The following is a 57,671-nucleotide window of genomic DNA, read 5'->3' as shown; positions in this document are numbered from 1 at the left end:
AGCAAAAGTTCTTAGAACATGATCAGTTTGAAGAGCATTTACAAGAACTCATGAGCTATTTATTACAGCAGTCAGAAGAGCAACAAGTTGAACAAACTTTGCATGACTCTGTAAAACGTCAAATGGAAAAGAATCAGCGCGAATATTTCCTGAATGAAAAAATGAAGGTTATTCAGCGTGAACTTTCTGACATGAATGGCGGTGCAGAAGATGATGTTGCTGAAATTGAACGTCGTTTAGCAGAAGCTGATCTACCAGAACATGTGCGTAAAAAAGCTGAAGCGGAATTCCGTAAGTTAAAAGCAATGCAACCTGCATCAAGTGAAGCTGCTGTTGTCCGCAACTATATCGAAGCGATTTTAGATACGCCTTGGAATAAAGCGAGTAAAGTCAGCATTAACTTAGCAAAAGCTCAGGAAATTTTAGATACTGATCATTATGGCTTAGACGATGTAAAAGACCGTATTGTTGAATATCTCGCAGTACAGTCACGCGTGAAAAAACTCAAAGGTCCAATTCTTTGTTTAGTCGGTCCCCCAGGTGTTGGTAAAACGTCACTTGGTGAATCAGTTGCTAAAGCAACGGGGCGTGAATTCGTTCGTATGGCACTCGGTGGCGTACGTGATGAAGCGGAAATTCGTGGTCACCGTCGTACTTATATTGGTGCGATGCCAGGTAAAATTGTGCAATCATTGACTAAAGTAGGCGTAAAGAATCCTTTATTCTTACTCGATGAAATTGACAAAATGGCACAAGACTATCGTGGCGATCCAGCTTCTGCATTGCTTGAAGTGCTTGATCCATCACAAAATGATAAGTTCAGTGATCACTATTTAGATCTTGATCTTGACCTTTCAGAAGTGATGTTCATCTGTACTGCAAACAGCATGAATATTCCTGAAGCGTTGCTTGACCGTATGGAAGTGATTCGTCTACCGGGTTATACCGAAGATGAAAAAGTCAATATTGCAGAGCGTTACCTTGTTCCAAAAGCAATTAAGAACAATGGTTTACGTGCTAAAGAATTGACTGTTCACGAAGAAGCAATTCGTGACATCGTACAGCGTTATACCCGCGAAGCAGGTGTTCGTAGCCTTGAGCGTGAAGTGTCTAAAATTGCACGTAAAGTCGTGAAAGAAGCCGTGAGCAAGAAGTCTAAAAATCTTCAGCTTGAAGTAACCTCTGCTAATCTCCCAGAATATTTAGGTCCACACAAGTTTGACTTTGGTATGGCGGAAGAAGAAGCGCAAGTCGGTCGTGTTAATGGTTTGGCTTGGACATCTGTTGGTGGTGAGTTACTTACTATCGAAGTTGCAGCAGTCAAAGGTAAAGGTAAATTCATTACTACTGGTTCACTCGGTGATGTGATGAAAGAATCAATTACCGCAGCTATGACAGTTGTTCGTACTCGTGCAGATGAGCTTGGCATTGAAGCTTCGCGTTTTGAAGAAACTGATGTTCACGTCCATTTACCTGAAGGTGCTACACCGAAAGATGGTCCATCTGCAGGTTTAGCATTGACGACTGCACTTGTATCTGCGTTCACAGGCATCGCAATTCGCCCTGATATTGCAATGACAGGTGAAACAAGCCTTGGCGGTCGTGCGATGCGTATTGGTGGTTTGAAAGAGAAGCTACTCGCTGCACATCGTGGTGGTGTAAAACTCGTATTCATCCCACAAGAAAATGTCCGTGATTTAGCTGAAATTCCTGACAATGTGAAAGAAGGTTTGGAAATTAAAGCTGTGAAAAGTATCGATGAGATTCTGCCACTTGCTTTAGTTGAACAACCAACGCCATTGGTTAAAGCACCAATTGTGAAAACAACAGGTGAAAGCAAAGCTGCTCGTCATTAATTACTCAAGTAATTACATATAAAAAAGAGCGCTACGGCGCTCTTTTTTATACTTACTATCCCCATATTTCATTTCAACCTAATAAAAGCTCAAATCAGATTGTTAACCAAAAAAATGAAGATCAAAACCTCATTTTACCCTTGAAAAATACAACATGGACATCATATATAAATAAAGAAATTGTGGTTCATGATGATTTAACTCAAGACCAAAACTTACTTTTTAGTGGTTTCTATCAAATCTCCAGATAGATAGAAATCCGCATGCAGTCCTACTACCCCTCATGGACTGCATTTTTTTATCTATACTTTTTATTTATAAAAATCCTCGTCAATACATCCCTTTTTAAATGAATTAATTCTTTGTGCCGCATCAATATCAACATGATATTTCTCACTTTTCGTTCCCAATGTTACTTCTTTTATCTCATCATTTTTCTGCTCTTATTTCTATACAGCCTATTTTAGGCGTATTTATTTTAACCTGAACGATTATCCATATAACGCTATACTTACCATTAAACTCTCATTATTTAATGCGTACTATGAAAATTCGTATTCTGACCATTGGTCAAAAAATGCCAGCTTGGGTACTTACAGGTTTTGAAGATTACTTCAAACGTATTCAACCTTTTGTTCAAACCCAAGTGATTGAGTTAGCTATGGCAAAGCGAGGAAAAAATGATTCAGAAGCCGATATTTTAAAATACCGAAATATTGAAGGTGACAGCATTTTGGCACAGCTCAAACAAAATGAAGTTCTCATTGCACTTGAAGTCGGTGGTCGTGAGTTCAGTACAGAAAAGTTAGCTGAAACCATGAAAAGTTGGATGCTTGAAGGTAACGATATCGCTCTTGCGATTGGTGGACCTGATGGTCACTCAGAAGCCGTTCGCAAAGCCGCGGCTTGGCATTGGTCACTCTCTAAACTCACCCTTCCACATCCAATGGTACGTGTGATGCTCATTGAACAACTGTATCGTGCAATGAGTATCAACAATAATCATCCTTACCACCGCGCAGGATAAAATTTGAGGCACGATAAGAGTTACTTCATTTCGAAAATAGTATGTTGAAGTTACTGAACAACATTCAAGATCACTTTTTACAATGGGATAAACAGCGCAGTATGAAACTACAAACCTTGCCCGGCTTATTTATTTCTCATGGCTCACCAATGCTTGCGCTTAATCCTGAACAAGTCGGCCCTGCTTTAAACCGACTTGGTCTAAATTTGCCACAACCTCAAGCAATTGTAGTGATGTCAGCACATTGGGAAAGTAATGCTTTAGAAGTAAGTACAGGTGTCCGCCCTGAAACATGGCATGATTTTCGTGGGTTTCCACCTGAACTCTATGAAATACGCTACCCTGCACCGGGCGACCCGCAACTTGCTGAAGAAATTTTGCATCTATTCTCTGAAGCACATATTTCTGCCCATGCTAATAGTACTCGCCCACGTGATCATGGCGTATGGATGCCTTTGTTGCACATGTATCCTCAAGCGGATATACCTGTGGTAGAAATTTCACTACCTATGAATATTTCTGCAAAAGAAATTTATAAGATTGGACAAACTTTAGCAGTATTACGTGAAAAGCAAATTTTATTGATGGGTTCAGGCAGTATTACGCATAATTTACGTGAACTTTCTTGGCAAGGTGAAAATGCCAATGTGCCTGAATGGGCATCAACTTTCCGTAATACCGTAGTGAGTAAGCTCCATCATCAAGATTTTGATGCTGTGCTCGATTGGAAGAATTTGCCTTTTATCGAACGTAATCATCCAACTTTAGAACATTTCGCACCACTATTTTTTGCTATGGGTACAGGTCATCGTTTTAGTATTGTACATAGTAGTTTTAGTATGGGTTCACTTGGTATGGATATTTATCGCTTTGATTAATACACATATCCATTTATAGATAAAATATATCAATATAGTAACAAAAAATTATAAATGGATACATTTTGCTACCCAAAAAGCGCATATGTATCCATTTTTTTTTAAATAAATACGTTATCCTTCAAAATGTTATCCATAGCATGAACTGTTTATCCCATGAAATTAAAATATTTAGCAATTGCCCTTTTCCCTCTTGCTCTTGCCGCTTGTCAGTCAAATGGCATTCAAAAAACTGGAGATTCAACAGTGAGCGTTGTAGAACAACAAAATGTAAATAAAACATTAACTGCATATCAATGGAGCGCAAATACTGCAAATGCGCCTAAACCTTTAGTTTTAAATTTTGATGCTCAAGGTCGTTTAGCCATTTCAACCAGCTGTAATAATCTAATGGGTGGTTGGAAAGTAGAAAATAATCAGATTGTTTCAGGTAATTTAGCGGCAACACAAATGGCATGTGAAGCAAATGCAATGGCACAAGAAGGTGTTGCAGCAAACTTATTTAGTAACCGTAAAGCTCCGTTTACTTTAGATATGAGTAATCCTGATCAACCTAAACTGACCATTGTTGCAACAAATGGTGAGAAGGTTGAATTTACAGGAACAATGACACCTGAAACAAAATATCAAAGTGAAGGCGAAACGATTTTCCTTGAAATTTCACCTGAAACAAAACAATGTACTGGCGTTGCTCCACAAACATGCTTACAAGTCAAAGAAATCAAATATGCTGAAAATGGTGTAAAAACCTATCAAGATAAAGATTGGACGTTATTTTATAACCACATTGAAGGTTTTGAGCACGATCCAAAAGCACATAAAATTATCCGCGTAAAACGTTATGAAATTAAAAACCCTGCTGCTGATCAATCTAAATATGCTTATGTATTTGATATGACTGTAATGAATGCAACTGTAAAATAAAATTCAAGCATAAAAAAACCGATGCATTTGCATCGGTTTTTTTAGTGATTCTAAGTTAAAACTTAAAATACACCTTGAGCAAGCATTGCATCAGCAACTTTTACGAAGCCTGCAATGTTCGCACCGTTTACGTAGTTTACAGTACCATCTTCTTCTGTACCGTATTTCACGCAGTTGCGGTGAATTTCTTTCATGATTGCATGAAGACGTTCATCAACTTCTTCAAATGTCCAACCCAAACGGATTGCATTTTGAGACATTTCAAGACCTGATGTTGCTACGCCACCAGCATTCGACGCTTTACCTGGTGCATAAAGAATTTTCGCTTCAACAAATTTTTCAACAGCATCAAGTGTAGAAGGCATGTTTGCACCTTCAGCTACACAAATAACGCCATTTGCAATAAGTGTTACAGCATCATCACCATTTAACTCATTTTGAGTTGCACATGGCAATGCGATGTCACATTTGATTCCCCAAGGGCATTTACCTTCAAGGTATTCAAAACCATGTTTAGACGCGAATTCTGAAATACGACCGCGCTTCACATTTTTAAGTTCCATCACTTCACATAAAAGCTCAGTGGTAAAACCATTTTTAACGTAAACCGTACCCGCAGAGTCAGATAAAGAAACAACTTTTGCACCTAAGTACATTGCTTTTTCAGCAGCATACTGTGCAACATTACCCGAACCTGAAATGGTTACAACTTTATCTTGGAAGCTTTCGCCACGAGCCTTAAGCATTTCTTCAGCGAAATACACAGTACCGTAACCTGTCGCTTCTGGGCGAGCCAATGACCCACCGAAAGTTAAGCCTTTACCTGTGAATACACACGCAGTATCGTTGCTTAATTTCTTCATCATACCGGCCATATAGCCAACTTCACGACCACCAACACCAATATCGCCCGCAGGAATATCAGTATTCGAACCCAAATGACGATATAACTCGATCATTAAAGCTTGGCAGAAACGCATGATTTCGCCTTCAGATTTACCTTTAGGATCAAAATCTGAACCGCCTTTACCGCCACCCATTGGAAGTGTGGTTAAAGCATTTTTAAATGTTTGTTCAAAACCTAAGAATTTAAGAATTGAAAGGTTCACTGATGGATGGAAACGCATTCCACCTTTAAATGGACCAATAGCCGAATTGTATTGTACACGGAACGCACGGTTCACATGCGTTTGACCTTTGTCATCAACCCATGAAACACGGAATTGAATTGCACGTTCAGGTTCAACAAGACGCTCAAGTAACCCGTGTTCAGCATATTGCGGATTTTTTGCAATGAACGGCCATAAGCTCGTCATCACTTCTTCTACAGCTTGTAGAAATTCTAGTTGATGTGAATCACGTGTTTTAACGTAGTTTAGGAAGTCGTTAAGGCTGTTATATTTCAACGCTTAATCCTCAGCAGTTTGGTGGATCAAAATCGGTCAAAATTTCAATCGATGATGTATTTTGGCGCAAACAATGTAATATCTTTTGTAACCAATCGGCAATAGTTATTTTCAAATTCTTTAAAATTAATTTAATAACAAATAGTTATCTTTATTATAAAACATAATTAGGCAATCCTAAAAATTGATCTATATCAAGACTTAAAGAAAATTCATGCCATAAAAAGAGGCGACTTGTGCGCTCAAATTGTGCACACCGCAAATCCTGATTTTCATGCTAAAATTCACAATTCAATGATGTTATTTTTCAATTTAAGGCTCAAATTGAGCTGTTGTGGCTATACATGAATCTGCAAATCTCTCTCATTCAATCTATTGATGCTTTACTGCCTCAGACCCAATGTGGTCTATGTGGTCATCGTGATGGATGCCTTCCTTATGCCAAATCTATCACTGAAGGTGAAGATGCCAACAAATGTGTACCCGGTGGTCAACCTGTTGCCGATGCATTAGCAGAATTATTGAGCCGTCCAAAATTACAAGCAGAAGAAAGTGTTTGGGCTATACAAAGAGATGGTCGTCCTCAGCGTATGAAAGCGATCATTCGTGAAGATGAATGTATTGGTTGTACCAAATGTATTAGTGCTTGCCCTGTCGATGCGATCATTGGCGCAGGTAAATTGATGCATACCATTCTCACGGATTTATGTACGGGTTGTGAGCTATGCATTCCACCCTGTCCTGTCGACTGCATTGATCTAATTGAAGATTTACAGGATTTACCGCAAGAATCTCAACGCATTGCTGAACAAACCGATTTACGTGAACGTTACTATGCGCATATCCAACGTGAGGAAAAACGTCGCATTCACCGTAAAGGCCCTGTCGTTCGTGCTGAAATTGATACCGAATTATTTGCACAATTTTCTGCACAAACAGACCAACTGCCTGAAATTCAAATCATTGAAAAATCAAATGAAATACCACCATCTATCGATGCAAAAACCACGATTGAATTGGCAAAAATTCGTACGCAAATTAAAAAACTTGAAAAACAACTTAGCGTCCGCCCCGATGCAAAAAAGCAAGAATTACTTGAATCACTCAACACACAATTGAGTCAGTTACAAGGAGTATGAAATGAGCGTTAAAAATATGACGCGAAAAGAGATTCAAATCTTTTTTGAACGTTTACGTGAACAACGCCCACACCCAGAAACTGAGCTCAATTTTTCCAATCCATTTGAATTATTGGTTGCGGTTACATTGTCTGCACAAGCCACCGATGTCAGTGTCAATAAAGCTACAGATAAACTCTTTCCTGTTGCCAATACGCCTGAAGCCATTTATGCATTGGGTGTCGATGGTTTAAAGGAATTTATCAAAACCATTGGTTTGTATAATTCCAAAGCCGAAAATGTAATTAAAGCCTGTAAAATGCTGATAGAGTTGCATGGTAGTCAAGTGCCACAAAACCGTGCTGATCTTGAGGCTTTACCAGGAGTTGGGCGTAAAACAGCAAATGTGGTACTTAATACCGCCTTTGGTCAACCAACGATGGCCGTTGATACGCATATTTTCCGTTTGGGTAATCGTACAGGGCTCGCTGTTGGTAAAAATGTACTTGAAGTTGAACAGCGTCTCATCAAAGTCATTCCAAAAGAATTTATACTCGACTCACATCATTGGCTGATTTTACACGGACGATATACCTGTATTGCGCGCAAACCGAAATGTGCAGAATGCATCGTATCTGATGTCTGCCATTGGCCTGATCGTTTTGAGTTCGGTGCACCACGAAATAAAGCGATCCTTACAAAGACAATTGAAGATGCAGTAAATCCCTAAGCCAAGAAATGATCTATATTTTATGAACATTGCGTTCAAAAATATCTCTCTTTTGTTAAAAATGATGCTGAAATTTAGCATCATTTTTTGATTTTGAATGATTATTTTTGCTTATTATCTTTTTGTTGTTGCACTAATCGTTCTTTTTCAGCCAATTCTTTTTTCAACGTCGCCATACGTTCATGTTCTTTCGCCACACCAGGATGTACCTGATACTGTGCATTTTTACGAATTTCACGGCGCTGTGCGATTTCTTCTTTTTGCGTTTTACGTAGCAATTTAAAACTAAAAACAATCAGTCCCAAAATAACGATAACACTTAAAATGACGAGGGCAATTAATGCGATTTTCATTGGTGCTATATATTCCAACATAAAAAAAGAGACCTAATATGAATCAGGTCTCTTTTAAAGTCAAAGTTTCCAAAAATTCTGGCTGTAAATTAACCCTCAGGGCTAAAAGTCATCTAATTTTGGAATTATTTGTCTAAAATATTAAAGAGTTCTGCTTGAACTTCATCAATGGCACGAAGACCATTCAATTTGTCATAAGTCGGTGCATTTTCACCTGAAGCCGCACGACTTTGGTAGAAACCAACCAATTGCTCAGTTTCAGTATGATATGAACCTAAGCGCTTACGAATTGTTTCTTCTAAATCATCAGGACGTTGAACTAAATCTTCGCCTGTCTCATCGTCTTTACCTTCCACTTTCGGTGGATTGTAAATTGTATGATAAATACGACCCGATGCAGCATGCTGACGACGACCCGATAAACGTTTTACAATTTCTTCATCAGGTACATCAATTTCAATCACGTGGTCAATGCTAATGCCTTCTTTTTCAAGTGCTTCAGCTTGCGGAATCGTACGTGGGAAACCATCGAAAATACAACCATTTACGCAATCAGGCTGCGCAATACGCTCTTTCACTAAACCAATGATCAACTCATCAGACACTAAACCGCCAGACTCCATGACACTTTTAGCTTTAAGACCGAGTTCAGTACCTTCACGAATTGCAGCACGGAGCATATCACCGGTTGAAATTTGTGGGACATTGTAGCGCTTACAGATCAACTGAGCCTGAGTGCCTTTGCCAGCTCCAGGTGGTCCGAGTAAAATAATGCGCATAAAAAAACATCCTCATGTAAAACAAAGTGTATGACACTTTCAACCTACCAATAAGTTATCGGTAACATTCAAGCATCTAATTATATGAAAACCAAAAATAAATGTATTAATCCAGCAATAAATCCAGTGACACCACCTAGTACAATCAAAATCCATTCGTCTTCCTGAAATGCAGGACGTAATAAATTTTGAAACTCTTTCGGGGTTAACTCACTAATTCGATCTCGAAACATTTTAAAGATTTTCTGTGCACGGCTCGCATTAAAAGCTGGGTCGCTTACAGGTACCATGGTAATTTCTATAGAACGATCAATCAAGTCCGTCTTGAGTTTAGCATACTCACTTGGTCCTATTGACAACTGTAATGCAGTACGAATCAGCGGTGTTTCCATAATTACATTAACATGTCGTTTAATGATTCGACGGGTCTTATCTTTACGTGTTCCATACATCATTTCAGTCATGATTGATTTTAACGTAATTAAATCTTCCGTCACAACACTCGCAAAAACGTCGGAAACTTCTTCCTGACGCTTCATAAACGCGCCTTGAATATTATACGTACCAATACGAGGAATAACAGGTTTAATCCAAGGGAATTTACGATCTTTTTTAAGTTCAAAGAACTGTGGATAGCGTATGTAGTGTGGTTCTACAGGATTAAAGACCATCCAAATTGCAATCCAGTTCGTCAAGAAACCCCAAATTGCGGCAAAAAATGGTACTGTCCAATGCTGTGGTACAAATACATAAACAAACATTTGAATGATACCGAAGAAAATACCAATCAAGGCACTAATATGCCAAATAAAGTTAATTTCCTTTTGCCCGACTTTCAGAAACATACGTACCATGAGTTTGCGATCGCCTTCCATCTGGCGGACAATCATTTCTTTCATGTCAACAAGTGACTCGACGTTCATGGTCAGTTCAGTCACTAATCCTTTCAGAATTTCAGGCATCTGATTCTGTGCTTGTGCATAAATTCTACGTTTCAGTGAATACGGTAAGTTTTCCCACAATACTGCATTACGATCAATCATTACCTCATCAATCAAATGCTCTAAATCACGCCCCACTTGCTCGCCAATGATCCGCGCCATGTCATCGGGTTCCATAGCATTTAAAAACTCATTGAGCGAACCAAGTTTGGACAGTGTGTTATCGGTGATGATGCCCGAAATTCGTCCTGCTTTTCGGGGTACAATTCCCTGCCACCCCACAGGCAATGGCCCAAGATGAAAACCCCAAAATTTAATCGGATAGAACACCATTTTCAGTGCCATCCACACGTGTGCCCAAGTCACAAATGCTGTCACAGGAACAATACTCAGTATTGCTAAATGATCAGGTCGATTAAAAAAGCCTTGCCACAAATCAATGACATATTCAAACATTCAAGCATCTCGTATTTATTTCTATGTGTGGTCGAATAATTTTAAAAACATTGAACTGATTTAAAAACCAACACTTAAAGTATAAGCAAACTGAATCTGTGGCTTAGTTTCAAAAACAATATCATCACCATTTTTCGACTCATCTCCCACACCAATACCTACACTAAATGTACTGATTCGTTCTTTACTCAATAATACATAGGAAAGATCAACGCCACCACCAACCTGTGTATCATCACGGTTTGCATTGACTTTCTTACTCTTCAAATGCCCAGCATAAACACCAAGATAATAGCCGTTTAAATCTGTACCTGTCAGTACTACAGGCATGCGAAAACCAAATTGTGTACCCACTTCATGGTCACCATTGATAAACGCACCCACTTTGGCATACCCAATACCATACGGGTTGACCCATTCGCCATTCAAATGGGCAAGTTTCATGGTCATGCCTGCACCCGCATTCCAAGTAGAATACCCTTCAGACTTTAATTTAGGTTCAGGTAAGTAATCCTTAAACTCCGCATGTGTCAAACTTCCTACTGTCATTAACATGAGTAAGGGAACGATTTTTTTCATTATTTTCTCCATAGTCCCTATTTTTCCGGGCAAATCTAATCTAATTATCCTTAATTTTTTGACTTTAACAGAATTATTGCTTTGCTCATATACTGATGAGGGGAAAATTACTGTCTACAAGGTCAAATTAAGCTATAGTCAGCCAAGTCATCAATTGTATTTTTTTCAATTTTTAACGTTTAATCTATACATTCTAGGGTAAAATATTGCGCCTTGCCTATCCCCCATCAATCCGTTTTAAATAAGCCGACCACGTATGAAGCAGCAGTTTCCACTTAAAAATGTTCAGCAAGAAAAGCGTATTTTCCGCAGTCGAGTTTTTGTCTCTATTGGAATTGTGAGTTTTTTCTTGTTGCTGCTTGTGGCGCGTTATGCATATCTTCAGGTTTTCCATCATCAAGAATTTACTGAAGCCTCAGATAAAAATCGAATTCGTTTGCAACCGACTGCCCCTGCGCGAGGTTATATTTATGACCGTAATGGGATTTTACTTGCAGACAATTATCCTGTATTTACCGCAACACTCAGTAAAGCAGATATTGAGGACATGGATGATACCGTAAAGCGTTTAACGCCTATTATCAATTTGACCGAAGATGATATCGATGGTTTCAATAGCCGTGTAAAAGCATCACGTAAAACTGAACGTGTCACGCTAAAACTCAATTTGACTGAACAAGATATTGCTCGTTTCAGTGAGGTGAAGTTTCAATTTCCAGGGGTGGAAATTGAAACTCAAATGACACGTTATTATCCACATGGTGAATTATTTGCCCATGTCATTGGATATGTCGGTCGTATCAACGATAAAGAATTAAAAAGTATTGATAAAGACAGTTACGCAGGTACAAATCTGATTGGTAAAATTGGCGTAGAAAAATCTTATGAAGATCTACTACATGGTTTTCCAGGGTATGAATCCATTGAAGCCGATGCACACGGTAATATCTTACGTCATCTCGGACGTAAAGAATCTACTCGTGGCAATGACTTATATCTTTCCCTTGATTACGGTCTACAGTCGATTGCGTCAGAACAACTCGCAGGACGTCGTGGTGCAATTGTTGCAATTGACCCACGTACAGGTGAAATTTTAGCCTTAGTTTCAAGTCCAAGTTTTAACCCAAATCTTTTTGTGACGGGTATTGGGCATGCAGACTATAGCGCTTTACGTGACAATCTAGATCAGCCTTTATATAACCGTGCTGTTCAAGGCTCTTACCCACCGGGTTCAACCATTAAACCAATGGAAGCCTTGGGCGGTATTCATTATAAAACTGTAGATTGGAATACCGCAATTTCAGATCCAGGTTATTTCCATTTACCAGGTGATTCACACAAATTCCGTGACTGGAAAAAAACTGGGCATGGTAGTGTCAACATGCACAAATCTATTGTGATCTCCTGTGATACTTACTTCTATATTCTTGCTTATCAGCTTGGTATCGATCGTATGAATGATTGGATGCGTCAGTTTGGCTTTGGTGCTAAAACAGGTGTAGATTTACCAAGTGAAAGTGAAGGCTTATATCCGAGCCAAGAATGGAAAATGCGTACTCGTAAAACCAAGTGGCTCAAAGGTGAAACGATTTCAGTCAGTATTGGTCAGGGTGCATTTACTGCAACACCACTTCAGTTGGCAATGGCAACAGCTATTACAGCCAATCATGGTGCACATGTTACACCACATGTATTACGTGCAACCAAAGGCGCAAAAGAACACAAAATTATTAATGCGCCTACAGGGAAAATTAACTTTAGTGGCACAGATGCTGACTGGGTAAAAATGCGTGATGCAATGGTCGATGTGATTCAATCTGGTACTGGACGTGGTATTCGTACACCTATGTACCAAATTGCAGGAAAGACAGGTACAGCACAGGTTAAAAGTATTGCGCAAGGTAAACGCTATAATGAATCATTACTGACTGAACGTCAGCTCGATCACGGTCTTTTTGTTGGTTTTGCACCTGCGGAGAACCCAGAAATCGCAATTTCTGTCATTTGGGAAAATGGTAAACATGGTGGCTCAGCCGCACAACTTGCCCGCCCTATCTTTGATTATTGGTTATTAACTCGTAAGAAAAATCCACTCTTACCACAGAATCATCAAATCAGTGGCGGTCTAATGACTGCGGGAATTAAACCCGGTGAATTAGCAAGTGATGAAACAAATACATCAACCAATCCAAATACAGTAAATAGGTCTAAACCGGCTCAAAGTACAACACAAAATACTGTACAACAGCCCTCTCAAAATACAAACCATACAGCAAATCAAGCGGATATAACTGAATAGTGAAAAATCAATTACGCATTATTGGTGGTGAATGGAAGCGTCGTATGCTTCCTTTTGCGAGTGTTGACGGATTACGTCCTACCCCTGACAGAGTTCGTGAAACACTGTTCAATTGGTTAATGTGGGATATTCAAAATGCACAAGTACTCGACTTATGTACCGGTTCAGGTGCTTTAAGTTTTGAAGCTTTATCGCGTGGTGCAGCGTACGTCACAATGATTGAACCCAATTCAAATCAAGCCCAATTTTTAAAAGACAATATTCGTCTACTCAAAGCAGAAAACTGCCAACTCAAAGTGATGACTGCACAACAAGCATTAGTTGGGTTAAATACTCAGTTTGATGTAGTCTTTCTTGACCCGCCCTATGGTTTAAATTTATGGCAAGAGCTTGCTGAAAAGGCTGATCCTCTCATTAAAAATGAGGCTTATATTTATGTTGAAGCAGATTGTTATTTATCAAAATTAGTTTTACCGAGCAGTTGGGTTCTTATGAAAGAAACCAAAGCAGGTGCAGTCCGTGCAGGGCTTTATCAAAAACAAGCTTAAAATAAGCGTATATTTACCCAATAAAATACACATCTTAAATGAGCATATAAAAAGGAGTCCAATAAGGACTCCTTTTTTTAATCTTGGCTTAGCTTAAGCAAGACCTTTCTCTTTTAACACTTGAAGCATCGTTGAGCCCAATTCTGCAGGACTACGTGTATATGCCATACCTGCTTTTTCAAATGCAGCAAATTTTTCGTCGGCAGTACCTTTACCACCTGAGATAATTGCACCCGCATGTCCCATACGCTTACCTTTCGGCGCAGTCACACCTGCAATATAACCAATCACAGGCTTCGTCACATCTGATTGAATATACTCTGCCGCTTCTTCTTCTGCAGTACCACCAATTTCACCAATCATAATGATTGCTTCTGTTTGTGGGTCTTCTTGGAACAATTTCAAACAATCAATTTGATTCATACCTGGAATTGGATCACCACCAATACCAATACACGTTGACTGACCTAAACCCAGTTTTGTTGTTTGTGCAACAGCTTCATAAGTTAATGTACCAGAACGTGAAATAATCCCAATTTTACCAGGTTGATGAATATGACCTGGCATAATACCAATTTTACATTCACCTGGTGTAATCACACCTGGACAATTTGGTCCCACTAGACGCACACCGTTACCGTAAGTTTCAAGGTAACGTTTTGCTTTTAGCATATCAATTGTGGGTACACCTTCAGTAATCACAACAATTAAACCCACACCAGAATCTACAGCTTCCACAATTGAATCCAATACAAATGGTGCTGGTACATAGATCACCGAAGCATCTGCTTGTGTCTCACGTACAGCTTCTTTCATGGTATTAAATACAGGTAAACCAATATGATTTTGACCACCTTTACCTGGTGTTACTCCTCCCACAACCTTTGTACCATAAGCTAAAGCTTGTTCAGAATGAAAAGTACCATTTTTACCTGTAAAGCCTTGTACCAATACTTTTGTGTTTTTATTAATTAATACGCTCATGATTGATACCCCTTAAGCTTTTACCGCAGCAACGATTTTTTCTGCAGCATCCGATAGACCACTCGCAGAAGTTAATTTCAAACCTGATTCATCAAGGATTTTTGCACCTAGCTCAGCATTATTCCCTTCCAAGCGAACAACAACAGGTACAGTTACATTGACTTCCTGAATCGCTGCAATAATTGCCTCAGCAATCATGTCACAACGTACAATTCCACCAAAAATATTAATCAATACACCTTTTACAGACGTATCAGACAAAATAATTTTAAATGCTTCAATCACACGCTCTTTGGTTGCACCACCACCGACATCAAGAAAGTTTGCAGGCTGACCACCGTACAATTTAATAATATCCATGGTTGCCATTGCAAGACCAGCACCATTAACCATACAACCAATATTACCTTCTAGTGCAACATAGTTCAGATCAAATTCAGAGGCTTTCAATTCACGCTCATTTTCCTGTGACTTATCACGCATTGCTGCGATTTCAGGTAAACGATACAGAGCATTAGAATCAATACCAACTTTTGCATCGACACAAAGAATGTCGCCATTTTCACGTACAGACAATGGATTAATTTCAAATAATGCAAAATCATTTTCAATAAATGCTTTATATGCACCTGACATGATTGTCACAAATTGAGCAATTTGTTTGTCTTTTAAGCCCAATTGGAATGCTACATCACGTGCTTGAAAAGGAAGTAAACCAACTAATGGATCAACTTCAACTTTAATAATTTTTTCAGGAGTTTCTTCGGCAACTTTTTCGATTTCCACGCCACCTTCAGTTGATGCCATAAAGGTCACACGACGGCTAGAACGATCTACCACAGCCCCTAAATACAACTCACGTTCTACGGGATAAACATCTTCACAGACCAAAATACTATTTACAGGCTGCCCATTAGCATCTGTTTGATACGTCACTAAACGCGTACCCAATAGATTTTTTGCATATTCAGCGGCTTCATCGGCAGATTTTACAACTTTTACACCACCAGCCTTACCACGACCACCCGCATGTACTTGCGCTTTCATCACCGCAAATTTGCCACCAATTTGGTTAAATGCAGAAGCAGCTTCTTCAGGTGTTGTAATCAAAATACCTTCTTGAACAGGCATACCATATTTTTTTAACAGCGCTTTGGCTTGATACTCATGTAAATTCATTTTTTACCTTTTACTACTTTTCACGTTGTTATTACTCATCACTCATTGGTCTTCCATCACACCAAATCACGACAATTATTAAAATTAGTTCTTATACTTTTAGATGATTGTTCAAATAATTACAACCATCATTATAAAAAAGAGCGGCCTAAACCGCTCTCTTTTTATCTTATTTACGCTTACGCTGAATAGCATGAATTGCACGACCATCAACAGCTAGAGCCGCTTCGTGAACCACTTCAGAATACGTCGGATGACCAAATGTCATTAATTGTAAGTCTTCTACAGAAGATACAAACTCAAGTGCGATCATTCCTTGGTGAACGATATCAGAAGCACCAGGACCAATCACATGCATACCTAAAAGACGGTCAGTCTGTTCATCTGCAACGAATTTTACAAAACCAGCAGATTCACCAGCAGCTAAAGCACGACCATTCACCGCAAATGGGAATTGACCTGTTTTAACAGTATGACCTTTTTCTTTTGCTTGCTCTTCTGTCAAACCAACCCAAGCCGCTTCAGGATGTGTATAGATCACTGAAATGATTGTGTCATAGTTCACTTGCGCAGCATGACCGTGAATACGCTCAACCGCCATTACGCCTTCTTCCATTGCTTTATGCGCAAGCATTGGACCACGTACCAAGTCACCAATCGCATAAACACCTTCAACAGATGTTAAGCATTGATCATTCACATCAACTAAACCACGTTCAGTCAATTTAATGCCAGAATCTGCAGCCAATAAACCTTCTGCATAAGCTTTACGACCCACACAAACAATCAATTTATCGAAAGTTTGAGTTTTGTCTTCGCCTGCATGGTTAAATTGAACAGTCACTTCACGACCGTTAATTTCAGTACCTGCAACTTTTGCATTCAAACGAATATCAAGACCTTGTTTAGTCAAGATTTTTTGATATTCTTTTGCAAGTGCTTTGTCAGCCATTGGCAAGAATGAATCTGTTGCTTCAAATACAACAACTTCAGAACCAAGACGACGCCATACCGAACCAAGTTCAAGACCAATTACACCTGCACCAATCACACCAAGGCGTTTAGGTACTTCAAGGAACTCTAAAGCACCCGTAGAATCAACAATTAAATCTTCATCAACTGAAGCTACAGGAATATTTACAGGAATCGAACCTGATGCAAGAATTACATACTTAGGTTCTAGAACTTGTACAGCACCTTCATCAAGTGGAGTGAATTCTACTTTTTTACCTGCAAGTAATTTACCCGTACCTTGTAGCCACTCAATCCCATTACCTTTAAGTAATTGAGCAACACCACCAGTCAATTGATCTACAACTTTATCTTTACGTGCAATGATTTTTGCAAGATCAAACTTCACTTCACCTGTTGTAATACCATGATCATCAAGGTGATGAACTGTATCTTCATAACGGTGAGAAGAATCAAGCAATGCTTTAGACGGAATACAACCCACGTTTAAGCATGTACCACCTAAAGATGGCTTACCTTTATGTACACGTTTTTCAATACACGCAACTTTAAAACCAAGCTGAGCCGCACGAATGGCTGCTTCATAACCACCTGGTCCACCACCAATTACAACTAAATCAAATTGAGACATTTGTATCTCCAAACAATCCCCCTTAAATCCCCCTCTGATAAAGGGGGCAGATTCCCCTCTTTGATAAAGAGGGGTTAGGGGAGATTTATGCTGAATAAATTAAAGATCAAGGATAAGACGAGCAGGCTCTTCTAACAATTCTTTGATTGCTACAAGGAAACCTACAGCTTCTTTACCATCGATTAAACGGTGATCATAAGACAATGCCAAGTACATCATTGGCAAAATTTCAACTTGACCATTTACAGCCATTGGACGTTCTTGGATTTTATGCATACCCAAAATCGCAGTTTGTGGCGTGTTTAAAATAGGTGTTGAAAGCAATGAACCGAAAGTACCACCATTAGTGATGGTGAATGTACCACCAGTCATATCTTCGATGCCTAACTTACCGTCACGTGCTTTAGCAGCATATGCACGGATACCGTTTTCAACTTCAGCATAGTTCATGCGATCAGTATCACGAAGTACAGGAACAACCAAGCCACGCTCAGAAGAAACAGCCACACCGATGTCATAGAAACCGTGATAAACGATATCTTCACCATCAATTGAAGCGTTTACAGCTGGGTAACGCTTAAGTGCTTCAGTTGCAGCTTTAACGAAGAATGACATGAAGCCAAGACGCGCACCATGACGCTTCTCAAATGCATCTTTAAACTGCGCACGCATGTCCATGATAGGTTTCATGTTCACTTCGTTGAACGTTGTCAACATTGCTGTGTTTTGCGTAGCAGCAAGAAGACGTTCAGCAACACGTTTACGAAGACGAGTCATAGGAACACGTTTTTCGATACGTTCGCCTACAGCAACACTTAATGGTGTTGCAGCAACAGCTGCTGGTTTAGTTTGATGATTTGCAACATCTTCTTTCGTGATACGACCACCACGACCAGTACCATCAACATCAGATGCAGCAATACCTGTTTCAGACAATGCTTTACGTACAGCAGGTGCTTGATCAGCAACTTGAGTACGCTCAACCACAGGTGCTGCACCCGCCTCTGTTACAGCAGCAGCTTGTTCAACTTGCGCTTCAGATTGAACTGCTTCAGTTGCAGCTGCGCCAGAAACAGCACCTTCTTCAAATTGAGCAATCACTTCGCTTGATAAAACAGTATCGCCTTCATTTTTAATAATGACAGAGATTGTACCGTCAGCAGGAGCAACAACTTCCAAAACAACTTTATCTGTTTCGATATCGCAGATCACTTCGTCACGTGCAACAGCTTCACCCGGTTGTTTGTGCCAAGTTGCAATTGTTCCGTCAGCAACTGATTCTGGAAATACCGGTGCTTTAATTTCGGTTGCCATTATTTAGATTCTCCTGATTGATCAGCTACGATCGCTAATGCGTCTTGTACCAGCTGAGCTTGTTGTTTTGCATGCAAGTAAGGTGAGCCACATGCAGGTGCAGCAGAAGCTTCACGACCTGCATAGCTAATTTTAATATGTTGACCAGAAGCCATTACGCCTTCATATAAACGAGGAGCAATGAATAACCATGCGCCTTGATTCTTCGGCTCTTCTTGACACCATACCAACTCTTTGATGTTTGGATAAGATTCAAGAACTTCCGCAAGACGTTGTTCTGGGTACGGGTACAATTGTTCAACACGTACAATTGCAATGTTAAGATTTTGCTCACGACGTTTTTCAAGTAAATCGTAATAAACCTTTCCACCACAAAGTACAAGACGAGTTACGTCTGCTTTATTGATTTGATCCACTTCATCAATCACAGTTTGGAATGTACCATTTGCAAGTTCATCTAAAGTTGATGTCGCAAGCTTGTGACGAAGCAATGACTTCGGTGAAGTCACGATCATTGGTTTACGAATTGGACGAAGTGCTTGACGACGCATTGCATGATAAATCTGTGCAGGTGTAGTCGGCGTGATCACTTGCATGTTTTCTTCAGCACACAACTGAAGGAAACGCTCAAGACGTGCAGATGAATGCTCTGGACCTTGACCTTCAAAACCATGTGGAAGAAGAAGTGTTAAACCACACACACGTTCCCACTTCGTTTCACCTGATGAAATGAACTGATCGATCACAACCTGTGCACAGTTTGCAAAGTCACCGAACTGAGCTTCCCAAATTACCAAGCTTTTTGGCAATGTAGTCGCATAACCATATTCAAATGCCAATACTGCCATTTCTGACAACAAGGAGTCATAAATTGCAGTACGTGGTTGGTTTTCTTTCAAGTTACATAATGGAATATAAACTGAACCATCTGCTTGGTTATGAAGTTTCGCATGACGGTGTGAGAATGTACCACGACCTACGTCTTCACCTGTTAAACGAACCAAGTAACCATCATCAAGAATTGATGCATAAGCTAAAACTTCTGCAGCACCCCAGTTTAATGGCATTTCGCCTGTCTGCATTTTCAGACGATCATCAATTACTTTAGAAACCTGACGTTGCATCACGAAGCCTTCAGGCAACTCACGCATTTTACGACCAAGTTCTTTTAAGCGTTCGATTGGGAATGTTGTATCCCATTTGTCTGTATATTCATGACCCAAATATGGTGTCCAATCGACAAACATTTTTTCGTTTGGTTCAAGAACAAGTGCATTGGCAACATGACGACCTGCTTCAAGGTCTTCACGGTATTGCTCAACCATTGCATCAGCAGCAGCACGATCAAGTACATTTTGCTGAACCAATTGGTCTGCATATAATGTACGTGTAGTCGCTTTTTTACTGATGACTTGATACATCATTGGCTGTGTTGCAGCAGGTTCATCAGCTTCGTTGTGACCACGACGACGGTAGCAGAACATGTCAATCACAACGTCTTTACGGAATGTATGACGGAAATCATGTGCAAGTTGAGCAACAAACAATACAGATTCAGGATCATCACCATTCACATGGAAAATTGGCGCCTGAATCATTTTTGCAATGTCAGTACAGTATTCTGTAGAGCGTGCATCACGTGGATCAGATGTTGTAAAACCAACTTGGTTGTTCACAACAATATGAACTGTACCACCGACTGTGTAACCACGAGTCTGTGACATCTGGAATGTTTCTTGGTTTACGCCTTGACCTGCAAATGCTGCATCACCATGAACGATGACTGGCAATACGTCATCACCACCAATATCTTTACGACGTACTTGACGTGCGCGTACCGAACCTTCTACAACAGGTCCAACGATTTCAAGATGCGATGGATTAAATGCCAATGCCAAGTGAACTTCGCCACCTGGAGTCATCACGTTAGATGAGAAACCTTGATGGTACTTAACGTCACCAGAACCTTTTTTATGAATTGATTTACCTTCAAATTCACCAAAAAGATCTGCTGGGTTTTTACCCATAATATTAACAAGAAGGTTTAGACGACCACGGTGTGGCATCCCAATCACAACTTCTTTACAACCTACAGAACCTGCACGTTGAATTAGTTCATTCACCATAGGAATGAAAGATTCACCACCTTCCACACCAAAGCGTTTTGCACCAACGTATTTATTACCAAGGAATTTTTCAAGACCTTCAGCAGCAGTCAAACGTTCAAGTACATGCTTTTTCTGATCTGCTGAAAAACCAAATTGACCACGTGCACTTTCTAAGCGCTGCTGAATCCAACGTTTTTCTTTAGTATCAACAATATGCATATACTCAACACCAACAGAAGCACAATATGTTGCCTCCATTGCGTTAACCATTTCACCTAACGTTGCTTCAGCTTTACCAATCGCAAGATTACCTGCATTAAATACAGTATCAAGATCAGATTTAGTTAAACCGTGTGTTGCAAGATCAAGATCAGGTACATCTTCACGTTTCGCAAGACCTAATGGATCAAGTTTTGCTTTTTGATGCCCACGGTTACGATAAGCCGCAATAAGTTGCAAAACACCAATCTGACGACGTTCATGTTCAGTACTGACTTCGCTCTGAACAACAGGTTGAACACGATTTGAATTTCGACCTAATAATAAGAACTGTTCACGGATATTTCCGTGAGGCTGATCACCTTTTGGAAATTTATCAAAGTATTCTCTCCAGTCATCACCAACAGATGTTGGAGAAGCTAGATATTGTTCGTAAAGCTCTTCAATATACGCTGCACTATCAGCTGAAAGTTCAGTGTCAAGACGCAATGCGTCAGCAACTTCTTGCATTTGTGGACCCATTTTCCTATTGCAAAAACATTACAGGATGCTCTTCTTAAGCACACCCATGATTGATCATGCCAAATTGGTAAATTGACATTCACCCTTTTTGATTTCAATCATCAAAAAGAATTTTATGCATTGAAACTTTTCAATGCATTCAATGAATCATAACGCCTTCATTGGCATCATCACTCATTTTCCATACTCGATTAAATCGAGCAATTTTTTTTGCAAATCGGCTTAGAAAAATAAAATCATCGATTTAACTTTTCTAAAACAACTTTAAAACTATTTATAAACGCTTCAAATGACTTTATGTGTTGATAAAATGTACATTTTTCCCGTTCGATTTTGATAAATAGAGCAATTTGTTAAATGCTAACATGAACTCCATGTTGAATTGATTTTTTTGACACATACCACCTATAACACAGCGAAATACATGTACCAAAATATAGTTTAGCATATGACGTCATTTCTTCAACTTTCAAGTCTGATCTTGAAAAAACCAATAAAATTACATATAAAAAAAGGGGCGCACACCTTTTCGGCGTGCGCCCCTTCTCAGATATTAACCTGCTTGATCAAGCAACATGCTACGGATGTGACCGATCGCTTTTGTTGGGTTTAGACCTTTAGGGCAAACTGATACACAGTTCATAATACCTTTACAACGGAACAACGAGAACGGGTCGTCAAGACGAGATAAACGATCTTGAGTTGCTGTATCACGTGAATCGATAATAAAACGGTATGCATTTAACAATGCAGACGGACCTAAGAATTTATCAGGATTCCACCAGAATGATGGACATGATGTTGAACAACATGCACAAAGAATACATTCATACAAACCATCTAAATGCTCACGATCTTCTGGAGACTGCAAACGCTCTTTAGGTGGCGCAGGTTGATTATTGATTAGGAATGGTTGAATTTTGTCATACTGATCGTAGAACTGATTCATATCCACAACTAAATCTTTAACCACTGGCAAACCTGGAAGTGGACGAATCACGATTTTTTCCGGTAAATCGTTTAAGTTCACTAAACAAGCAAGACCATTTTTACCGTTAATATTTACACCATCAGAACCACAGATTCCTTCACGGCATGAACGACGGAAAGTCAAAGATTCGTCTTCCACTTTTAATGCAAGAAGTGCATCAAGCAACATACGGTGCTTATCAGTCAATTCAAGTTTAAAAGTTTGCATGTACGGTGCTTTATCCTTATCAGGATCATAGCGGTAGATTTCGAATGTACGTGTACCTCTACTCATCTTATTTCTCCCAATTAGAATGTACGTGGTTTAGGTGGAATTGGATCAACTTTTAATGGCTTATAGCGTACAGGCTTGTACTCTAAATGATTATCAGAAGAGAACCACAATGTATGCTTCATCCACTCATCATCACGGCGACCATATGGATAATCTGCATGATCTGGAGACAATTCGTAATCTACAACCGTATGTGCACCACGACATTCTTTACGAGCAGCAGCTGAAATCAACGTTGCTTTCGCCACTTCGTAAATATTTTCAACTTCTAATGCTTCAATACGTGCAGTATTGAATACTTTAGATTTGTCTTTTAAGTGAATGTTACGTACACGAGGTTCGATCGCAAGAATTTGCTTCACACCCTCGTCAAGTAATGCTTGAGTACGGAATACACCTGCATGATCTTGAACGATATCACGAATTGCATCAGCAACTTCTTGTGCATTTTCACCTGAAGTAGAGTCATCAAGATGAGCAATACGTTTCATAGTGTTCTCAAGAACAGTTGTTGGCAGTGGTGTGTATTCATCACCGTGGTGTTTAGTCACGTAATCGATGATGTGTTCACCAGCAGCTTTACCAAATACAACCAAATCAAGGAGTGAGTTTGTACCTAAACGGTTTGCACCATGTACAGATACACAAGAACATTCACCAATTGCATAGAAACCTTTTACAGGTTTAACGAAGTTACGTTCGCCACCATTGTGTGAATACACGCCTGTTTCTTTATTGTAATTTGCATCAAATGCTTGAGTTTCAGCACCTTCAGGAAGCACAACCTGACCATGAATATTCGTTGGAATACCACCCATTTGATAATGGATTGTTGGTACCACAGGAATAGCCACTTTCGTAATATCTACGTTTGCGAATTTCTTACCAATCTCAAATACAGATGGAAGACGTTTCATAATCGTATCAGCACCCAAGTGAGTCATATCAAGTAAGATATAATCACCTTTAGGACCACAACCACGACCTTCTTTGATTTCTTGGTCCATTGAACGAGATACGAAGTCACGTGGTGCCAAATCTTTTAACGTAGGTGCATAGCGTTCCATAAACGGTTCGCCATCTTTGTTACGAAGAATTGCACCTTCGCCACGACAGCCTTCTGTCAACAATACGCCTGAACCTGCCACACCTGTTGGGTGGAACTGCCAGAATTCCATATCTTGTAATGGAATACCTGCACGAGCGGCCATACCAAGACCATCACCCGTATTGATATACGCATTGGTTGATGCACGGTAAACACGACCCGCGCCACCAGTTGCAAACAATGTTGCTTTACCTTGGAATACTGCAATTTTACCCGTTTCTTGATCGATTGCCGTTACGCCAAGCACATCGCCTGCTTCGTTACGAATAAGATCAAGAGCGATCCATTCTACGAAGAATTGTGTACCCATTTTCACGTTGCTTTGATAAAGCGTATGAAGAAGTGCGTGACCTGTACGGTCAGCAGCAGCACATGCACGCGGAACTGGCTTTTCACCATAGTTAGCAGCATGACCACCGAAAGGACGCTGATAAATTGTACCATCAGCATTACGGTCAAATGGCATACCCATGTGTTCAAGTTCATAAACAACTTGAGGTGCTTCACGCGTCATGAACTCGATCGCGTCTTGGTCGCCTAACCAATCTGAACCTTTAACCGTGTCATAGAAATGGTAGTGCCAATTATCTTCTTGCATATTACCAAGAGATGCACCAATACCACCCTGTGCTGCCACAGTATGAGAACGTGTTGGGAATACTTTAGTCAGTACAGCAACTTTCAAACCAGCTTGAGCAAGTTGGTAAGAAGCACGCATACCCGAACCACCACCACCTACGATGACTGCATCGAAAGTTTCATGTGGAATATTTGTGTAATCTTCTTTAGGGGTTATAGCGCCCATGATTATTTCCTATCAATTCGCCCAAAAAATCTGGATCGCCCAAATTGCGTATGCAAATACAGCAAGAATCACTGCTGTAGTAAGTACAAGGCGTAAGCCTGATGCTGAAGGACCCATTGAACGAGTCGTTACATAATCAGTGAATACTTGCCACATACCAATCCAAGCATGCGCAACAAGAGATAAGACTGACAATAAAGATAAAATCTTCATTGGCGTCGTCATCATAAAGCCATGCCACTGTTCATAGCCGAAACCACTATTGCATAGGACCCAACCTAAAATCACAACAGTATAAACAGCAAGTACAACAGCACTTACGCGCTGGATATACCAGTCACGAGAGCCTGAACCCGTTAAACCTGTAGCACTTTTCATTAGAGAACAATCCATACAAATGATGCGATAACAGCGATCACAGCCAAGATTAATGCGATAGTAGCTGCCAAGCGACCGCTCTCTAGTTCTTCTGCAAAACCAAGATCAGCAAACAAGTGTTTAATACCCATAATGAAATGGAATAGTAAACCGGCTACAAACACCCATACGATGAAACGCACAATGAAGCCACCAAAGATTGCCTGAACTTGCGCAAAACCTTCTGGAGAAGACAAAGACTTGTCTAATAGCCACAAAAGTACCGGTACGAGTAAAAATACGATAACACCTGAAAGACGGTGTAGAATTGATGCAATAGCCACAGGGGATTTTAAGTTTACGTCTAAAACTTGACCCATGGACAAATTGACAGGTCTGTTGCTTTTCACAGCGGGCATCCTGTAAGTAAAAACTCCATCCGGAGTTTGTTGGAATTAATTCGAAGGAAAGCTAGCATATTGTCAGACAAATGATCTTGCCTGAACTTTTAAACGACACTGAATTATAAGACTTGAATTATCAAAATACAAACAATGCTCTTTAGCATTTCAGTGAAAAAATCATCAAATAAGAATCATTTACAACATTCGACTCTTTCAAACATTATAATCATATTCTTAACACAACTCTATTTATTTGTTTTTTATTAATTTATATCAAATTACACGAAATAAAATAATCAATTTAATATTTGAAATAATATGCATTAAATTTAGACTAAAGCACAACATAACGGACATGATTGTCCATCAATATTTTAAATATGAATATTGCTTATCAATATAGCTTCTACTGCTTAAAACAAATGCAACTATTTTCTTTAACTACATAGCACCATTATTTTATTTTAAAATAACGAATATCAATTTTACATTATTTAACTTTAGTCTTTATTTTAGAATGAAACACTTAGCAAAAATTATTGATCTAATTCACAACTAAATTTGTAAGATCAAGTACTTTATTTATACTAAGGACTCTCTTTCTTGCGCACCTATTGTTTTATTTTTAATCAATATTTTAATTATTATTGCTATTTTTTAATCAAATAGGCATTAAAATGAAAACAAATATTTCAATATCTTGGATGATTATTTTTCATTCTGTTGTCATTACATAATATTGGTAAGCAATGAAATATATATAGTTTTAGCTGTTTTTATTTTCCAATAAAATTTTACAATTAAGCTGTAGTATTGGTAAAAACTGTCATTTAGCTATGCGCTATTGTAATTATTTTTCTGCACCTCTTGTTCAATTTACCTTATTATACTGACCGAAGCGAAAATGCTGAATCCAATTTACTTCGATTTTTTTAACTAAGCCTCTGTGCGATCGTTACTTTTCATCCATAAGTATAATTGACAAAATTTCAGTACTCACTAAGCTTATAGCAATTTTTGATCCATTCAGTCTGTGCATTAGAAAATGATAAACAGATTGGATAAAACATTCACCAGGACAGGAGATCTATTGAATGTCTGAAGCAACTGGCAAAAAAGCCGTATTACAACTTGATGGCAAAGCAATTGAATTACCAATTTACAGTGGTACATTGGGCCCAGATGTAATCGACGTTAAAGATGTGTTGGCCGCAGGTCACTTTACTTTTGATCCTGGTTTTATGGCGACAGCTGCATGTGAATCTAAAATCACATTCATCGATGGCAACGCAGGTGTTCTTTTACACCGTGGCTACCCGATTGCTCAGTTGGCGACTCAAGCAGACTATTTAGAAACTTGCTATTTACTTTTAAATGGCGAACTTCCTACTGCTGAACAAAAAGTTGAATTTGACGCTAAAGTACGTAACCACACTATGGTTCACGACCAAGTTAGCCGTTTCTTCAATGGTTTCCGTCGTGATGCTCACCCAATGGCGGTGATGTGTGGTGTTGTTGGTGCATTATCTGCGTTCTATCACAACGGTTTTGACGTTGAAAATGTTGATCACCGTGAAATCACTGCAATCCGCTTGGTTGCTAAGATTCCTACGCTAGCTGCTTGGACTTACAAATATACAATCGGTCAACCGTTTGTTTACCCACGTAACGACTTAAGCTACGCAGAAAACTTCTTGTATATGATGTTTGCTACTCCAGCAGATCGCGATTACAAAGTTGACCCTATTCTTGCTAAAGCAATGGATCGTATCTTTACACTTCATGCTGACCACGAACAAAATGCATCGACGTCTACAGTACGTTTAGCTGGTTCTACTGGCGCTAACCCATATGCATGTATCGCTGCGGGTATTGCTGCACTTTGGGGACCTGCTCATGGTGGCGCGAACGAAGCTGTTCTTAAAATGCTTGATGAAATCGGCACGAAAGAAAACGTTGCTGACTTCATGGAAAAAGTAAAAACTAAAGAAGTTAAACTTATGGGCTTCGGTCACCGAGTTTATAAAAACTTCGATCCACGTGCGAAAGTAATGAAAGAAACTTGTGACGAAGTGCTAACTGCACTTGGTATCAACGATCCACAGCTTGAACTTGCTATGGAACTTGAACGCATTGCACTTTCTGACGAATACTTCATTAAACGTAATTTATACCCTAACGTAGACTTCTACTCAGGTATCATCCTTAAAGCGATTGGTATCCCGACTGCAATGTTTACTGTAATCTTCGCGCTTGCACGTACTGTTGGTTGGATCAGCCATTGGTTAGAAATGCATAGCACAGCTTACAAAATCGGTCGTCCTCGTCAGCTTTATACGGGTGAAACTCAACGCGATATCCAACGTTAATTCGTTACGCGTTTAGACTGAACAAGAAACCACCCTTTTGGGTGGTTTTTTTATGCTAAGTTAAAAATATAATTTAAATACAATTAAGTGTAAAACCATGAATCCGATGATTGCTCAACAACGTTTGAATGACTTAAGAACACAGATGCAACAGCACGATCTTGACGCCTTTATTGCCATGAGTGCAGATCCGCACATGTCCGAGTATTTACCTGAGTATTGGCAAGTTCGACTGTGGCTCACAGGTTTCACTGGCTCGGTAGGCATAGTGGTGGTCACGCAAGATTTTGCAGGGCTTTGGGTCGATGGTCGTTATTGGGTGCAAGCAGAGCAACAACTTGAAAATACAGGTTTTGTTTTACAAAAACAAACCACTGAGCCAACATCGACACATCTAGCTTGGCTCGCTCAAAACCTGCCTCTACATGCCACGATTTCAGTCAATGGACAAACGCTTTCTGTACAACAATTTGAAGCACTCAATCAAATTGCTCAACAACACCAATTTACAATTCAAACCCCTTTTGACATCATCAATGAAATTTGGACAGACCGACCTGCTTTACCCCAAGAGGTAGTTTGGCAAATGGCGAATGGCTTAAATGCACAAACACGTTTAGAAAAACTATCGCTCATTCGCTCAACATTAAATACAAAAAATGCATCAGCGCACTTCATTTCAGCACTTGATGATATTGCGTGGATTCTCAACTGTCGTGGACAAGATGTAGAATATAATCCTGTTTTTCTTGCACATTTATTTATAGATACATCACGTACGGTTCTTTTTATTGATGATATAAAACTCTCCAAGGAACTACACCAACTTTTAACACAAGATCAAATTACAGTTTTACCTTATACACAGACCGAATTTTTTTTAAGCCAACTTTCACAACAACATGTCTTAATTGATCCTGCGAAAGTATCTATTTTACATACACAAAGCATTCAAAAAAATAATCAGCTTGTGCAGGATATCAATCCTAGTACTTTATTTAAATCACGCAAACATGCTACTGAAATTACACACATTCGCAATGCTATGACTAAAGATGGCGTTGCGCTGAGTCATTTTTTTTATTGGTTAGAAACCGCTTTCACACAAAATCAACCCATCAATGAACTGATCATTGATGAAAAAATTACTGCCTTTCGTGCAGAACAAGTTGGTTTTATCGGTTTAAGTTTTTCAACCATTGCAGGCTTCAATGCCAATGGTGCTTTGCCACACTACCGTGCGACTAAAGACAGTTATAGTCAAATTCAAGGTGATGGTTTATTACTCATTGATTCAGGTGCGCAATATCATGATGGGACAACAGATATTACCCGAGTTATTCCAATTGGTACGCCAAGCACCGAGCAAAAACGTGATTATACCCTTGTTTTAAAATGCCATATTGCACTTGCACAAACGGTATTCCCTGAAGGTATAGCTTCACCTTTACTTGATGCCATTACACGCCAAACCTTATGGAAATATGGACTTGATTATCGTCATGGAACAGGTCACGGTGTCGGCTTTGCTCTGAATGTACATGAAGGACCACAAGTTATTTCATACTATGCACCCACCCTACCACAAACAAAAATGCGTGAAGGTATGATCACATCCAATGAGCCAGGCTTATATCACGAAGGAAAATATGGTATCCGAATTGAAAACTTAGTGGTCAATCAAGCTAAAAAGTTTACAAACTCAACCTATGGAGAATTTTTAGAATTTGAAACTTTGACCCTTTGCCCGATCAATCAAAGCTGTATTGCTTTAGAGTTGATGACTGAAAGCGAGATAACTTGGTTGAATGAATATCATCAAACTGTTCGTGAACGATTAGCTCCTCATCTACAAGGTAAAGTGCTTTATTGGTTAATTGAAAATACTCAAGCGATTTAATGCCGTCCCTATAAAACATAAAAAGCACTTCGCTATAAAATGAAGTGCTTTTTATGGATCAAATATCTATAAAACGATTACATCAAAATCTTAATTTTTTCGATCTTCGTTGTCTTTTTAGCATTTTTACATGCATTGGATGATTGAACAGTCTTAATTACTTCTTTACGCACCAATGAAACATCAATTTTTCCTTCAATAATTTCACCCGTTCGACAATCCTCCTCACCGAGTTGTTCGTTATAACGACCGGGATCATCATTAGAATTTACTGTAGCAATTACTTTTGCATTCCATCCATCAAAATAAACCAAATCCAAAGTACTACTCAATATACCTTGCCCTGAACCTGCCGATTCTATTTCAACCAATTGCACAGGTTGGGTTTGACTCAATGCGGAATAGACTTTAAAGGTATTCGATTGTCCACCGAAATCAGTCAAAATTTTTGACTGTTTTAATGTCGGTCTTGTTAAAATATAGCCTGCCCAAAAATTGCGTCCTGCATTTTCAAAAGAAACTCCTGACAAATAAGCATGCTCACCTGAACGTAAAGTTATAGCTTGTGTATGATCAATCAAAATAGCTTTTGCAGGTGTCGCCTGTGAATCATCTAAATTGATCAATTGATCAATAATCTCTTGAACTTTAGGCACAGAAGCAAAACCGCTTGAAATAGAAAATGTAAATAAAACACTTAACATTAATAATTTAGATAAAATTTTCATTCTACATGCTCAATTTTGAGTTAAATCTACGTTAAGTCAATGATAAAAGACTTAACGACCCCACTCCATTTTTGACATATACGGTTGAATTTTCTTTATACGATCAATATTGGTCTTTTCAATACTCGTCAATTGAGCATCAACATTGGTACTACAGGGCATATACCATTCTAAATGTGCAAAAGACTGCGCCCATTCTTTATTGGTAAAAGAATAACCATGACGGGCATAGATTTCATTTCGCATGTAGTCCAAAGCCTCAGGTGACATCTGTAAATCAGCATCTTTCAATAATCGTTGAGATGCTTCAGGATAATCCCCTTCATTTTTTTGATAACGACATTGTTGTGGCTTTAAATCAAAATATTTTGGCTTCACTTGTCCTGTCGCAGACTCCCAACTGACATCAATCAAATTTGGTTGCTGATTGTTTAATGTAAAAATAAAAGTACCACTACTATTTTTAGCGCCACTTTCAACTGCTGTGACTTTATAACCTTTTGGCGTTGCCTTGACTGCACCACTAAAATTTTGTTTATTTGCACCAAGCAAGCTATAACCTTTCACTTGTTTTTGATCAATAGACTGAATAAAAACAGATATTTTTCGCTCATCGTATAAACCTGTCCAAGAGCGCTGAAACTGCTTAATATCCTCAGCAGTCGCCATACCCGAAAACAACAAGGTCATACAAGATAAAGCATAGATTTGATATTTTTTCTTCATTATAATTTCCTGTAATGATCTCATTAATAAATGATAAAACCTAAAGACTATGTTTAAAATAACAATAAAAATAGCCAAGTTTTATTTCACAATTGTGATTTTATTGCTCTATATTTATCTGTGTTATCTCATGGCAATGATCTGTCTACAATACTTTCCGTGGCAAGATGATCAAAATTTTCTTTTATTAAAACAGGATGTGGTCAATACTCAACCTTGGCAATTTGCATTTAAAATCCATGTTATCACCAGTAGTTTTATCTTGATTGCAGGATTTACACAATTTTTCCGTATTTTTCGAACTAAATTTCCTAGACTACATCGTAGCAGTGGTTGGCTTTATATCATCACTATTTTAGCTTTTGCCCTACCTAGTGGATTTATCCTTGCTCTTTCAGCAGCAGGCGGTTTAAGCACACAAATTAGTTTTGTTTTACTCAGTGTTTTGTGGGGAATTTCAACCGTATCGGCACTCTATTTTGCATTGAAAGAAAAATGGATTTTACACCGTGATTGGATGATCCGTAGCTTTGCGTTAAGTCTTTCAGCCTTAAGTTTAAGATCATGGAAAATGCTTCTCTATGAACTGCAACCCTATTTTGAATGGCTAACACCGATTCACATTTACCAGCTTGAATCATGGCTAGGTTGGGTAATTAATTTATGTCTTGCAGAAATTATTATTTGGAAACTGCACCATTCAAAAATGCGCCATTCAACACCAAATATCAGCCAATAAAAAACCCAAATAAATTCAGGTTTTTATACATCAATTTCGACTGTTGAGTTATAGCATTCAAATATTAAGACGCAACATTGTATTTATTTAAATCTAGATCTTTCAGTTGATTTTTCAACTCTTGCAAAGACCATGGCCAAGCAGCAAAGTTACGACCATTCTGATCTAAATAATAAGACTTGCAACCACCCGCATTAAATACTGTAGTCTTCAAATGCTTTTGTACTTTAATATTATGCATTGTAATGACATCTTTTTTAATGTCAAAACGTTTGATTTTCTGATCACGCATTTTCAGTAAACCACTGACAATGTAATCAATTTGTGCTTCTGCAATACCAATAAATGAATCATAAACCAAAATATTTGGACCCAATACCAAAAAGGCATTAGGTACATTTTCAAGACTTGCTCCTAAAAATGCCTCAGGTGAAGTATCTTTCCAACGGTCTGCAAGGACTTTGCCATCGGCATCATAAACACGCTTACCAATGGGTGGATGTGACACCTCAAAACCAGTTCCAAGAATAATCACATCGACTTCATGGCATTCACCATTGGCAGAAATGACGGTATTGCCATCTATTTCAACTAAACCATGTGGCACAAGTTTTACATTGTCTTGTTGCAAAGTTGGGTAATAATTATTTGCGAATAATAGACGCTTACAACCAATATCAAAATTCGGCGTAACGTCTTTACGTAATTTTGCATCTTTAATTTGCAAACGTAACAACTGACGACTCAACACATTAATCGGTTTTAATATTTTCGGATTACGCAAGCCAAAGTTAACACCATTTAAAATTTGGACAATACTTTTACGCCATGTTTCCTGAATAACAGGATATTTTCCAATTAAACCTTTCGCTTTGTCACTCAAGTCCATATCTGCTTTTGGCAACACCCAAGGAGCAGTACGTTGAAATACAATTAATTCTTTTGCCAAAGGCTGAACTTGAGGAATAAACTGAATTGCAGATGCACCCGTACCAATCACAGCAATACGCTTGCCCTTCAGGTCAGCGTCATGATTCCAGCGCGCAGAATGGAACATTTCCCCCTTAAAGGACTCAATACCTTTAATTTTTGGCATCGATGGTTCTGTAATTGGACCTGTCGTAAACACGACAGTTTTTGCTTGATATAGACCTTTTGAGGTTTCTAGATTCCAAATGTGATTGGCTTTATCCCACTTTGCACTTAGCAACTCATTATTAAATTCGATTTTTCCATCCAAATTAAATTTCGCTACGACCTCTTCTAAATAATCTAAAATTTCAGGTTGCTTGGCAAATAAGTGGCTCCACTTGTGGCTTGGTGAAAAAGAAAATGAATAAACCGCAGAAGGAACATCACAGCCACATCCTGGATAATTATTATCACGCCATGTACCACCAACGCGACTTGCTTTTTCCAGCACAATATAATCGTGATACTCTGCCTGATTCATTTTATAGGCAGCAGCAATACCCGAAATCCCTGCACCAATAACAATGGTGTCATACACATGAACAGGTTTTTCAGTTTTAGTCACAGGTACTTTTTCAGTTGTAACTTCAGATTTTTGTGTCGTTTCAGCTTTTTGTACAGTTTTCGCTATCGCTTCTACTGACTTTTCAGCTTTTGGCTCAACTTTTACTTCTGATTTTGCTACGACAGCTTCAGTCGCTTTTTCTATGGTCTTTTTCCGTGTTGGTTTTGGTTTATCTGTCGTGTTCTCTGCCAACAATACATCTTGTGTCGCTTCATTGCTCATGCTTTTTTACTCATATTCTATTCGTACAAAATACTTTTGTGGTTGTTTTAAATAATGACGTTATTTAAATATTCGTGCCATTATTCAATGTCTTATTTAAAATACTTATTAAACACAGGATATCCCACACCCAATGCTTTTGCATACAAACTTGGCGAAGCACGTTTCAACAGCCAGAACAGTTTTGCATCAGGTTGTGGAATGGTGTAAAGCTTGCCTGCATCCAAATTATTCAAGGTTTTAATTACAACTTGATCACTCGTTGTAAAAGCATGATTCATTAGTAAATCATCTGCTAAACCTGCATACTGCTTTGGTAGGCGACCATTTTTCATAATATTGGTTGGTACAAGTGTTGGACAAAGTACATTGACACTAATTTTATCTTTACGCAGTTCCGCAGACAGTGTTTCGGACAGCGCCAATACACTAGATTTGGTCACATTATAAGCCGTCATTTCAGGCGCAGCGGTATAACCTGCTGCCGAAGCAACGTTAATAATTGCACCATAACCTTGCTTTTTAAACTTTGGTACAAAGTAGTGACAACCATAAATAACACCCCAAAGATTGATGTTTACACACCATTGCCAATCTTCAAGAGAAACTTCATCAAACTTACCACCCAAGCCAACTCCCGCATTGTTAATAATTAAACTAACGGAATGTTTCAATAACTCTTCGGCGTGCTCAGATAAAGCTTGAACTTGAGCTTTATCAGTCACATCACATTGCACAGCAAATGCCTTTCCAGAAGTTTGTGACGTAATCAAACTGACTGTTTCTTTCGCAGCATCCAAGTTAATGTCTGAACAAACAACGCTTCCACCACGTTTTGCAAGTTCTAATGCAAAACTACGACCAATTCCACTACCTGCACCCGTTACAACAGCATACGCATTTTGACTTGGTAAACGCTTTTTTGAAAAAATACCCATATCTTCTAATCATCCATCTTTTTTATTTTAAGAACGTAGTGCAGGATAAAATTCTTTCGTCATATATGGCGTAAGAACACCTGTTTCAGGGTTCAATAATTTCTCTTTGTAATATGCCAAAAATTCACTTGTATCATGATCATTTGGGTGAAAATCAGGACGTAAATAATCAAAAATATGCCCCAATGTACTGCCATATACACCATCTTTTAAACCAAAAATCAGACGGAAGTTATATGGAATTTCTTTCCAATATTTTAGACTGACCAAATTTGATGGTTTACGATAAAACGGCACTAAAATAGATGCGGCAGAAATCAGCATTAAAATTGTAATTAAGGCAGGAAAGAATCCAGCAATACGTAATGCATAGTTATTTGACAAAGTTTGATAAACATCAAAAGCAATATCTTTATGCTCAGATTCTTCTAACATATGCCACATCCAAATCGCACGTTGCTTTTCATCTTGTGAACGAAAGAATATTTCTTCATGATTCATCATGTATTCAGCAAGTACCGCTGTAAAATGCTCAATCGCTGCCATAAGCGATAATTTCATCGGTTGTGGTAAACGCTCAAAGCCATACTCAAACACATAACCTGCTAGAAAACGAAATAATTTCACAGGCAAATCAAGCTCTAAAAAAGCGTCATTTAACTCTTCATGCATTTTGGAATGAATCGCTTCTTGACCAATCAGTGAAGTCACACGTTGTTTTAACAATGGGTCGGTAATGAAGTCACGGTGATAACGTGCTGTATCAATGACCAAGTCCTCGCCACGCGTTAAAAAAATAGACAATGATGCAAAATATGCACTTGCCAACTCAGCATTCATATAAAATTTTGGATCAAGCAATTTTGGATCAAAATCAAACTTCATATGGCGGATTGGAATAATCGGCGATTGTTTGTCCAAACTAAAAGGTGCTGCAGCAAAAGCTTTAGTAACAGCTTTCTTAATAGGCTTAGTAAATAACATGGCAAATACTCTTTATTTGTTGAATTTGGAAATCCATTTCACTATTTTAATGCAGCCAAATAGATCGCCTTTTGAGTAAAAAATCTACTTTGTTATAATAAAAATAAGCTAAGGTTTATGAAATACCATTAGCAATTTAGGTCAATACATTAGCAATTTATGCCTATTCAACCAAACTGTTAGACAATCGTCTTCTTACTTGCTCTTAATAACAATAATTGACCTCATTTGATAAATTTAAATACAGCTAATATTAAAAAGTTTGCTGAATTGACATTCCATGAAATTAGCTCAAATGTATTCGTCATTTAGCGACCAAGATAATCTGAATGACTTTTTTTGATACAAACATGACTATAATTACAGCCTCAGTATTTTGGCAAAATAATCAAATCTACCTAATACAAAAATGCATATAAATGGTTTTCAGTATCCCTAAATGATAAAGCCCAAATTTTATATTTGGGCTTTATCATCACTTAAGTCAATTTAGGATAAACGTATTGGTGGAGTAAACTCTTTCACAAAAAAAGGAGTTAAAGTCCCTGTTTCAGGATCTAGCAATTCTTTTTTGTAATGCTCCAATAGTGTAGTTGTATCATGATCGTTAGGATGGAAATCTAGACGTAAATAATCAAATATATGTCCTAAGCTACTTCCAAAAACCCCATTTTTTAAACCGAATAATAAATCCCAACTCCCTTTAGCTTCTTTCCAAAAACTTGGGCTGACAGTATTTAATGGATGGCGTAAAAATGGAAGGAATAATGCACCCGCCCCTACACCTACACCCAATACAATTAATGCAATAAAAAAGCCTGCTACACGTAATGGGTAGTTTGCTGAAAGTACTTGATAAGTATCGTATGCGATATCTTTATGTTCAGACTCTTCAAGCATATGCCACATCCATAAACCACGCTGTTTATCATCAAGCGAGTTTGTAAATATTTCCTCGTTATTCATGGCATATTCCGCAAATACAGCAGTGAAATGTTCAATACCTGCCATCATAGACAATTTGAGTGGTTGTGGAAATTTCAGAAGCCCGTAATTAAATACTTGCTCTGCCAAAAATCGATACAATCGCACAGGCATATTGCGTGGAATTAAGGCATCATTAAATTCATCATGAACTTTTGAATGAATCGCTTCTTGACCAATTAAGCTAGTTAGACGTTGTTTAAGCACAGGGTCTTTAATCTGATCACGATGATGACGTGCAGTTTCAATAACCAACTCTTCACCATAGGTCAAAAATATCGACAATGCTGCAAAATACGCTGTCGCCCACTCCTTTTGCATGAAAAATTTAACATCAATTTCTTCGGATTTAAAATTGAAATTAAAGTGGCGAATGGGAATATCCGCCATGCGATCTTTTAAATCTGGAATCACTGTTGGAAATATTTTTGCGAATACTTTTTTGACTGGTTTGACTAACAACATAGGAGATTCTCTTTATTTTCGATAGGTCATGGATACTTGATTGCGCTAATGCCAAAACTCACACTTTCAGAAAAACCATGTTTCATTCCCCACAAAACTAAAACATCTCGTCTGAAATACCTTTAGCAATTTAGGTCAATTGATTAGCAATAAATGCCTTTTTTAGTTTGTCTAACAAATAAGTCTTTTTAAAATCATATTAAAAAACAATAGTCTTTTGTATGTGACCCATGAGAACAATGATTTTCACGCTACATTACTTGAATAGTACTTTAAATAATCGTTATGGTGATTCAGACGTTTTAAACGATAAAATAGAGATAAAAATGCAAATAAGTGAATCATGGATCGACCTAAATACAATCAATGCAAAACTTTATGTAAAAGTATGGCAACCTGAGCGATTTAAAAGTGATATACCCATTATCCTGCTCCATGATTCACTAGGTTCAGTACAACTTTGGCGAGATTTTCCTGAAGAACTGGCAAAGGTTACTGAACAAAAAGTAATTGCTTATGATCGATTAGGTTTTGGACAGTCTTCAATCCACACCAATACCTTAGCAGTAGACTTTGTTTCTACTGAAGCGACTGAGGCTTTTGCTGAAATTTTACAACAATTAAATATTCAAAATTTTATGATCATGGGGCATAGTGTCGGTGGTGGTATGGCAAGTTGTTGTGCAGCCTATTATCAAGAACGTTGCAAAGCATTAATCACCATGTCTGCACAATCTATGGTCGAAGAGCTCACACTTTCAGGCATTCGTGAAGCTAAGGAAATATTTAAACAAGATGGACAATTAGATCGCTTAAAAAAATATCATGGTGAAAAAGCACAATGGGTTTTAGATGCTTGGACTGAAACATGGCTATCTGAAGCATTTAAACATTGGACATTAGATGAATATTTACAAAAAATACAATGTCCAATGCTCGTCATTCACGGTGAACTTGATGAATATGGTTCTCTCAACCAACCACAACAATATATTAAAAATAGTCCCGCTCCCTCACAGTTATATATCATGGAAAATACCCATCACATGCCACATAAAGAAAAACCTGAAGAAGTGTTAGCTGTAGTTACTCAATTCCTAGAAAAATTGACTGATTTTACGCAACTCAATCACACAGCAAATGAGCAGGTTTAGAAATTGCATTTCAGAGACTGTCTAAAACGGACAGTTTCTCTATAATAAATGAATCTCTTGTACACTTTGACAATAACCATGTTGAACTTTGTTCTTCGTTACATGAAATGGCTTAATTTAGAAAATTTTAAATGGCGTAAACTCACGCTTGGCGAAATTCAAATTTGCCAAAGTGTATTTGCAAATTTAATTGATTACGATCAAGTAATTGTGATGAATCACCCATACCTACCATGGCAACCTGTTGGGATGTGTATGGCACCTGACGGTTGGATTTATCTCAAAGATCCTGACTATTGCGACGATTTTTCAACACAGCCTTTAATTGATCAAGCACTGTTTATCCATGAAATGGCACATATCTACCAACACCAACAAAAAATTAATGTTCTGTTCAAAGGTGCAATACTTCAATCGGCGCTGTATTTAAGCCTTGGGAAATACAATCCATATAAATATCAGTTAAAAACAAATAAACCTTACTCCGCTTATAATATTGAACAACAAGGTGATATTGCTCGAGATATTTTCCTTAAACGTATTGATAACATCATTTTATCAACCAAGACATCAAATTCATCTGTGGTCTAAATGCACAAATATTCATTACCTCAATTCATCTAACAAACTCGCGTAAAAGACCATCAAGCCCGTAAAAAAACTAACACTTACATAAATGTTCTATTTTCAAACATCACTGAATAAAATTTAGCATTTTTCTACAAAAAATCTTTATTTATAAATATAAAAATATTATAAATTCAGTGATATATTGGTTTCTAGCAGATTACTTGCAAGTTACTGATAGCATCTGTTTTTATTTTCGTTAGAATAGTCAAGGTCTGTAATTTTTACCTCGCAAGAAAATAAAGATTTACTGATTATTTTCTTGATTACTTATTGCACATTTTAATATTTTTTTGTATCTAAATACACATTGTTGAAAAAATAATTTCCATAAATATCATCAAATTGTGTATAAACCCTATTGGAATAGGACTAACTGTAAATGAAAAGCTTTAAAGTTGCTCTAGCGCAATTTTCACCGTATATCGGCAATATCGAATCTAATGTTCAACGCATGATTGAACAAGCCAATGCGGCAAAAGCACAAAATGCTGAACTGATTGTTTTTCCTGAATTATCAGTTCTTGGGTACCCCGCAGAGGATCTTCTGCTTCGCCCAAGTTTACACAAACGAACTCAGCAAGCCTTTGAACAACTTGCCACAGTAAAAGATATTGTGATGGTTTTTGGTTTTGTCAATCAAACCGAAGATGGTCAACGCCATAATGCTGCCGCTGTGATGAAAGATGGACAAGTTTTGGGTGTTTATAATAAACAAAACTTACCAAACTATAGCGTTTTTGATGAAAAACGTTATTTCACAGAAGGTCATCAACACCTTGTCTTTGAATACCTTGGGCACAAATTTGGTGTACTGATTTGTGAAGATGTTTGGTCACTACAAACAGCACAACAACTTGCACAACTCAATGTTGAAACAGTATTGGTACTCAACGCTTCTCCTTATGAAGTTGGTAAACCACAACATCGTATTGATACATTACAAGAATTAGCCAAGCAACTTAACTTGCACTTGGTTTATACCAACCAAGTTGGCGGTCAAGATGATCTAATTTTTGACGGCACAAGTTTTGTCATCAACAATTCAGGTGATGTTGCACTACGAGCGCCAAGTTTCCAAGAAAGTTTAAGCATTGCTGAATATCAAATTGAAAACAAAGCCTACAAACTTTCTGAAGCAGTTCCTGTACTTGGTACTATGGCAGAAATCTACCAAAGCCTTGTGATAGCAACACGTGATTATGTTCAACGCTCAGGCTTCCCTGGTGTAATCTTAGGTCTATCAGGGGGTATTGACTCTGCTTTGACCTTAGCCATTGCTGTTGATGCGATTGGTGCAGACAAAGTACAAGCCGTGATGATGCCTTATACCTATACCTCACAAATTAGCGTAGAAGATGCCACTGAGCAAGCAAAACGTATGGGTGTGACATTTGGTATTGCGGAAATTCATCCTATCGTAAATAGCTTTATGCAAACGCTGTTCCCATTCTTTGGTAATTCACCTGCCGATGCAACTGAAGAAAATCTTCAAGCACGTGCTCGCGGTACATTATTGATGGGCTTATCAAATAAATTTGGTAATTTAGTTCTATCTACAGGCAATAAATCTGAATTGGCTGTCGGGTATTGCACATTGTATGGCGATATGGTTGGTGGTTTTGCAGTTCTCAAAGATGTGTATAAAACCATTGTTTTTGAATTGGCAAAATACCGTAATACTGTCGGTGATACTATTGTCATTCCTGAGCGTGTGATTACTCGCCCACCATCTGCAGAACTACGTCCTGATCAAAAAGATCAAGATTCTCTACCTGCTTACGATGTACTCGATGCAATTTTGTATGCATACATTGAAGAAGATCAAAGCCAAGACGACATCATTGCCAAAGGTTTTGACAAAGATGTCGTTGAGAAAGTCATTCTTCTTGTTGATCGCAACGAACATAAACGTCGCCAAGGTGCAATTGGTCCACGTATTACTTCACGCGCATTTAGCCGTGAACGTCGCTACCCAATCGTCAATGGTTGGAAAGCTGGAGTATAAAGTCTATGGTAATGAGTAACTCCCCTTCTCCTACAGGTTTTACTCAGAACCTAGCACAGAATCTTGCTCAAGCACTTTTGCTTGAGCAAGTTCGTTTCATCAAACAACAACTCTTACAGCCTGAAAATAAAACATATATTCGAAATTTTATTTCTCAATCTTATCGCCATGCAGATCAAATTTTACTTAAAGATATTATTCAGCTTGAACAACTCAATGCTGTAGTTGAAAAGTATGCTTTTAAACTCAATTTAGGTGCTGACATTCTTGAGTTTATTGGTTTTGTCGCTCAAAAGACTCATAAATTTTCAGTCAACAGTCATACTATTTTGCATGACTTATTGTCCGATGAAAGTTTTGAATTATGGTTATTTAAAATTTTAGAATTAGAGCAACTCAAAGATTATATTCAAGACAATTTACAACATAACCCCCAAATTCAACATGTCAGCTTACAGCTTGCCAATCAAATTCTAGAAAGTAATACTCCTTGGCTCAATCAACTGCGCCAATACAATAGCAAACAAAGCAATATTGGAAGCAAAGTACTAAGCTTTATTCAGGATCAACAACAAAATATTGAACTAAAGCTCGAACAACAACTTGCAACTGCTATTCGCAAACAAGTCAGCCAAATCATTTTATTACCGTCTGAAGATTTAGCAGATATTGCAACCTATATTTGGGATGAAGTGAAACAACACTCGCTCAAAGAAATGCTTTCTCAAGTTGAGTCTATCGACTTTGAAGAGTTCTTTATTTTAGTTTATGAAACATGGAAAGAGCTACGCCAAACTGATTTCATGCAAGCCCTCATTTTGAATGTTGTTGCAGCATTTTATGAGTATTTTGGCGAATACAGCCTACAAGCGTTATTACATTCTGTTGGGTTAAATGAAAATGACCTTTTTATAGAAGCAGATCGCTTTATACCGTATTGCTTGGGTGCTCTCGATACACATAACCTTCTCGATGACATTATTCAATCACTGATTGCACCTTTCTATCACAATCAAGCGACGCAACAATTCATTGAAAACTATTTGTCTTCAAACAAATCTATTGAATAGTATTTAAAGTTTTTATTTTTTTAACAATAACCTATTTTAAAAATTTGAATCATGAATTTAATGATCAATGCCCAATAACATATACAAGATATATAAAAACAGGCAAATTTATTAAGAAAAACCCACCTATATCTTGCAATTATGGATACTTTGGAAGAATACGATGACGAACCGTCATTGATAGTTATGTTTGTTTAAGCACTGAACAATGCGAACGGATTCAATTAAAAACTTTACTCGCTGACCAAACGAACTGCTAAGTAAATTGAGTCTATCCGACCAATATTAAACAATATATTTAATTTTAAAATTAAAAATAATGCAAAAAAAAGACCATGCAGTGAGCATGGTCTATAAAAATGGTGGCTATGACGAGACTTGAACTTGTGACCCCCGCATTATGAGTGCGGTGCTCTAACCAACTGAGCTACATAGCCGTAAACTGTGGGCGCATTATCTGAATTTCTGCTCCATGCGTCAAGTCCTGTTTAAATACAATGATCATAGTTTAAACAACCAATAATCAAATGTTTAAAATTAATACATATTTACTCTAAAGACGATGCACAATAGTAAAATAATCCAACGAGATAATCTTATGCGTATTCAATATTTACTTATTGCCATGTTTATTCCAATGCTTGGTGCTTGTCAGCTCATTAGCCCCATTTTTGTCGATTACAATGGTGTACGTATGGATGTGGCAAAATGGATTAACAATCACCAACTCCTGAGTATGCAGCAAAAACGTAGTATGGCTCAACTCAGTAAAGCTCAGCAAAAATTAGTTCGTATTGATACGATTCCAGATGACCAAAAATTGAGTATTAGTAAAGAAAATTCAATTGCACTACATTGTGCTCATCTACATCTCAGTGCTAAACAAATAGATCAATTACAAAATCAAATTTTTGATGAACAAGAAAAAGAAAGAATCTTAAAAAAATATGAGCAAGAATTTCCGAAGATCAAACTTGATAGTTCAATGCTTCAATGTGAATAATTTTTTTAAAATATATTTTAAAATGAATCATAATTTTCATTAATAATTTTAAGTAACTCAAATTTCAGACAAAAAGAGACCACGTTATGAAACGTGGTCTATAAAAATGGTGGCTATGACGAGACTTGAACTTGTGACCCCCGCATTATGAGTGCGGTGCTCTAACCAACTGAGCTACATAGCCGTAAACTGTGCGCGCATTATGTATTTTCCTTGCATTAACGTCAAGTACTTCTGCGTCTAATTGATCAAAATTTGACGAAGTGAGCCGATAAGCCGGGTTCTGTCGAGAACGATCATTCCTCTAGGCGTACAATCACTCATACGCTCAAGCGACCTACCCGAATCCAGCACGGGCCGTGCCTCAGGATTCCTATTTGGTCTTGCTTCTGGTGGGGTTTACCTTGCCGTGAACTGTTACCAGACACGCGGTGCGCTCTTACCGCACCCTTTCACCCTTACCTTCCATTTCTCCGAAAAGAAACGATACGAAGGCGGTCTACTCTCTGCTGCACTTGCCGTCGGTTTACACCGCCCAGGCGTTACCTGGCACCCTGCCCTACGAAGCCCGGACTTTCCTCCCCTGTTTCAATCACGGAGATCTACACAGCAGCGATCGTCTGGCTCACTTCGGGGCGTATGCTACCAAATTTTTCACTTAATTGCTTGTGCTTTTTTGAGCAATTAACTTTTTATATTTATCCATTAACTCATCTTGGCTTTCCACATGATCAGGATCGTTCGGAATACAGTCGACAGGACAAAATAATGCACATTGCGGTTGATCAAAATGACCTACACATTCAGTACACAAATTTGGATGGATTTCATAAATCTCTGCGCCCATAAAAATCGCTTCATTTGGGCACACAGGTTCGCAGACATCGCAATTGATACATTCATCGGTAATGATTAAAGACACTTCACCAGCCTTGTTGATGTTTACGTGCAAAAGCTTCTACAACACAGGGTGGTACAAACTTATTTACATCACCCTTTAAACGAGCAATTTCACGTACCATCGTTGAAGAAATAAAAGAAAATTGTTCAGATGGTGTTAAAAACACCGTTTCAAAATGATGGTCTAATTGACGGTTCATATTTGCAAGCTGAAATTCATATTCAAAATCAGAAACCGCTCTCAAACCACGTAACACAGCTGTAGCATTTTGTTCACGAGCAAAATTAACCAACAGACCATCAAAGCCAACAAACTCAACATTAGGCAAATGTTTAAGTGATATTTTTGCCAAATTAACCCGCTCTTCTAAACTGAACACAGGATTTTTATGATGTCCAATGGCAATCGCCACAACAACTTCATCAAACATTCTTGCTGCACGGGCAACTAAATCAACATGACCATTGGTAATTGGATCAAATGTTCCTGGATAGATGACACGAGTTTTAGACATCCATTTGTACTCTGCTTTGTTATGTATACTTATAGTTTATCAAAAACTATGCACTTAGCGAACTATCTACGACAATTGAAATGACTTCACCTCGGAGCAAGTTTGAGGCACAATAAGACATTCCTGGAATTTTTGTATTATGTCGAAAAATATTGTCGTTAAAAAAAATAATGGTGGCACAATTGCACAGAATAAACGTGCACGCCACGATTATTTCGTTGAAGAAAAATTTGAAGCAGGACTTTCACTACAAGGTTGGGAAGTCAAATCGTTACGTGCTGGACGCATGACCATCACTGAAAGTTATATTACTTTTAAAAACAATGAAGCGTATCTTTTTGGTGCTCAAATTCAACCATTGTTAACGGCTTCTTCACATGTCGTACCTGAAGCGACACGTACACGTAAACTGCTTCTTTCTCGCCGTGAAATTGAAAAGCTCATGGGCGCAATTAACCAAAAAGGTTATACCTGCGTTCCACTTGCATGTTATTGGAAGGGTCGTTTGGCGAAACTTGAAATTGCTTTGGTAAAAGGTAAGCAATTGCATGATAAACGAGCAACTGAAAAAGACCGTGACTGGCAACGTGATAAAGCCCGTTTATTTCACAAGTAATTTTAAATCACTCTTTCAAACAAAAAACCTCCAAAATTCGGAGTTTTTTTGTTTTTAGATAATCAATTTAGCAAAACTTTAAACTGCCATAACAGTTCGATACTACTTTTTGGTTACCCAATTGTTGATTTTGTAACTTAAAATAGACAGGATTGACTAAAGTAGAGGAATTTAAGTCAGCTTGAATTGTTGATGTTAGTGGGTTATCTGCCAATAAACTTATTACATCAGTTAAATATCTGGCATTGGCTTTAGGCTTATTGACATAATCAGGTGTTAAAGTTTGTGTAACGCGTTGAGCAACCTGAGCTAAAATTGCATCATCAAGAATAATCGGTTGTGTAACATTCAACTTACCAAGTTGTACTGGATCTGCAAAAGACATCCACCACCCTTTTTGTGCCACATCAGTATTACCACTCATTTGACTTAGACTGGTCTTACCAGCATCTGCCGTACTCACAGTTGCTCCTGGCCACAATAATGCAATAGATTGTAAAGATAAATATCCGCCTGTACCTGTTAATGGAATATTGTGAAACATACTTAAAGATTGTTCAAAGTCGATACTTAAATTTAAATTTGTAATCGCTGAATCTTTGCCCATTTTAAATTTGGCGGTATCTTTCAATGCTGTAATAAGACCACAACCTCGACCACTCACGTTATTACAATTCAAATCAACTTCCAAAACATCATTTGTAAATAAGCTCGATGAGTATTGCCCTGCACTATCAGCTGCAATTGGAATTTTACTCAATACTGTTCTAATGTCATTCACCATTGCTTTTGTCTGGCGTGTGCCATTAATCGTGAATGGATTAATCGTGAAATCTGTTGAAACCGAAGGAACTGTAATCCCTGTTGAAGCTGTAGATGTTGGCTTACTGCTAAAATTAATATCGGTATCGGCTAATCCACACCCCCCGATTAACCCTACACATAATCTTGCTACACCACCCAATTGCTGAGTCTGAGTTAGACCAAATGTAGTTTGTTGTGTATAAGCTGTACCCGTCGTCCCCGCAATTTGCATAAATCCACTTAATCGTTGAATTCCGTCTGTTGTAGATGCAACTGAATTATTTTCTAATCCTGCAGAAAGTAAGGCGTTAATTTTCTCTGCACTAAAGCGTAGACCTTTAATTTCACGAGTTGAAGATGACGTTGGGTTGCTAATTGCAAACTCCATAAATGGATTGGTAATTTTCCCACTCGTTGCTGCACGTCCGTTGTCATATACAGGTACGCCATTGCCGTCATAAGAACTAGGCAAACCACTCAAGGCTAGATTTTTAATATCAATATCACAAGCACCTGCACCATTTACACCACCACAACCCAATTGTAGATTTTTAATATTGGCATTGAGCTCAAGTTCAGCCTCCACCCCCAATTTATAAAACCCAATATTATTACCCGTAATATTTTTCATTGGGTTCTTAGCATCAGTCGGTGCAAGATAAGACAGACTCATTAAAGCTTGCCCCTCTACTTGTGACATTTCTTTATCAGATAATTCAGTTAATTGTTTTGCATCAGCGAAAGTATTTTGCATCCCTCCCAATACGAGAAAAGCGCAAAATGAACGTTTAAATGTTGTATGTCTAACCATTAAAATAACACTCCATTTTATTTTTATAGCTTAATTTTAGTTTTATTGAATAATTATCAAGCAACAATATAACATCAGCATTGGCAATAAAACACATAATTGATAATCCAATCACACTTTATCCTTAAACACACATGTTTAAAAATTATTTATTTAATAAAATTTCAATTAAATTAAAATTTTAACAATCTATTGTTTAATTTTTCTTATTAGCATTTTATGACATACCACTTATCTGACAACCAAATAAGAACAAAAAAACGAGGATAATCCTCGCTTTGCATATATTGATATTTTGAATCATACAATAATGATTAACCACTTATTTCATTGATCTCATGTAAGATTATTCATAATGGGGTTATTCTATTTAAGACTTGAGCAATATACTCACCAAAATACCTTGCTGTTTCTAAATCACCCGATGGTGGTGTTACTTCAGCAGATGCATTGTCCGATTGAGTCATCAAGCCTAGAAAACTCGACATACGATTTAAATCTGCCCCACTACGCCCTGTTGGCATCATGGGTAAGCCTGTCCATAACATACCATGTTGCATGGCAAAAAGATTAATTTGCTGTAAAACTGCTAGTTTATCACCACTTAATCCACCTCCATTGGTAAACGCTGCTCCAAGTTTACCTTGCCATGAGCGTGCCAACCAACGCTTTGAAGACTGTTCCATAAATTGTTTTAAATTTGAGGTCAGACTCCCCATATACGTTGGACAGCCGAGAACAATCGCATCTGATTGATCTAAAGCGTCCCAATCAACCGCATCAATTTGCATTAAATGCACAGTCATTCCTGACTGAGTTACACCTTGTGCAATATATTGTGCAACTTTTTCAGTATGACCATAGGGACTGTGATAAACGATTGCAACTGAACGGAAAGATAAGGACATATCAATAAAAATAAACAAATTTAGTTCAGTTTAACATTAATTATTGCATAAAGACGAATGTTGCCATACGTCCTGTCTTGGCATCACGGCGATATGAGTAAAAGTCTTGATCTTGCCCATAAGAGCACTGATCGCCACCCAATACCATTGTAATACCCTGTAAATTTAAAATATAACGAGCAATTGCATAAAGATCTGCATAGAACTTTCCATCCTGTTCACCTGCTTTAAACGCAGTTTCAAGTTCAGGATATTTATGACAAAAAGCCGTTTTTACTTCTGCACCAATTTCAAAACATGGTTGACTAATCGCCGCTCCCATCCATGCCCAAGTCGGCTGGCTCTTCATTTCAGTAATGGTGTTTTCAATAATACCACCTGCTAAACCACGCCAACCTGCATGTAAATTGGCAATTTCTGTACCATCAGCATTGCCTAAAACTATAGGTAAACAATCGGCTGTCATCATCATTAAGGCATGTTGCGCAGACTGTGTCACCAAACCATCGCCAATTAAGGCTTCAAAACATATTTCATTATTAATTGTATGACAAATAGTACTGTGTGTTTGAGTCATCCAAGTGATTTTATTCACACCGTATTCAGCAAAATCATCGAGTAAAATCATCCGATGTTGCTGTACACGTTCAGGCAAGTCATTGACATGCAATGCAAGATTAAATCCTGCGAGTTCAGGCTGTTCTGTTTCTAATGCTTTGGCATGTTGAATCTGTGTTTGCCCTACATAGACCCCTTTCGGCAACCCTTGAACAAATTGCATATCAATCTCCTGATGATGTGATGGATGCATCCCAATTGATGTTATCCATGTCCTTTTCAAAATGCCATTTTCATTGAATGGCATTCCAAACCTACATTCAAACTATGTATCAATAGGCTTTATTTTCAGTACGTAAAATTTCCAAAAATTCAGTGAAGTCTTCAGCCCAAGGCGCTTCAAACATCATTTCCTCTTTAGTTTTAGGATGAACTAAGCCCAGTTTAGTTGCATGTAATGCCTGACGTTTAAAGCCACGCAATGCATCCGTTAAGGTTTCAGATGCGCCTGCGGGCACTTTTACACGGCTCATATACACAGGATCACCCACCAATGGGAAACCTAAATAACTAAAATGCACACGAATTTGATGGGTACGTCCCGTTTCAAGTTGCGCCTGCACACGAGTAAAGTTTTGAAAACGCTCTTTGACATTAAAATGCGTTACCGCATCACGTCCACCCGGTAGAATCGCCATTTTAATGCGGTCTACAGGATGGCGTTTAATCGGCTCATCAATGGTGCCACCCGCAATAATGTTGCCATAGCAAATTAAATCATAAATACGGTAAACCGTTTTTCTAGCCAATTGTTTGCTAAGTGAAAACTGAGATTCGAGATTTTTAGCCACAACCAAAAGACCACTTGTGTCTTTATCGATACGATGTACCAAACCTGCGCGCGTCAATTCGGCAGCTTTTGGGTAGTGATAGAGCAAGGCATTGACAAGTGTACCATTCGGATTACCCGCCCCTGGATGTACAACCATACCAACAGGCTTGTTGATGACCATAATATCGTCATCTTCATAGATAATATTCAATGGAATATTTTCAGGCTGCGCTGCAGTTTGTACCTCAAGTTCAACTTCAAGCGTTAACATTTCAGTGCCTTCGCACTTATATTTTGGCTTAACGATGTTACCATTTACCAACAAATGGCCGTCTTTCATCCATTGCTTGAGTTTTTCACGAGAAAAGTCATTCCAAACTAGTGCTGCCACTTGGTCAATACGTTGCCCTAGATAGCTTTCATCCAGTTGAAATTGCAACGATAAACGTGTTGCAGTTGAAGCGGAATTATGATTATCTGCATCCTCAGAATCTTCGAGTAAGAAGTCATTTTCTGAAAAGTTAGAATTAGAAGATTGTGCTGAAGTCATTTGCTCATTCGGACAAAAGTGGTTTAATAGCGCAATTGTAGCCTATTGCCCGTATAAACAGAGGAATTTTTATGTCGCTACCACGTTATAAAGTTACGATGCTCGCTGTATCTTTGGGTTTAGCAATGGCTTTAGTCGGCTGTAGCAGTAATCCAAAGAAAGAGATCGTTGACACTGGGCCACAATCTAGTGAAAAAATTTATTACGATAGTGCGATGAAATCCCTCAGTAAAGGGCAATATGGCGATGCTGTAAAATCATTAGAAGCCATTGATACATATTACCCAACGGGGAATTATGCACAGCAAGCACAGCTTGAACTTTTATATACAAAATTTAAGCAAAAAGATTATGAAGGCGTAATTGCCCTTGCAGATCGTTTCATTCGTTTAAATCCACAACACCCAAATGCTGACTATGCGTATTACATTCGTGGTGTGGCAAATATGGAAATGAACTACGATAGCTTGTTACGTTATACATCATTGCAACAATCGCACCGTGATGTCAGCTATATGAAAGTCGCTTATCAAAACTTTGTCGATTTTATTCGCCGTTATCCAAGCAGTCAGTATGCTGTAGATGCTGCGCAACGGATGAAATTCATTGGTCAGGAACTTGCTGAAAGTGAAATGAATACCGCACGTTTTAACATAAAACGTAAAGCATATTTGGCTGCAATTGAGCGCGCTCAGTGGGTGATTGAACATTATCCACAATCTCCACAAATACCAGAAGCTTTGGCAACAATGGCTTATGGCTATGAAAAATTAGGCGATAAAGCAACAGCTCAACAATATATTGAAACACTCAAACTCAACTATCCCCGCTTAGTTAAATCTAATGGCGAAGTGAATTTACGTGCTGCACGTAATGAAGGCAGTTGGTGGAATAAAGCAACGCTTGGTATTTTGGGTCAAAAAGCTGAAAACGTAAATACAGCAGAAACTGTAGTGAATAGTGGTACAAAAGCACCGAGTACTCAAAGCACAGATCCAAGTTTTTTAAATCGTATGAGTTTTGGTTTACTTGATCGTCCTGATCAAAGTACAGCACCAAGTGATTATGCACCTGCGGGTGAAAGTCTATATGACAAACAACGACCGCAGAATTAAACATTCGATGCATTCAATGGTGATTTAAAACATCGTTGTTCAAAATAAGTACCAAAAAAAGACAGGCAATATACCTGTCTTTTTTGTTTTATGGGCTGAACTCTTTTTCTGTTAAACTGACCATCCCAGTTTAACTTTGTTCATTCGGCTTTATATTTATGGCAATTCCTCAGCACACTATTGACCAAATTCTTGATCGTACAGATATTGTCGATCTTATTGGTCAGCGTGTGAAATTGAAAAAAACAGGACGTACCTACTCAGGTTGCTGCCCTTTTCATCAGGAAAAATCGCCATCGTTTCATGTCTATCAAGACAAACAGTATTTTCATTGTTTTGGTTGTCAAGCCAACGGTAATGCCATTCGCTTTTTGATGGATATTGATCATCGCAACTTTATTGATGTGATGAAAGATTTATCGAGCCAAACTGGTATTGAACTGCCAAAAGACAATGTCGATAATAAAAAGCTATCGTATAAACGTGAAGCACCGAAACCAAAGACACAGATTACAGCAAATAACAACACACAAAATAGCAGTGCTCAAAAAACCGTACCGCAAAACCAACCTGTAGATATATCATCAACATCTTTTTTTGAGATCGATCCTTTTGAGGCTTTTCAAAACACGCCTGATTATGATGGCATGTATGAGCATGATTTCAATGCTGAGCTACAAATACAACAGGAAGGAAATCTTTACGATTTACTTGAAAATGTCGCTCAATTTTACGAGAAACAATTACCACAGAGCAAAATTGCACAGCAATATTTTAAAAAGCGTGGGCTCAGTTCTGAAACCATTCAATATTGGCGCTTAGGCTATGCCCCTGAAGATTGGCAACATCTTGAAAAAGCCTTTCCTCAAGATATTGAAGGGCTTAAACTGGTTGGCTTAATTCGTACGAGTGACAATGGTCGAGAGTTTGATTTACTTCGTGAACGGGTCATTTTCCCCATTCGTGATGTCAAAGGTCGTGTCGTTGGCTTTGGTGGTCGTGCGCTGAATGATGAAATAAAACCCAAATATATCAACTCACCTGACTCTGAAGTTTTTCATAAAAATCAGTTGTTATACGGGCTATTTGAAGGTCGTAAGCAAAAAGCCAATCAATGGTTGATGGTTGAAGGCTATATGGATGTTATTGCGCTACAGCAATATGGCATTTATGGTGCAGTGGCAACACTCGGTACAGCAAGTAATGCTGAGCATTTAACCACATTATTTAAGCAAAATAATCAAATTACAATTGCCTTTGATGGTGATGCTGCAGGACAAAAAGCCGCACGGCGAACACTTGAAATTGCACTGCCATTACTCAATGATGGTCGTGAATTAAAGTTCTTTGTTGTACCTAAAGAGCATGATCCTGACTCTCTAATTCGTAAAGAAGGCATCGAAACCTTTCATAAACTTTGGCAAGGCTCACCACTATTATCAGACTTTATGTTTGCTTTGCTCAGTCAAAATTATGACATCACCACGCCTGAAGGTAAAAGTCAGGTAATGGCTGAGCTCAACCCACTGGTTGAGCTCCTTCCTAAACAGGGTTCATATCGTTATTTATTACGTCAGTTTTTTAGAGAAAAACTTGGTTTTAACAAAAAATGGCAACCACCCGCTAGCGTTGATGCATCGCTGTCATTCAACATCAGTATGCGTGATGAAGACTTTGCAATCGCTACATTAATGCATCATCCATTTTTATACATTCATTTTGAAGTGCTACGTGCATTACTACCAACAGATGAGCTACTGTCGCATATTTTAGCTATTTTTGACACTATCTTTGATCACTTACCCAATGACCAAGAACTCGCAACCTACTACATTTTAGGTGCGTGTAGTGCGTATCAGCATGAACTTGCAGCGATTATCCAACGTACCAACATTGAAACACTCATTGATGCACCCGAAATCGCAGATAATTTAGCTTCTGAATACTCTCTTGCTTTACAAGAAAAATATCTACGTTTAAAAATAAAGGCATCAACTACACTGATTGAAAAGCGTAATTTACGTCAACAACTCAATAACCTCACCAAACGGATCGGGCTAAAACTGACATTAAGCTAAATTATAGATCATCTTATTGACTTGATAAAAAGACGAGTCATAATAAAAAGCTTAGTCATAAATTTATTATGATTAAGCTTTTTATTATATTGCATATTCTTTGTACTTATTTTTATAGGTCAATCAAAGATTTAATGCGATTTTGGTTTACGCTGATGATCAAAAATTTCACTCAGATGTTCTTGCAACCATTCCAAATGCGATGGATCTTCATCTTGCGCCGCATTACGTAACAACATAGACGTTGGATGTAAAAGTTTTTGTGTCAAACGATGTGCAAAGTCTTCAAGCACTTTTTCTGCTGACTCACCTGCTTTTAAATGTTCCAAAGCAAAAGCCAACTCTTCCTGTGCCTGTTGTTCTCCGTGCTCACGATAGTGACTAATCACGCCACCTGCCTGATGAATTTTTTGTTGTGTCACCAATTGTGTCACTAACTGATTCACCATTATTTCAGCTTCTACAGCTGCTTGTCTACGCTGTGCGAGATTGTCATCAATCACCGATTGCAAATCATCTACACCATATAAATAAACACCATCTAGGCTATCTACTTTGGGGTCAATATCACGAGGTACAGCTAAATCGACCATAAGCATTTGCTGATAACGACGTTTCTTTAAAGCCACTTTGACATCTGTAAAAGCAATCACCTGATGCAAACTTCCGGTACAACTACAAATCACATCTGCACGGTGTAAATTGTTTGCAAGTTCATCAAATGGAATAATTTCTACTGAAACACGATGAGAAATTTCTTGTGCCAATGCTTCAGCACGTTCCTGCCCACGGTTACAAATCAAAATTTTAGCCACACCCATTTCTGCTAAATGTTTAGCAACAAGACTATTCATTTCCCCTGCAGCGACGACCATCACTGTCAATTTTTCAGGTTTACTAAAGACTTGTAATGCTAACTGTGCAACCGCATAACCCATCGAAACTGCATGACTTCCTACTGCTGTTTCTGAGCGCACTCGTTTGGCAGCATAAAAAGCATATTCAAAAATTTTATTTAAATCTTGCGAAACAGTATCAACATCTTTGGCAAGTGATAATGCTGTTTTTACTTGCCCAAGAATTTGTGGCTCACCCAGCATCAGTGAATCGAGTCCACTTGCAACACGCATTAAGTGTGAAACAGCTTCGGTGTTTTCATAGCGGTAAACATGATTGGCAAGTTGTTTGACATCAACACCATTGGTTTGGGCGAGCCAATCTAATACCATATCGGCATTATCTGCCATGGCATAGACTTCTGTGCGGTTACAGGTAGAAACCACGACCATATCATTTAAATGGGCGCACTGACTCTGCTCCGCAAGCAACGTTTTTAGTCTCTCAGGATTAAAAGCGATCTGCTCTCGAAGCTCAACTGAAGCAGTTTGATGATTGACGCCCAATGCAAAGAAAGACATATCAGATCATCAATTCACTAAAATTATGCTATTGTGCAATAAAGGTGTCATAAAAAGCATTACTTGGATAAACAAAAATTGCGTCAAATGAATAGCCGAAGTACCGGCACGACAATTAGACAGTATTCTACCACATTCTTACTTGTCGGTAGCATGGCTTCGAGTGCTCATATCCGAGCATCCGAACAGTTTTCTCATGCTCGTTCAAATACAGATGCCATTAAACAAAGCATGATTGCTGAATTTTCATTGGCTTACCATGATACTGCAACAGCATTGCACAACTATACCGTCTTGGCAATTCGTAGTAATTCAACTTCAGTTAAACAACGTGCTTTAAATATTGCCATTGAACAAAATGACTTACAATCTGCACTCGATATTGCCACTCACTGGGTTGTTCAAGAACCAGAAGACGTTCCTGCCAAATTTTATTTGGCACATATTGCGCTAAAATCACACGAATATGAACTTGCTGCCGAGACACTCGATAGTATTTTAACCCTCGATGCCAATGCTGACTTAGAAAAAATTCTAGAAGGTATTTCACCTGAGTCTGAAGAAGATCGTCAAAACCTACTTGACACTTTACGCACCAGTAAAGAGCGAGAAAATCCTTCTGTTTTAATTTTAATTGCGGGTCTTGAAGCACAGAACAATGAGATTGAACTCGCATTAAAAACCGTCAATAAAGCCCTCCGAAAACGTCCTAAAGTAACAGGCTTTATCCTAATGAAAGCCAATTTACTTATGGCTTTAGGCGATGATAAAGCTACGCTCAAATGGTACGAAACAAGTAGTAAAAAGCATAAGTATAATTTAGAAGTACGCCTTGCTGAAGTTCGCTATTTAATTAAGACCAATCAAGCTGAGTCAGCACTCGAAAAACTTGAAAAAATAATCAAAACATGGCCTGATGCAGAGGAAGCTCTGTTCATTGCAGGTTTAACTGCGATTGATTTGAAAAAATACGATCTCGCTGAACAATATTTGGTTGAACTGCGTTATTCGGCACGTTATCAAAATGAAGCCTATTACTATTTAGCAGTCAATGCTGAGCGTAAAGAGCATCTAGAAACAGCAAAAGCCTATTATCGTTTGGTCGATGGAAATTTATATACCGTTTCTCGGCGTAACTTGATCTCGATTTATGAACAACAAAATAAACTTAATGATGTTCTACGTTTTCTCACACAGGAACGAGTCAATTATCCGCAACATGCGAGCTTTCTTTATCAGGCACAAGCTGAAATTTTAAAACGCATGAACAATAAAAAAGCAGCATTGCGACTTTTGACTGAGGCTGTTAAAAACCTACCCGATGATCCTGAAATTTTATATTCAGAAGTCTTACTATTAGATCCCTTTACTCAAAGTGAACAACTTGATCGTTCTTTACATCAACTACTCATTTTAGAGCCGAACAGCCCCACATATCTCAACGCTTACGCCTACACACTTGCCCTACAAAACAAACGCTTAGATGAGGCTAGACAGTATGCAGAACAAGCACTTGAATTTGCACCCGATCAAGCCTCTATTTTAGATACCTTAGGTTATATTGCATTTTTACAAAATGATTTTGATACATCAGCTCAAGTCCTCGCTAAAGCATGGCAAATCAGCGGTAGCAATGCCATTGGCGTACGCTATGCCAAAGCGTTGTATATGCAAGGTGCACTAGATGAGTTTGAATCTGTTTTACAAAAAATAAAACAAAATCAACCTGACGATCCTCAATTACAACAACTTGATTCGTTATTGTTAGTCCCACACAGCAAAAAGAGTTAATTTCATTCATGCCATCATTGCGCCATACCCTTTTTATTTTAACCACTGTTTCAGGCTTAGCCCTCAGTGGTTGTCAAACTGTGACTAAAGCACCGATTCAACCTGTAACACCTCCACTCGGCACAGAGTCTGGTACATCTGAAGTCATTCAGAATAATTTTGATCTTCAAGGTAAAATCGGCGTTAAAACCCCACAACAATCAGGCAGTGCATTTTTCACATGGACGCAACATGCAGAAAAATTCGAAATACAACTCACTGGAATTTTAGGTATTGGGAAAACCATTATTGAAGGTGATGCCAATCAGGTGACCTTAAACAGTTCTAAAACAGGCGAAATTACTGCGGATAGTCCAGAAGAACTACTTGAACGAGCAACAGGCTGGATTGCCCCAATTAGGCATATTGTGAGTTGGGTACAAGCACGCCCTGCGACGACTGATGCACAGATCAACAAAGATGACTTTCAACGTATCAACCAAATTCAAGAAGATGGCTGGAATGTTATGTTGAGTTATGCCGATCAAGCCACATTACCCAACAAGTTAATTTTGAAACAGCAACTTGAAGGTGGTAAAGAAAACCGTATTACAATGGTAATACAAAATCGTTAATTCACCTTTATATCGAATATATCATCCATGATCAGAGTCCCTGCCCCTGCCAAGCTGAATCTTTTTTTGCACATTACCAGTCGTCGTGCAGATGGTTATCACGAGCTACAAACTATTTTTCAGCTTATTGATTTGTTCGATTGGCTTGAATTTGAACAAACAGAATATTCAAGTGAAAATGATGCCATTCACATTGATGGATTAAACAGCGTTGAGTTACAGCAAAATTTAATTTACAAAGCAGTCGAAATACTTAAACCCTTTGCTAAAGCACAAACAGGATTAAATATTCGCCTCGAAAAAAATATTCCAATGGGTGCAGGACTTGGTGGTGGCTCATCTGATGCAGCAACAACCCTCATAGTCGTCAATCAACTTTGGCAATGTGGATTAAGTATTGATCAATTGGCTGCTTTAGGTCTGCAACTCGGTGCGGATGTACCTGTATTTGTTCATGGACGCAATGCATGGGCAGAAGGCATTGGTGAACACTTATCATTCATAGACTTAGATCAAAAACAATACATAATCATCAAACCTGAGTGTTTTATCAGCACCCAACAGCTATTTTCACAAAAAACATTGACAAGAGATACAAAGCCTACTAAATTTTGCGCCTATCAGCTTAAGCCATCCAGTTTTGGAAACAACTTTGAGCCAGTGGCACGAAGTTTATATCCAGAAGTTGATGTAGCGATGCGGTACTTAGATCAGTTCGGTACAGCAAAGCTTACAGGTACAGGTGCTTGTGTTTTTGTTGAAGTCACTGAAAAAATGAATGTAAGTGAAGTGTTAAATCATTCTCCCTATAAAGCCTATTTGGTCAATAGTTTGAATGAATCTCCACTAATTCAATTTAAAGTGTAATGATAGGGGCGTCGCCAAGTGGTAAGGCACCGGGTTTTGATCTCGGCATCCGTTGGTTCGAATCCAGCCGCCCCTGCCA

The 57,671-nt window shown here is 38.3% G+C and carries 49 protein-coding genes, 3 tRNA genes and 1 other RNA gene (1 of these 53 running past the window's edge); 23 read left to right on the top strand and 30 right to left on the bottom strand.

The genetic code is table 11. The features are described from left to right. From lon to ACK2M2_RS10630, 4 genes are all read left to right on the top strand, one after another. Positions 1 to 1,856 carry the 3' portion of an endopeptidase La gene (gene lon, locus ACK2M2_RS10645; protein ID WP_419348214.1) on the top strand. Its footprint begins 574 nt before the window's first position, so 1,856 of the gene's 2,430 nt are visible here — the last part of the coding sequence; its start codon lies beyond the left edge, outside the window; its stop codon occupies positions 1,854 to 1,856. Positions 1,857 to 2,400: 544 nt separating this feature from the next. Next, positions 2,401 to 2,883, top strand: a complete 483-nt coding sequence (gene rlmH, locus ACK2M2_RS10640; protein ID WP_409512110.1) for a 23S rRNA (pseudouridine(1915)-N(3))-methyltransferase RlmH — start codon at positions 2,401 to 2,403, stop codon at positions 2,881 to 2,883. Positions 2,884 to 2,984: 101 nt separating this feature from the next. Then, a complete protein-coding gene (locus ACK2M2_RS10635) occupies positions 2,985 to 3,761 on the top strand; it encodes a dioxygenase (RefSeq protein ID WP_419348226.1) in 777 nt (258 codons plus the stop codon). Between the two features lie 156 nt (positions 3,762 to 3,917). Continuing rightward, a complete protein-coding gene (locus tag ACK2M2_RS10630; RefSeq protein ID WP_419348211.1) occupies positions 3,918 to 4,685 on the top strand; it encodes a DUF4377 domain-containing protein in 768 nt (255 codons plus the stop codon). A 62-nt stretch (positions 4,686 to 4,747) separates the two neighbouring features. On the opposite strand, the gene gdhA is transcribed toward ACK2M2_RS10630, so the two are convergent. Continuing rightward, entirely contained in the window at positions 4,748 to 6,091 is a 1,344-nt protein-coding gene (gene gdhA / locus ACK2M2_RS10625) for an NADP-specific glutamate dehydrogenase (RefSeq protein ID WP_419348208.1), read from the bottom strand. A gap of 344 nt (positions 6,092 to 6,435) precedes the next feature. On the opposite strand from gdhA, the gene ACK2M2_RS10620 reads away from it, so the two are divergent. Both ACK2M2_RS10620 and nth read left to right on the top strand, forming a co-directional pair. After that, positions 6,436 to 7,230: an RnfABCDGE type electron transport complex subunit B gene (locus ACK2M2_RS10620; RefSeq protein ID WP_419348205.1), complete on the top strand. Its 795-nt coding sequence runs from the start codon at positions 6,436 to 6,438 to the stop codon at positions 7,228 to 7,230. Between the two features lies 1 nt (position 7,231). After that, the gene (gene nth, locus ACK2M2_RS10615; protein ID WP_419348203.1) at positions 7,232 to 7,939 is read left to right on the top strand and encodes an endonuclease III; all 708 of its coding nucleotides are present in this window, start codon (positions 7,232 to 7,234) and stop codon (positions 7,937 to 7,939) included. A gap of 101 nt (positions 7,940 to 8,040) precedes the next feature. Here the strand turns inward: nth and ACK2M2_RS10610 are convergent, their stop codons facing one another. The 4 genes from ACK2M2_RS10610 to ACK2M2_RS10595 form a co-directional block, all read right to left on the bottom strand. Continuing rightward, entirely contained in the window at positions 8,041 to 8,313 is a 273-nt protein-coding gene (locus ACK2M2_RS10610; RefSeq protein WP_419348200.1) for a hypothetical protein, read from the bottom strand. Positions 8,314 to 8,417: 104 nt separating this feature from the next. Continuing rightward, positions 8,418 to 9,071 (bottom strand): adenylate kinase, encoded by a 654-nt coding sequence (gene adk, locus ACK2M2_RS10605; protein WP_409512103.1) that lies wholly within the window; start codon positions 9,069 to 9,071, stop codon positions 8,418 to 8,420. Between the two features lie 80 nt (positions 9,072 to 9,151). Continuing rightward, positions 9,152 to 10,468, bottom strand: a complete 1,317-nt coding sequence (locus tag ACK2M2_RS10600) for a hypothetical protein (RefSeq protein ID WP_409512102.1) — start codon at positions 10,466 to 10,468, stop codon at positions 9,152 to 9,154. A gap of 60 nt (positions 10,469 to 10,528) precedes the next feature. Then, on the bottom strand, positions 10,529 to 11,047 hold the full coding sequence (locus tag ACK2M2_RS10595; protein ID WP_419348197.1) for a hypothetical protein: 519 nt from the start codon (positions 11,045 to 11,047) through the stop codon (positions 10,529 to 10,531). A gap of 256 nt (positions 11,048 to 11,303) precedes the next feature. Here ACK2M2_RS10595 and mrdA point away from each other — a divergent pair, with 256 nt between their 5' ends. Together mrdA and rsmD are read left to right on the top strand one after the other, a co-directional pair. Continuing rightward, positions 11,304 to 13,346 (top strand): penicillin-binding protein 2, encoded by a 2,043-nt coding sequence (gene mrdA / locus ACK2M2_RS10590; RefSeq protein ID WP_409512100.1) that lies wholly within the window; start codon positions 11,304 to 11,306, stop codon positions 13,344 to 13,346. Then, positions 13,346 to 13,894, top strand: coding sequence for a 16S rRNA (guanine(966)-N(2))-methyltransferase RsmD (gene rsmD / locus ACK2M2_RS10585; protein WP_419348194.1), 549 nt, complete (start codon positions 13,346 to 13,348; stop codon positions 13,892 to 13,894). The genes mrdA and rsmD overlap by 1 nt, the downstream gene beginning before the upstream one ends. 93 nt (positions 13,895 to 13,987) lie before the next feature. Here rsmD and sucD read toward each other — a convergent pair whose 3' ends face one another. The 9 genes from sucD to sdhC all read right to left on the bottom strand — a co-directional run bounded on the left by sucD (position 13,988) and on the right by sdhC (position 25,767). Further along, positions 13,988 to 14,878: a succinate--CoA ligase subunit alpha gene (gene sucD / locus ACK2M2_RS10580; protein WP_409512098.1), complete on the bottom strand. Its 891-nt coding sequence runs from the start codon at positions 14,876 to 14,878 to the stop codon at positions 13,988 to 13,990. A gap of 12 nt (positions 14,879 to 14,890) precedes the next feature. Beyond that, positions 14,891 to 16,057 carry an ADP-forming succinate--CoA ligase subunit beta gene (gene sucC / locus ACK2M2_RS10575; RefSeq protein WP_409512097.1) on the bottom strand — a complete coding sequence of 389 codons (1,167 nt, stop codon included), beginning with the start codon at positions 16,055 to 16,057 and terminating at the stop codon, positions 14,891 to 14,893. Between the two features lie 169 nt (positions 16,058 to 16,226). After that, positions 16,227 to 17,660: a dihydrolipoyl dehydrogenase gene (gene lpdA / locus ACK2M2_RS10570; protein WP_409512096.1), complete on the bottom strand. Its 1,434-nt coding sequence runs from the start codon at positions 17,658 to 17,660 to the stop codon at positions 16,227 to 16,229. 99 nt (positions 17,661 to 17,759) lie between these two features. After that, on the bottom strand, positions 17,760 to 18,974 hold the full coding sequence (gene odhB, locus ACK2M2_RS10565) for a 2-oxoglutarate dehydrogenase complex dihydrolipoyllysine-residue succinyltransferase (protein WP_409512095.1): 1,215 nt from the start codon (positions 18,972 to 18,974) through the stop codon (positions 17,760 to 17,762). Next, positions 18,974 to 21,811, bottom strand: coding sequence for a 2-oxoglutarate dehydrogenase E1 component (locus ACK2M2_RS10560; RefSeq protein ID WP_409512094.1), 2,838 nt, complete (start codon positions 21,809 to 21,811; stop codon positions 18,974 to 18,976). The genes odhB and ACK2M2_RS10560 overlap by 1 nt, the downstream gene beginning before the upstream one ends. 565 nt (positions 21,812 to 22,376) lie before the next feature. After that, positions 22,377 to 23,087, bottom strand: a complete 711-nt coding sequence (locus tag ACK2M2_RS10555; protein WP_409512093.1) for a succinate dehydrogenase iron-sulfur subunit — start codon at positions 23,085 to 23,087, stop codon at positions 22,377 to 22,379. 14 nt (positions 23,088 to 23,101) lie between these two features. Next, positions 23,102 to 25,000 carry a succinate dehydrogenase flavoprotein subunit gene (sdhA, locus tag ACK2M2_RS10550; RefSeq protein WP_409512092.1) on the bottom strand — a complete coding sequence of 633 codons (1,899 nt, stop codon included), beginning with the start codon at positions 24,998 to 25,000 and terminating at the stop codon, positions 23,102 to 23,104. Positions 25,001 to 25,012: 12 nt separating this feature from the next. Continuing rightward, complete coding sequence (gene sdhD, locus ACK2M2_RS10545) at positions 25,013 to 25,378, bottom strand: succinate dehydrogenase, hydrophobic membrane anchor protein (protein ID WP_409512091.1); 366 nt, start codon at positions 25,376 to 25,378, stop codon at positions 25,013 to 25,015. Beyond that, positions 25,378 to 25,767 carry a succinate dehydrogenase, cytochrome b556 subunit gene (gene sdhC, locus ACK2M2_RS10540; RefSeq protein WP_409512090.1) on the bottom strand — a complete coding sequence of 130 codons (390 nt, stop codon included), beginning with the start codon at positions 25,765 to 25,767 and terminating at the stop codon, positions 25,378 to 25,380. The genes sdhD and sdhC overlap by 1 nt, the downstream gene beginning before the upstream one ends. A gap of 1,088 nt (positions 25,768 to 26,855) precedes the next feature. Between sdhC and gltA the strand changes: the two genes are divergently transcribed. Together gltA and ACK2M2_RS10530 are read left to right on the top strand one after the other, a co-directional pair. Then, on the top strand, positions 26,856 to 28,130 hold the full coding sequence (gene gltA / locus ACK2M2_RS10535) for a citrate synthase (RefSeq protein WP_409512089.1): 1,275 nt from the start codon (positions 26,856 to 26,858) through the stop codon (positions 28,128 to 28,130). Positions 28,131 to 28,227: 97 nt separating this feature from the next. Then, positions 28,228 to 30,030 carry an aminopeptidase P family protein gene (locus tag ACK2M2_RS10530; RefSeq protein ID WP_419348186.1) on the top strand — a complete coding sequence of 601 codons (1,803 nt, stop codon included), beginning with the start codon at positions 28,228 to 28,230 and terminating at the stop codon, positions 30,028 to 30,030. 77 nt (positions 30,031 to 30,107) lie between these two features. Here the strand turns inward: ACK2M2_RS10530 and ACK2M2_RS10525 are convergent, their stop codons facing one another. Next, the gene (locus tag ACK2M2_RS10525; protein WP_419348183.1) at positions 30,108 to 30,758 is read right to left on the bottom strand and encodes a hypothetical protein; all 651 of its coding nucleotides are present in this window, start codon (positions 30,756 to 30,758) and stop codon (positions 30,108 to 30,110) included. 51 nt (positions 30,759 to 30,809) lie between these two features. Further along, positions 30,810 to 31,448, bottom strand: coding sequence for a YARHG domain-containing protein (locus tag ACK2M2_RS10520; RefSeq protein WP_419348223.1), 639 nt, complete (start codon positions 31,446 to 31,448; stop codon positions 30,810 to 30,812). Between the two features lie 166 nt (positions 31,449 to 31,614). On the opposite strand from ACK2M2_RS10520, the gene ACK2M2_RS10515 reads away from it, so the two are divergent. Beyond that, positions 31,615 to 32,223, top strand: a complete 609-nt coding sequence (locus ACK2M2_RS10515; protein ID WP_419348180.1) for a DUF2306 domain-containing protein — start codon at positions 31,615 to 31,617, stop codon at positions 32,221 to 32,223. 64 nt (positions 32,224 to 32,287) lie between these two features. On the opposite strand, the gene ACK2M2_RS10510 is transcribed toward ACK2M2_RS10515, so the two are convergent. The 4 genes from ACK2M2_RS10510 to ACK2M2_RS10495 all read right to left on the bottom strand — a co-directional run bounded on the left by ACK2M2_RS10510 (position 32,288) and on the right by ACK2M2_RS10495 (position 37,353). Continuing rightward, positions 32,288 to 33,982, bottom strand: coding sequence for a flavin-containing monooxygenase (locus ACK2M2_RS10510; RefSeq protein ID WP_419348178.1), 1,695 nt, complete (start codon positions 33,980 to 33,982; stop codon positions 32,288 to 32,290). A gap of 92 nt (positions 33,983 to 34,074) precedes the next feature. Further along, positions 34,075 to 34,920 carry an SDR family NAD(P)-dependent oxidoreductase gene (locus tag ACK2M2_RS10505; RefSeq protein ID WP_419348175.1) on the bottom strand — a complete coding sequence of 282 codons (846 nt, stop codon included), beginning with the start codon at positions 34,918 to 34,920 and terminating at the stop codon, positions 34,075 to 34,077. A gap of 27 nt (positions 34,921 to 34,947) precedes the next feature. Then, entirely contained in the window at positions 34,948 to 35,904 is a 957-nt protein-coding gene (locus ACK2M2_RS10500; protein ID WP_419348172.1) for a metal-dependent hydrolase, read from the bottom strand. A 489-nt stretch (positions 35,905 to 36,393) separates the two neighbouring features. Further along, positions 36,394 to 37,353, bottom strand: coding sequence for a metal-dependent hydrolase (locus ACK2M2_RS10495; protein WP_419348169.1), 960 nt, complete (start codon positions 37,351 to 37,353; stop codon positions 36,394 to 36,396). Positions 37,354 to 37,679: 326 nt separating this feature from the next. On the opposite strand from ACK2M2_RS10495, the gene ACK2M2_RS10490 reads away from it, so the two are divergent. From ACK2M2_RS10490 to ACK2M2_RS10475, 4 genes are all read left to right on the top strand, one after another. Further along, positions 37,680 to 38,507, top strand: coding sequence for an alpha/beta fold hydrolase (locus ACK2M2_RS10490; protein WP_419348166.1), 828 nt, complete (start codon positions 37,680 to 37,682; stop codon positions 38,505 to 38,507). A 78-nt stretch (positions 38,508 to 38,585) separates the two neighbouring features. After that, a complete protein-coding gene (locus ACK2M2_RS10485; RefSeq protein WP_409512080.1) occupies positions 38,586 to 39,098 on the top strand; it encodes a hypothetical protein in 513 nt (170 codons plus the stop codon). A 418-nt stretch (positions 39,099 to 39,516) separates the two neighbouring features. Next, positions 39,517 to 41,142 carry an NAD+ synthase gene (locus ACK2M2_RS10480; RefSeq protein WP_419348164.1) on the top strand — a complete coding sequence of 542 codons (1,626 nt, stop codon included), beginning with the start codon at positions 39,517 to 39,519 and terminating at the stop codon, positions 41,140 to 41,142. An 11-nt stretch (positions 41,143 to 41,153) separates the two neighbouring features. Then, entirely contained in the window at positions 41,154 to 42,212 is a 1,059-nt protein-coding gene (locus ACK2M2_RS10475; protein WP_419348162.1) for a hypothetical protein, read from the top strand. 360 nt (positions 42,213 to 42,572) lie between these two features. Here ACK2M2_RS10475 and ACK2M2_RS10470 read toward each other — a convergent pair. After that, positions 42,573 to 42,649, bottom strand: a tRNA-Met gene (locus ACK2M2_RS10470). Positions 42,650 to 42,810: 161 nt separating this feature from the next. Here ACK2M2_RS10470 and ACK2M2_RS10465 point away from each other — a divergent pair. Then, positions 42,811 to 43,215, top strand: a complete 405-nt coding sequence (locus ACK2M2_RS10465; protein WP_419348159.1) for a hypothetical protein — start codon at positions 42,811 to 42,813, stop codon at positions 43,213 to 43,215. 107 nt (positions 43,216 to 43,322) lie between these two features. Here ACK2M2_RS10465 and ACK2M2_RS10460 read toward each other — a convergent pair. The 4 genes from ACK2M2_RS10460 to coaD all read right to left on the bottom strand — a co-directional run bounded on the left by ACK2M2_RS10460 (position 43,323) and on the right by coaD (position 44,630). Then, positions 43,323 to 43,399: transfer RNA gene (locus ACK2M2_RS10460), tRNA-Met, on the bottom strand. A gap of 72 nt (positions 43,400 to 43,471) precedes the next feature. Beyond that, an RNA gene (gene rnpB, locus ACK2M2_RS10455) (RNase P RNA component class A) lies at positions 43,472 to 43,847 on the bottom strand. Positions 43,848 to 43,873: 26 nt separating this feature from the next. Continuing rightward, positions 43,874 to 44,137, bottom strand: coding sequence for a YfhL family 4Fe-4S dicluster ferredoxin (locus ACK2M2_RS10450; protein WP_409512076.1), 264 nt, complete (start codon positions 44,135 to 44,137; stop codon positions 43,874 to 43,876). 1 nt (position 44,138) lies between these two features. Then, positions 44,139 to 44,630 carry a pantetheine-phosphate adenylyltransferase gene (coaD, locus tag ACK2M2_RS10445; RefSeq protein WP_409512075.1) on the bottom strand — a complete coding sequence of 164 codons (492 nt, stop codon included), beginning with the start codon at positions 44,628 to 44,630 and terminating at the stop codon, positions 44,139 to 44,141. A 139-nt stretch (positions 44,631 to 44,769) separates the two neighbouring features. On the opposite strand from coaD, the gene smpB reads away from it, so the two are divergent. Further along, positions 44,770 to 45,246: an SsrA-binding protein SmpB gene (smpB, locus tag ACK2M2_RS10440; RefSeq protein ID WP_409512074.1), complete on the top strand. Its 477-nt coding sequence runs from the start codon at positions 44,770 to 44,772 to the stop codon at positions 45,244 to 45,246. 67 nt (positions 45,247 to 45,313) lie between these two features. On the opposite strand, the gene ACK2M2_RS10435 is transcribed toward smpB, so the two are convergent. From ACK2M2_RS10435 to rluD, 4 genes are all read right to left on the bottom strand, one after another. Then, on the bottom strand, positions 45,314 to 46,804 hold the full coding sequence (locus ACK2M2_RS10435) for a hypothetical protein (RefSeq protein ID WP_419348155.1): 1,491 nt from the start codon (positions 46,802 to 46,804) through the stop codon (positions 45,314 to 45,316). A gap of 407 nt (positions 46,805 to 47,211) precedes the next feature. Then, entirely contained in the window at positions 47,212 to 47,769 is a 558-nt protein-coding gene (locus tag ACK2M2_RS10430; RefSeq protein WP_419348152.1) for a flavodoxin family protein, read from the bottom strand. 40 nt (positions 47,770 to 47,809) lie between these two features. Beyond that, positions 47,810 to 48,550, bottom strand: a complete 741-nt coding sequence (gene pgeF, locus ACK2M2_RS10425) for a peptidoglycan editing factor PgeF (RefSeq protein ID WP_409512071.1) — start codon at positions 48,548 to 48,550, stop codon at positions 47,810 to 47,812. A 109-nt stretch (positions 48,551 to 48,659) separates the two neighbouring features. Next, a complete protein-coding gene (rluD, locus tag ACK2M2_RS10420; RefSeq protein WP_419348149.1) occupies positions 48,660 to 49,709 on the bottom strand; it encodes a 23S rRNA pseudouridine(1911/1915/1917) synthase RluD in 1,050 nt (349 codons plus the stop codon). A gap of 71 nt (positions 49,710 to 49,780) precedes the next feature. On the opposite strand from rluD, the gene ACK2M2_RS10415 reads away from it, so the two are divergent. Further along, a complete protein-coding gene (locus ACK2M2_RS10415; protein ID WP_409512069.1) occupies positions 49,781 to 50,824 on the top strand; it encodes an outer membrane protein assembly factor BamD in 1,044 nt (347 codons plus the stop codon). Positions 50,825 to 50,982: 158 nt separating this feature from the next. Continuing rightward, entirely contained in the window at positions 50,983 to 52,902 is a 1,920-nt protein-coding gene (locus tag ACK2M2_RS10410; protein WP_419348145.1) for a DNA primase, read from the top strand. A gap of 131 nt (positions 52,903 to 53,033) precedes the next feature. Here ACK2M2_RS10410 and hemA read toward each other — a convergent pair whose 3' ends face one another. Beyond that, entirely contained in the window at positions 53,034 to 54,320 is a 1,287-nt protein-coding gene (gene hemA, locus ACK2M2_RS10405) for a glutamyl-tRNA reductase (protein ID WP_409512067.1), read from the bottom strand. Between the two features lie 78 nt (positions 54,321 to 54,398). Here hemA and ACK2M2_RS10400 point away from each other — a divergent pair, with 78 nt between their 5' ends. The 4 genes from ACK2M2_RS10400 to ACK2M2_RS10385 all read left to right on the top strand — a co-directional run bounded on the left by ACK2M2_RS10400 (position 54,399) and on the right by ACK2M2_RS10385 (position 57,671). Further along, complete coding sequence (locus ACK2M2_RS10400; RefSeq protein WP_409512115.1) at positions 54,399 to 56,111, top strand: tetratricopeptide repeat protein; 1,713 nt, start codon at positions 54,399 to 54,401, stop codon at positions 56,109 to 56,111. Positions 56,112 to 56,119: 8 nt separating this feature from the next. Beyond that, positions 56,120 to 56,725: a lipoprotein insertase outer membrane protein LolB gene (lolB, locus tag ACK2M2_RS10395; protein WP_419348142.1), complete on the top strand. Its 606-nt coding sequence runs from the start codon at positions 56,120 to 56,122 to the stop codon at positions 56,723 to 56,725. Between the two features lie 27 nt (positions 56,726 to 56,752). Continuing rightward, positions 56,753 to 57,592: a 4-(cytidine 5'-diphospho)-2-C-methyl-D-erythritol kinase gene (ispE, locus tag ACK2M2_RS10390; RefSeq protein ID WP_419348139.1), complete on the top strand. Its 840-nt coding sequence runs from the start codon at positions 56,753 to 56,755 to the stop codon at positions 57,590 to 57,592. A 4-nt stretch (positions 57,593 to 57,596) separates the two neighbouring features. Beyond that, positions 57,597 to 57,671, top strand: a tRNA-Gln gene (locus tag ACK2M2_RS10385).

This window comes from Acinetobacter sp. TY1 (assembly GCF_048551395.1).
Classification (GTDB): domain Bacteria; phylum Pseudomonadota; class Gammaproteobacteria; order Pseudomonadales; family Moraxellaceae; genus Acinetobacter.
Note: the sequence above shows the minus strand (reverse complement) of the source record. Positions and strands in the feature narration are given on the sequence as shown.

What these genes read in the sequence shown, in the direction of transcription:
- rlmH (WP_409512110.1), top strand. Translation starts at nt 2,401, where the DNA reads ATGAAAATTCGTATTCTGACCATTGGTCAAAAAATGCCAGCTTGGGTA.
- ACK2M2_RS10635 (WP_419348226.1), top strand. Translation starts at nt 2,985, where the DNA reads ATGAAACTACAAACCTTGCCCGGCTTATTTATTTCTCATGGCTCACCA.
- ACK2M2_RS10630 (WP_419348211.1), top strand. Translation starts at nt 3,918, where the DNA reads ATGAAATTAAAATATTTAGCAATTGCCCTTTTCCCTCTTGCTCTTGCC.
- ACK2M2_RS10620 (WP_419348205.1), top strand. Translation starts at nt 6,436, where the DNA reads ATGAATCTGCAAATCTCTCTCATTCAATCTATTGATGCTTTACTGCCT.
- nth (WP_419348203.1), top strand. Translation starts at nt 7,232, where the DNA reads ATGAGCGTTAAAAATATGACGCGAAAAGAGATTCAAATCTTTTTTGAA.
- ACK2M2_RS10610 (WP_419348200.1), bottom strand. Translation starts at nt 8,313, where the DNA reads ATGTTGGAATATATAGCACCAATGAAAATCGCATTAATTGCCCTCGTC.
- adk (WP_409512103.1), bottom strand. Translation starts at nt 9,071, where the DNA reads ATGCGCATTATTTTACTCGGACCACCTGGAGCTGGCAAAGGCACTCAG.
- ACK2M2_RS10600 (WP_409512102.1), bottom strand. Translation starts at nt 10,468, where the DNA reads ATGTTTGAATATGTCATTGATTTGTGGCAAGGCTTTTTTAATCGACCT.
- ACK2M2_RS10595 (WP_419348197.1), bottom strand. Translation starts at nt 11,047, where the DNA reads ATGAAAAAAATCGTTCCCTTACTCATGTTAATGACAGTAGGAAGTTTG.
- mrdA (WP_409512100.1), top strand. Translation starts at nt 11,304, where the DNA reads ATGAAGCAGCAGTTTCCACTTAAAAATGTTCAGCAAGAAAAGCGTATT.
- sucD (WP_409512098.1), bottom strand. Translation starts at nt 14,878, where the DNA reads ATGAGCGTATTAATTAATAAAAACACAAAAGTATTGGTACAAGGCTTT.
- sucC (WP_409512097.1), bottom strand. Translation starts at nt 16,057, where the DNA reads ATGAATTTACATGAGTATCAAGCCAAAGCGCTGTTAAAAAAATATGGT.
- lpdA (WP_409512096.1), bottom strand. Translation starts at nt 17,660, where the DNA reads ATGTCTCAATTTGATTTAGTTGTAATTGGTGGTGGACCAGGTGGTTAT.
- odhB (WP_409512095.1), bottom strand. Translation starts at nt 18,974, where the DNA reads ATGGCAACCGAAATTAAAGCACCGGTATTTCCAGAATCAGTTGCTGAC.
- ACK2M2_RS10560 (WP_409512094.1), bottom strand. Translation starts at nt 21,811, where the DNA reads ATGCAAGAAGTTGCTGACGCATTGCGTCTTGACACTGAACTTTCAGCT.
- ACK2M2_RS10555 (WP_409512093.1), bottom strand. Translation starts at nt 23,087, where the DNA reads ATGAGTAGAGGTACACGTACATTCGAAATCTACCGCTATGATCCTGAT.
- sdhA (WP_409512092.1), bottom strand. Translation starts at nt 25,000, where the DNA reads ATGGGCGCTATAACCCCTAAAGAAGATTACACAAATATTCCACATGAA.
- sdhD (WP_409512091.1), bottom strand. Translation starts at nt 25,378, where the DNA reads ATGAAAAGTGCTACAGGTTTAACGGGTTCAGGCTCTCGTGACTGGTAT.
- gltA (WP_409512089.1), top strand. Translation starts at nt 26,856, where the DNA reads ATGTCTGAAGCAACTGGCAAAAAAGCCGTATTACAACTTGATGGCAAA.
- ACK2M2_RS10530 (WP_419348186.1), top strand. Translation starts at nt 28,228, where the DNA reads ATGAATCCGATGATTGCTCAACAACGTTTGAATGACTTAAGAACACAG.
- ACK2M2_RS10525 (WP_419348183.1), bottom strand. Translation starts at nt 30,758, where the DNA reads ATGAAAATTTTATCTAAATTATTAATGTTAAGTGTTTTATTTACATTT.
- ACK2M2_RS10520 (WP_419348223.1), bottom strand. Translation starts at nt 31,448, where the DNA reads ATGACCTTGTTGTTTTCGGGTATGGCGACTGCTGAGGATATTAAGCAG.
- ACK2M2_RS10515 (WP_419348180.1), top strand. Translation starts at nt 31,615, where the DNA reads ATGGCAATGATCTGTCTACAATACTTTCCGTGGCAAGATGATCAAAAT.
- ACK2M2_RS10510 (WP_419348178.1), bottom strand. Translation starts at nt 33,982, where the DNA reads ATGAGCAATGAAGCGACACAAGATGTATTGTTGGCAGAGAACACGACA.
- ACK2M2_RS10505 (WP_419348175.1), bottom strand. Translation starts at nt 34,920, where the DNA reads ATGGGTATTTTTTCAAAAAAGCGTTTACCAAGTCAAAATGCGTATGCT.
- ACK2M2_RS10500 (WP_419348172.1), bottom strand. Translation starts at nt 35,904, where the DNA reads ATGTTATTTACTAAGCCTATTAAGAAAGCTGTTACTAAAGCTTTTGCT.
- ACK2M2_RS10495 (WP_419348169.1), bottom strand. Translation starts at nt 37,353, where the DNA reads ATGTTGTTAGTCAAACCAGTCAAAAAAGTATTCGCAAAAATATTTCCA.
- ACK2M2_RS10490 (WP_419348166.1), top strand. Translation starts at nt 37,680, where the DNA reads ATGCAAATAAGTGAATCATGGATCGACCTAAATACAATCAATGCAAAA.
- ACK2M2_RS10485 (WP_409512080.1), top strand. Translation starts at nt 38,586, where the DNA reads ATGTTGAACTTTGTTCTTCGTTACATGAAATGGCTTAATTTAGAAAAT.
- ACK2M2_RS10480 (WP_419348164.1), top strand. Translation starts at nt 39,517, where the DNA reads ATGAAAAGCTTTAAAGTTGCTCTAGCGCAATTTTCACCGTATATCGGC.
- ACK2M2_RS10475 (WP_419348162.1), top strand. Translation starts at nt 41,154, where the DNA reads ATGAGTAACTCCCCTTCTCCTACAGGTTTTACTCAGAACCTAGCACAG.
- ACK2M2_RS10465 (WP_419348159.1), top strand. Translation starts at nt 42,811, where the DNA reads ATGCGTATTCAATATTTACTTATTGCCATGTTTATTCCAATGCTTGGT.
- coaD (WP_409512075.1), bottom strand. Translation starts at nt 44,630, where the DNA reads ATGTCTAAAACTCGTGTCATCTATCCAGGAACATTTGATCCAATTACC.
- smpB (WP_409512074.1), top strand. Translation starts at nt 44,770, where the DNA reads ATGTCGAAAAATATTGTCGTTAAAAAAAATAATGGTGGCACAATTGCA.
- ACK2M2_RS10435 (WP_419348155.1), bottom strand. Translation starts at nt 46,804, where the DNA reads ATGCAAAATACTTTCGCTGATGCAAAACAATTAACTGAATTATCTGAT.
- ACK2M2_RS10430 (WP_419348152.1), bottom strand. Translation starts at nt 47,769, where the DNA reads ATGTCCTTATCTTTCCGTTCAGTTGCAATCGTTTATCACAGTCCCTAT.
- pgeF (WP_409512071.1), bottom strand. Translation starts at nt 48,550, where the DNA reads ATGCAATTTGTTCAAGGGTTGCCGAAAGGGGTCTATGTAGGGCAAACA.
- rluD (WP_419348149.1), bottom strand. Translation starts at nt 49,709, where the DNA reads ATGACTTCAGCACAATCTTCTAATTCTAACTTTTCAGAAAATGACTTC.
- ACK2M2_RS10415 (WP_409512069.1), top strand. Translation starts at nt 49,781, where the DNA reads ATGTCGCTACCACGTTATAAAGTTACGATGCTCGCTGTATCTTTGGGT.
- ACK2M2_RS10410 (WP_419348145.1), top strand. Translation starts at nt 50,983, where the DNA reads ATGGCAATTCCTCAGCACACTATTGACCAAATTCTTGATCGTACAGAT.
- hemA (WP_409512067.1), bottom strand. Translation starts at nt 54,320, where the DNA reads ATGTCTTTCTTTGCATTGGGCGTCAATCATCAAACTGCTTCAGTTGAG.
- lolB (WP_419348142.1), top strand. Translation starts at nt 56,120, where the DNA reads ATGCCATCATTGCGCCATACCCTTTTTATTTTAACCACTGTTTCAGGC.
- ispE (WP_419348139.1), top strand. Translation starts at nt 56,753, where the DNA reads ATGATCAGAGTCCCTGCCCCTGCCAAGCTGAATCTTTTTTTGCACATT.